The sequence below is a fragment of the Nonomuraea sp. NPDC048916 genome, assembly GCF_040649575.1.
Lineage (GTDB): Bacteria > Actinomycetota > Actinomycetes > Streptosporangiales > Streptosporangiaceae > Nonomuraea.
Genome location: NZ_JBEZFS010000038.1, coordinates 1 through 56,325, shown reverse-complemented (window position 1 = coordinate 56,325; position 56,325 = coordinate 1). Strand labels below are relative to the sequence as shown.

Sequence of the window (56,325 nt, the reverse complement as noted above, 5' to 3'; positions counted from 1 at the left end):
CCAGGGCCCTGCGCAACGGCCTCTACTGGCTGCTGGAGAGCAGGGCGCTGGGCTTCACCGTGGACCCCCGGCTGATGAAGGTGCACGAGAAGCTCGCCCGCGGGCACCTGGAGAGCCAGGTGCCCGACCCCGAGCTGCGCCGCAGGCTGACCCCCGGCTACACGATCGGCTGCAAGCGGATCCTGATCTCCAGCGACTACTACCCGGCGCTGACCCGCGACAACGTCGAGCTGGTCACCGACGGCGTCTCCGAGATCAGGAGGCACTCGATCGTCGACGTGTCCGGCGCCGAGCACGAGACCGACGTGATCGTCTACGGCACCGGCTTCAAGGTCACCGAGTCGCTCCAGGACCAGCGGATCGTCGGCCGGAACGGCGTGAAGATCCAGGAGGCCTGGCAGGACGGCATCGAGACCTACTACGGCATCGGCACGGCCGGCTTCCCCAACCTGTTCTTCCTGCTCGGCCCCAACACCGGACTCGGGCACAACTCGGTCGTCTTCATGATCGAGTCGCAGATCCGCTACGTCATCGACTGCCTGCGCCTGCTCTCCAGGACCCGGGCCAGGGCGCTCGACGTCAGGCCGGAGGCGCAGCGCGCGTTCGGCAGGCGGCTGCTCGAACGGCTCGACCCGCTGGTGTGGAACTCGGGCGGCTGCGACTCCTGGTATCTCGACGAGCAGGGGGTCAACCGGACGATCTGGCCGGGCTTCACCTTCGAGTACTGGGCACGCACCCGCAAGGTGAAGCCCGGCGCCTACGAGCTCATCTACTAGCTCATCTGCCAGGTCTGACCACCATCGCGCTGCCGCCGCCGCGCCTGGTCGGCTCGGCCACGGCCTGGACCCTGTCCCGGCCGACGAACTCCAGCGCGGTGGCCGCGCCGATCTCGGCCGTCAGCGCGAAGCTGTGACCGCGGGTCTCCAGCGCGGCCCGGTGGGCGTCGAGGAACGCCTGCTCGGCCTGCGTCTGCGCGCTGTTGCGCTGGGAGGCCCGCGGCGCGGCGAGCGCCTCGGGCAGGCTCATGCCCCATTCGAAGCGGTTGACCAGGATCTGCAGCACGGTGGTGATGATCGTCGCGCCGCCGGGCGACCCGGCCGCCAGCACCGGTTCGCCGTGCTGGAACACGATCGTGGGCGCCATCGACGAGCGCGGCCGCTTGCCGGGGCCGGGCAGGTTCGGGTCACCGGGAGCGGGACCGAAGGTGAAGTCGGTCAGCTCGTTGTTGAGCAGGAACCCGCGCCCGGGCACCACGATGCCGTTGCCTCCGGTCGACTCGATGGTCAGGTTGTAGGCCACCACGTTGCCCCAGCGGTCGGCGACCACCAGGTGGGTGGTCTCCGGCCCCTCACCGGCCGTCGGCGTCGAGCTGCCCTTCGGGGCCTCGCAGGACCGGTAGCTGCCGTCGGGGTCGCCCGGCGCGGCGGGGTGGGCCATCGCGTAGTCGCCGATCAGGCAGGCGCGTTCCTTGGCGAAGCCGTCGGACAGCAGCTCCTTCAGCGGCACTCCGGGCACGTCTCCGACGTACTTGTTGCGGTCGGCGAAGGCCAGCCGGGACGCCTCCAGATACTCGTGCAGCCCGACCTGGGGCAGCGAGTCCAGGATGTTGAGCGCCTCGCCCACGGTCGAGCCGCCGGAGGACGGGGGCGCCATGCCGTACACCTGCAGGTCCTTGAAGTCGACGTGCGTCGGCTCGCGTAGCAGGGCGCGGTAGGACCGCAGGTCGGACTGCTCCATGAGGCCGGGCCGGACGTTGCGGGTGGCGCCCGGCGCGACCGGCGGCCGCTTGACCGTGGCGACGATCTCCCTGCCGAGCTCCCCGCCGTACAGCCAGTCGGGACCGCGCCTGCCCAGCTCGCGGTAGGTGGCGGCGAGATCGGGATTCCTGAAGACGGACCCGACGGGCGGCGGCGCGCCGCCGGGCAGGTAGAGGCCGGCGGTGGCGGGGAAGTCCGCGAACCTGGCCCGGTTCTGCTCGGTCTGGGCGACGAACGTCTGGTCGACGACGAACCCCTTGGACGCCACCTCGATGGCCGGCTGGAGCGCCTGTCTGAGCGAGATCGTGCCGAATTCGCGCAGTGCCAGGTCCCACTGCGCGACCGCGCCCGGCACTCCCGCCGACAGGCCGCTGGTCACGGCCTCCTCGAACGGGATGCCCTCGAAGGCGGCCGCGTGCATGGCCCTCGGGGCCGCCTCACGGCCGTCGATCGTGTGGACCTTACGCTGCTTGGCGTCGTAGTAGACGATGAAGCCGCCACCCGCCAGGCCGGCGGAGTAGGGCTCGGTGACCCCGAGCACCGCGCCGGCGGCGACCGCGGCGTCGATGGCGTTGCCACCCTTCTTCAGTACGGCGATGGCCGCCTTGCTCGCGTCGAGGTCGACGGTGGCGACCGCGCCGCCCGTCCCCTCGGCGACGGGGACCTTGCGGGCGGGGTCGGCCAGCGCGGGAGGGGCGCCGGCCACCAGGAGGAGGAGTGCTGCTGTGGAAACGATCACACTGCGCATGGTGTCCACGATGAACCAGGTACGCCCGTCGTGGTAGGGCCCCCTGCGACATGCGGGTGATGCGTTGGTCAGATGGCTGACTTAGCGTGGGCATGTGCGCACGAAGTCCGGATATGCCCCTTACCTGGCGTTGATCGTCGCGATCGTTCAGGTGGTTATGTCGCAGGGAGCGGCATATGGGCAGCAATCATTCAGGGAGCCGCTCGACCCCCTGGCGTTCGGACTGCTACTGGTCGGTCCGGCGATGCTCGCTATCTATCGGAAGTTTCCCCTTATCTCGTCATTCATCACTTTCGCGGCGACCTATGGGTATGTGTGGGGCGGCTACCCGTACGGGCCCATCTTCTTCGCCCCGATCATCGTGCTGTTCCTGCTGATCATGAACGGCCGGCGGCTGGCCGCCTGGGTCCTGGCCGGCGTCTCGCTCGCCGTCTTCCTCGTCTACGCCGGGCTCGGCACCTACCAGGGAGGGCTCTGGCTCTATCACGCGCTGGCGATCAGCGCGTTCATCCTGGTGTTCATGGTGGCGGCCGAGCTGCTCAGGATCCTGCGCGAGCGCCGCGCCCAGCAGTCGCGGGCGGCCGAGGAGGAGACCAGGCGGCAGGCCAGCGAGGAGCGGCTGACCATGGCCCAGGAGCTGCACGACGTGCTGGCGCACAACATCTCGCTCATCCACGTCCAGGCCTCGACCGCGCTGCACCTCATCGACGACCACCCCGAGCAGGCCCGCACCGCGCTCGCCACGATCAAGACCGCCTCCAAGGAGGTGCTCGGCGAGATGCGCTCCGTGCTGAACGTGCTGCGCGACGGCGCCCCCCGCTCCCCCACCGCCGGGCTCGACCGCCTCGACGAGCTGGCCGAACGCTCCGGCCTGAACGTGACGATCAAGCACGCCGGCTCCCGGCCGGTGCCCCGGCCGGTCGAACGCGCCGCCTACCGCATCGTGCAGGAGTCGCTCACCAACGCCGCCCGCCACGCCCCCGGCTCCAAGGTCTCGGTACGTCTCGAGTACGGCGCGGACGAGCTGTGCCTCCGGATCATCGACACCGGCGCCACGACGGCCGCCGTTCACGCGGAGGTGGGCAGCGGCAACGGCATCCCCGGCATGCGCGAACGCGCCTCCGCCCTGGGCGGCTCGCTGGTCGCGGGCCCCTCGGGCACCGGTTTCCAGGTCTCGGCCCGGCTCCCCCTCCCCGAGGAGAACTCATGATCAACGTACTGCTGGCCGACGACCAGGCCCTGGTGCGGGCGGGTTTCAAGGCGCTGCTCAACGCCCAGCCCGACATGGCCGTGGTCGCCGAGGCCGCCGACGGCGCCGAGGCCGTGCGCCTGTCGCGCGAGCACCGGCCGGACGTGGTCCTGATGGACATCCGCATGCCCGGCACCGACGGCCTCACCGCCACCCGCCAGATGCCACCGGGCCCGCGCATCATCATCCTGACCACCTTCGAGCTGGACGAGTACGTCTTCGAGGCCCTCCGCGGCGGCGCCAGCGGCTTCCTGGTGAAGGACACCGAGCCCGCCGAGCTCATCCAGGCGGTGCGCGTGGTGGCCGCCGGCGAGGCCCTCCTCTCCCCGAGCGTGACCCGCCGCCTGATCTCCGAGTACGCCTCCCGCGCCAAGGAGCCGCTGGCCGCCGACGGCCTCGACCAGCTGACGGAGCGCGAGCGCGAGGTCCTCACCCTGGTCGGCGCCGGCATGACCAACGACGAGATCGCCGCCAAGCTGTTCATGTCCCCGGCGACGGCCAAGACCCACGTGAGCCGGACCATGATGAAACTCCACGCCCGCGACCGCGCCCAACTGGTCGTCATCGCCTACGAGTCCGGCCTGGTCAGACCCGGCTGGCTCTGACACGAGGCCGTCGCCGCTCACGGGACGAACCAGGCCGCGACCGCCTCGGCCAGGCCAGCCATCCCCGCCCAGGCCACGTACCCGTCGGGGCGGATCGGCGACACGTCGGCCGGCGGATCGTCACAGCCCGCGCACGCCGAGCACGCGCACGCCCGGCACGCAGCGGCCCCGCCGAACGGGAACCCCGGCGGGGCCCGCTCCTACGATCACCACATCACCCATGCCTGTCAGGCTAGGTTGACAGGCCACCTCTGTCAATCTAGCCTGACAACGTGGACATGGGAGAACTGGCGGAACGCATCAAGTCGAACGAACCCGCCGTCGGGTTGCGCGCGGTGGGCGCCCTGCACCGGCTGGCCGAGCAGGTCGAGGCGATCTCGGTCTCACTCGCCCGGGAACAGGGCTGGACATGGGAGCAGATAGGCGACGCGCTCGGCATGTCACGGCAGTCGGTACACGCCAAATACGGAAAGTGAGGCTCGTCATGTTCGGAGAGGGAAAGAGCCCGTTCGCACTGGTCGTCAAGGGAGCGTTCGAGGAGGCCAGGCAACGCGGCGACCGCCGCCTGGGCACCGTGCACCTCCTGCTCGGCTGCCTGCGCGCCCCGGAGCCGGCGCAGGCGCTCGGCGTCGACGCGCACACCGCCCGTGCCGCCCTCGACGCGCTCGACCGGGCGGCGCTGCGCGCCATCGGGATCGACGTCGGTGAAACGCCGCCGGCCCGGCCGCGCAAGCACCCACCGGTGCCGGGCACCGCCCTGACGTCCAGCGCGCGGGCGGTCATCAACCAGGCCATCAAGGCCACCCCACGCAAGACCAGAAGCATCGCGGCCCCCGCCCAGTTGCTCCTCGCTCTCCTCGCTCAAGCCCGCCCCGACCCCGTGGCCGAACTCCTCGACCGCCTCGGCATCGACCGCGCCGCCGTCCGCGCCCGCCTGGAAGCTTCCTAGAGGGTCTTGTACGGGGTTCGGCGACAGAGCCCTTGCTTTCTGTGGTGGCCGCGGAGGCGGGTGGGCGTTCCGGCCGACCGCGTCCGCGGCCACCACAGAAACCAGTGCAACGGAAGGGCATGCCCCAGCGAGGGCAAGCCGACCGCAGTCCGATTCGGTCAACGCCGGTAAACATACTGTTACTGGCCGCGTCCGGTAAGACACGTTACGTTGCCTCTAGGACCTTCATCGAGAGTGGGGACGAGTATGCGGTCGATCGCCCGATTCTGTGGTCAGTGCAGCTGCGGCTGCCCCGAACTGTTCGTCGACCACGCGGCGCCCGAAGACCGTCAGGTGATCATCACTGACGACTTCGGGCAGCGCGTCGAGATGAGCCGCGACCAGTTCAGCTCGATAGTGGAGGCGGCCAAGAGCGGAGCACTGGACAACCTGGCTCTCGTCCACTGAGCGCGCAGTCCGCCGCCCTGCTCGCCAGCGGCCTCGCCGCCGGCCTCCTGGCGGGCACCGCGTCGTGTACGGCGGTCCAGGGCGGCCTCCTCGTCGGCCTGATGGAGCGCCGGCGCCAAGAGACCGGAGCCCGGCCGGCCGCACCAGAACCGGCCGGAGCCGGGAACGACGAGGCGTGTTGCCCGCGTCGTTCCGCCGGCGATCCGTCGCTGATCGGATGGTTCCTGGCGGGCAGGCTGGTCGCCTACTCGGTGGTGGGGGCGCTGCTCGGGTTACTCGGCGCGGCCGTCAGCCTGCCTCCCGCGGCCAGGGCGCTGCTGCTCGTGGCGGCGGGTGTCACAGTGATCGTGTTCGCCGTTCGGCTGCTGCGCCGCACCCGGCCCGGCTGCGCCCCGCCCGCGCGTGAGACGGGGCGACGGCTGGGCGCGCCCCTGCTGGGCGCGGCGACCATCCTGGTCCCGTGCGGCGTGACGATCGGCATGGAGATGGTCGCCGTCTCCAGCGGCTCCCCGTTGGGCGGGGCGGCGGTGATGGCCGGGTTCGTGATCGGCACCGCGCCCGCGTTCGCGCTGCTCGGGTATGTGCTGCGGCGCGTCTCACGGACCCGGGTCGCCCGGCTGGCCGGGGTGGTGGCGCTGGCGGCCGGGCTGTGGACGATCGGGACCGGGCTCAGCCTGGGCGGCTGGCTGCCACAGCCCACGCCTCCCGCCGCGGCGACGACCGAGCAGGGCGGAGCCGGCACGCAGACGGTCACCGTGTGGGCCATGCGCGACGGCTACCGGCCGGGCATCGTGGCGGCCAGGGCGGGCCTGCCGGTGGAGGTCGTGTTCAAGCAGGTGGACCAGGGGTGCACGGGCACGGTCGTGATCGACGGCCGCGACGTCACTCTGCCGGCGACCGTGCACCTGCCCCCGCAGCGGCCCGGAACCCTGCGCTACACCTGCGGGATGGGGATGTACACAGGGTTCATCAAGTTCTCCTAGACCTGTCGGCGTTTACCCTCCGCGCCCGTCCGGTTACGTGTAACCCTGTGGCCCATGTCGTGGTGGCAAGGTGAGGCGGCGCCGGCCGTTCCGGCGCCACGCGTGGGCGACGAGACCGAGCTGCTGCTGGCCGCGCAGGCGGGTGACGCGCAGGCGGCGCACCGGTTGGGCAGGCTGCACGCCCAGCGGGGCGACCGCTCCGCGGCCCGCCACTGGTGGGAGCTGGCCGCCTCGGGGGGCAACGTCGACAGCGCCTACAACCTGGGCCTCTGGCACGAGAAGCACGGCAGCCTGGAGGAGGCCGTCTCCTGGTACGAGCGGGCGGCCGGCACCGGTGACGCGGAGGCCGCCGTCAACCTGGCCACCCTCCTCCTGGAGCAGCGCGGCGACCTGGAGACCGCGAGGGGCTGGTTCGAGTGCGCGGCCCGCGCCGGGTCCCGGCAAGCGGCCCGCCGGCTGGCGCTGATCTGCGAGGACGCGGGCGAGCTGCACGCGGCACGGGAGTGGCATCGCCGGGCGGCCGCCGACGGCGACACCGCCTGCGCCCACGATCTGGGCTTCCTGGCCTACTCGGCCGGAGACGACGAGGAGACCGTGTGGTGGTGGGAGTTCGCGACACGCGGAGGGCATGCCGACTCGGCGTACCATCTGGGCCTGTTCCTGCAGGCCGGCCGCGATCCAGAGGGCGCCGAGACCTATTTTCGGCTGGCCGCCGCGAGCGAGCATCCCGGCGCCGCCTCGCAGCTGGGCGGCATCGCGCTCTCCCGCGGCGACCTGCGCACGGCCCGCGGCTGGTACGAACGGGCGGCGGGCGCGGGCCGGATCGACGACCAGCGGATGGCCGGGTTCGTCTGCGTGGAGCTGGGTGACCCGCCGGGGGCCGGCCACTGGTTCGGCCGGGCGGCGGCCGGGGGCGACCCCGAGGCGGCGTTCAACTTCGGGCTGTTGCTCATCGCGGAGTTCGGCGACCTCGACGGGGGGCGGCACTGGTTCCGCGAGGCGGCGCTGGCCGGGCACCACCAGGCGGCCGTGGAGCTGGGCGGCCTGCTGACGGCGGCCGGGGAGACCGGCGAGGCCCGGCGGTGGCTGGCCGACCCGCCACCGCCGTCGTGGGACCGGATGCCCGAGCCCGAGCTGGCGGCCCGGGCGGAGCTCGCCGCGGCCGCGACCGGCCGCAGGGGCGGCGTCTCGCTGGCCGTGCCGGCGCTGACGGAGGTGCTCGGCACCTGGGATCTGGTGACCAGGCCGCTGCACGACCACGCCGACGTGATCGGCTGGCTGGTGGAGCGGAGCGGCCTGCACGCCAGCGCGATCGAGCATCTCGCCTCGGTGCGGGTCACGCTGCTGCGGCCGGGCGGCGCCCCCTGGCCCAGCCCGGCCGAGATCGACCACGTTCTCGCCACGGCCCGCGACCTGCGAAGGCGCTTCGGCCTCTCTTAATCGGCCACTACTACCGAGCCCGACCACAGCCAGGTTCGACACTGCCAGGCCCGACCACAGCCGGTCGGCGACCGGCCGGCGGAGGTCAGGCGACGGCGGTCAGGCGGCGAGTGCCTGGGACACGGGCGTGTGGGGCAGGTCGAGCGCCTGCGCCACCGGCGCGTTGGTGAGCCGCCCGCCGTGCGTGTTGAGGCCACGCGCGAGCCCGGCGTCGCCCTTGAGCGCCTCGCGCCAGCCCAGGTTGGCCAGTTTGACCGCGTACGGCAGGGTGGCGTTGGTCAGCGCGTAGGTGGAGGTGTTGGCCACCGAGCCCGGCATGTTGGCCACGCAGTAGAAGACCGAGTCGTGCACCCGGTAGGTCGGCTCGGCGTGGGTGGTCGGGCGCGAGTCGGCGAAGCAGCCGCCCTGGTCGATGGCGATGTCGACGAGCACCGAGCCCGGTTTCATGCGTGAGACCAGGTCGTTCGAGACGAGGGTCGGGGCTTTGGCGCCGGGGATGAGGACCGCGCCGATGACCAGGTCGGCCTCCAGCACTTCCCGCTCGATGGCGTACGAGGTGGACACGAGGGTTTTGAGGCGGCCCTGGTAGACGGCGTCGATGAAGCGGAGCCGGTCGACGTTGGTGTCGAGGACGGTGACGTCGGCGCCCATGCCGACGGCGATCTGCGCGGCGTTCATGCCGGAGACGCCGCCGCCGATGACGACCACCTTGGCCGGGGCCACGCCGGGCACGCCGCCGGGCAGGACACCCCGGCCGCCGTTGAACCGCATCAGGTTGTAGGCGCCGACCTGCGGGGCCAGCCGCCCCGCGACCTCGGACATCGGGGCCAGCAGCGGCAGCGAGTCACCGACCTGGACGGTCTCGTAGGCGATGCCGGTGGTGCCGGTCGAGAGCAGGGCGTCGGTGCACCGGCGGGAGGCGGCCAGGTGCAGGTAGGTGAAGAGCACCAGGCCCTCGCGCAGGCGGTGGTGTTCGGCGGGCACCGGCTCCTTCACCTTGAGCACCAGCTCCGCCTCGGCCCACACGGCGTCGGCGCTGTCGAGGATCTTCGCACCGGCGGCGAGATACTCCTCGTCGGTGATGTGCGATCCGAGGCCGGCGTCGCGCTGGACGGTGACGTCATGGCCGTTGCGGACGAGTTCGTGCACGCCCGCCGGGGTGACGGCCACGCGGTATTCATGGTTCTTGACCTCGGCAGGCACGCCGATCTTCATCGCGCCGATCCTTTCGGGAAAAAAATATCCGGTACGGCGATGCCGTACCGGATATGGGTTTCTACAATCGCGCCCACGCTTCGGTGAGCACGGTGCGGAGTATCGAGCCGATCTCGTCGAACTCCTTCGGCCCGGCGACCAGCGGGGGCGCCAACTGGATGACGGGGTCTCCCCGGTCGTCGGCCCGGCAGTAGAGCCCGGCGTCGAACAGCGCCTTGGACAGGAAGCCGCGCAGCAGCCGCTCCGACTCCTCGCCGGTGAACGTCTCCTTGGTGGTCTTGTCCTTGACCAGCTCGATGCCCCAGAAGTAGCCGGAGCCGCGCACGTCGCCGACGATCGGCAGGTCCTTCAGGCTCTCGAGGGTGGCCTGGAAGACGGGCTCGTTCTTGGTGACGTGACCGAGCAGGTCCTCGCGCTCGAAGATGTCGAGGTTGGCCAGCGCCACGGCGGCGGAGACGGGGTGTCCGCCGAAGGTGTAGCCGTGGGCGAAGGTGTTGTCGCCATGCTTGAACGGCTCGAACAGCCGCTCGTGCGCGATCATCGCCCCCATGGGGGAGTAGCCGCTGGTCAGGCCCTTGGCGCAGGTGATGATGTCGGGCACGTAGTCGAACTTCTGCCCGCCGAACATGGTGCCGAGGCGGCCGAAGGCGCAGATGACCTCGTCGGAGACGAGCAGCACGTCGTACTCGTCGCAGATCTCGCGCAGGCGCTGCCAGTAGCCGGGGGGCGGCGGGAAGCAGCCGCCGGCGTTCTGCACCGGCTCGGCGAAGACGGCGGCGACCGTGTCGGGGCCTTCCATCTCGATGGCCCGGGCGACCCGGTCGGCGGCCCAGACGCCGTACTCCTCGGGTGTCATGCCCATGACGCCGGTGATCTCGTCGGCCCGGTAGTGGTTGGTGTTGGGGACCCGGATCGAGCCCGGCACGAGCGGCTCGAACATCTCCTTGAAGGCCGGGATGCCGGTGAGCGACAGGGCGCCCTGCGTGGTGCCGTGGTAGGCGATCTGGCGGCTGATCACCTTGTGCTTGAGGGGCTTGCCGATGAGCTTGTAGTACTGCTTGGCGAGCTTCCAGGCGGTCTCGACCGCCTCGCCGCCGCCGGTCGTGAAGAAGACCCGGTTGAGCTCGCCGGGGGTCAGCGCGGCCAGCCTCTCGGCCAGCTCGGCCGCCTTGGGGTGGGCGTAGGACCACAGCGGGAAGAAGGCCAGCTCCTGCGCCTGTTTGGCGGCGGCTTCGGCCAGCTCGCTGCGCCCGTGACCGGCCTGGACCACGAAGAGCCCGGCCAGGCCGTCGAGGTAGCGCTTGCCGTGGATGTCGTAGACGTAGGACCCTTCACCGCGCACGATGGTCGGGATCTCGGCCTGCTGGTAAGCGCTGTGCCTGGTGAAGTGGAGCCACAAGTGATCTTGCGCGGCCTTGAGGATGTCGTTGTCCGGCTGCGTCATGTTTATCTTCCCTTGCCTCTGATCTCACCACAGTCTGCATGTTCTAACCGGCTTTGCCAAGCGAATGCGTCGTGGCATTCTGCAAGGAAGCCGGGATCCGCAGCACCAGTATGTAACAGCTACGAAATCCGAAGGTAGATTAATCGTGGGTCATGCCGGTTCCCACGCCGTGGGGCTGTGTGTGATGCAATGAGACGTTGACCATCGAACGACCCCGGGGGACCGTCCGTGACTCCTGACCAGATCGAGAGCGCCGTCGCCGCCTCGATGCCACAGGCCATCGAGGAGCTGAAGCGGCTCGCCGCCATCCCCTCCGTCGCGTTCCCCGGCCATCCCGAGGAGCCCGTGTTCGCCGCCGCCGCCGCCACCGAGGAGCTGCTGCGCTCCACCGGGCTGCAGCGGGTCCAGCGGGTCCCGGTCGAGGGCAGCTTCCCCGCCGTCTACGGCGAGTCGCCCGCCCCTCCCGGCGCGCCGACGGTCCTGCTCTACGCGCACTACGACGTGCAGCCCGCCGGTGACCCCGCCGCCTGGCGCACCCCGCCGTTCGAGCCCACGCAGATCGACGGGGCGCTCTACGGCCGGGGCGTCGCGGACGACAAGTCGGGCATCATCTCCCACGTCACCGCACTGCGCGCGTTCCAGGGCCGGCTGCCCGTGGGCGTCAAGGTCATCATCGAGGGCCAGGAGGAATACGCCGGCGAGCGTCTGGAGTCGTTCGTCGAGCGCAACCCCGACCTGCTGCGGGCCGACGCCATCGTGGTGGCCGACACCGGCAACCCGCGCGTCGGCGACCCCGCGGTGACCACGTCGCTGCGCGGCATGGCGGCGTTCACCCTCGAGGTCCGCACCCTGCGCGGGCCGGTGCACAGCGGTTCGTTCGGCGGCGCCGCCCCCGACGCGCTCGCCGCCCTGATGCGCATGCTGACCGCGCTGCACGACGACAACGGCGACATCCGCGTCCCCGGGCTGCCGAGGGGCACGTTCCTCGGCCAGGGCACCTCGGAGGAGGAGTTCAGGAAGACCGCGGGCACGCTCGACGGGGTGTCACTGGTCGGCTCCGGCTCGCTGGCCGACCGGCTCTGGTCGTCCTACGCGATCACGGTGACGGGCCTCGACGTGCCGACCGTCTCCGGAGCGATCAACGCGGTGCAGCCGATGGCGCGGGCCCGGGTCACGATCCGGGTGCCTCCGGCGGGCGACCCGAAGACGACCGTCAACGCGGTGGTGGAGTTCCTCCGGCAGGTGACGCCGTGGGGGGCGCAGGTCTCGTTCGGCGACTTCTCGGTGGGCTCGGGCTTCCAGGCCGACTCGGGCGGCAAGGCCCGCTCGGCCCTCAACCGGGCCATGGAGCGCGCGTTCGGCCGCCCGCCCCGCGACGTCGGCGCCGGCGGCTCCATCCCGCTCATCAACACGCTGCTCAAGCAGTTCCCGGCGGCCGAGATCCTGCTGTTCGGTGCGGAGGACGAGGACGCCGCCATCCACGCGCCCAACGAGCGGGTGGACCTCGAGGAGCTGCGCCGCGTCGCCACCGCCGAGGCCCTGTTCCTCCACGAGCTCAGCCTCCCGTCGGCCCTCGGCGTCTGACGAGGGCCTCACCACCGGGGACGGCGGTCAGAGGCGCCGCCCCGGACGTGGTCAGATTCGCCGCCCCGTGCGGCGGTCAGAGGCGCCATCGGGGGGCGGCCGGTCAGAAGCGCCAGCGCGTCTGGCTGTACGCCCCCTTGCGGAAGCCGTAGGCCCTGACCGGGGCGAGCTCGAAGACCAGGGCCCGGCCGCCCTCCTCGGTGTGGAAGGCGTCGTCGCGCACCTCGAAACGCCACTCGGGCCCGTACTTCATCTCGTAGGCGTCGGCCAGGACCTTGAGCCGGGCCGGGTCGGTGACCTGTCCGGCGACGCCCTCGACGATCAGGTCCAGGCCCTCGTGCCGGGAGTTGACTCCGGTCATGAGCGTGCAGCGGGGGTCCGACTCGAGATTGCGGGCCTTCCGCTCTTCGGATCCGGTGCAGAAGTAGAGTGCCTCCCCGTTCCAGACGGCCAGCAGCGGCGTGATGTGCGGGCTGCCGTCGGGACGGATCGTGCAGAGCCAGAACATCTCGGCTCGTTCCAGGCCCTCCCGGGCCTCGCTCCACGGTGTCGCGGTGGCACCGCTGGCGCTGTATCGGGCGTCCAGCTCGGTGATGGGATTCATGGGTCGCTCCTTCCGTGCGTGCGGAGCGAAGCTCCTTCGGTGCTTCCAGCTCCCTCGGTGCTTGCGCGGGAACAGACTCGACGGCGGCCGGAAAATCATCTCCAGCCGGGAAAGAGCCGCCTGTCCCTCCTTCATCCCGTACCCGTCCTGGTCGGCCTCTCGGCTCGCGGGTCCGGCCGATGCTTTTCCGGGTCCGAACCGGTCTATTCATCGAATCGGAACACCAGGAGGACACATGGCCACATTCGCACTGATCCACGGAGGCGGCGGGAGCGCCCGGGACTGGCAACTGGTAGGCGCCGAACTGCGCCAGAGGGGTCACGACACGGTGGCCGTCGACCTGCCGATCGAGGACGAGTCGGCCGGCCTCGGCGACTACGCCGACACCGTGGTCCGGGCCGTCGGCGACCGCGGCGACCTGGTCGTCGTGGCGCATTCGTGGGGCGGCTTCGTCGCGCCGCTGGTCTGCGATCGGCTCCCGGCCGACCTGCTGGTGCTGGTGACGGCCATGATCCCGGCGCCGGGCGAGCCACCCACCGACTGGTGGGAGAACACGGGCTTCCGCTCGGTCGAGATGGACGATCCGATCGCCGTGTTCCTGCACGACGTCCCGGCCGAGCTCGCCGCCGAGGCGCTGACCTGGGGGCGGGAGCACGCCGAGAAGGCGCTGCTGGAGCCGTGGCCGCTGGAGAGGTGGCCGGACGTGCCGACGAGGTTCCTGCTCTGCCGTGACGACCGCTGGTTCCCGCCCGCGTTCATGCGCGGGGTCGTCCGCGACCGCCTGGGCGTCACGCCCGACGAGATCGACGGCGGCCACTGCCCGATGCTGGCCCGCCCGGGCGCACTGGCCGACCGCCTGGAGAGCTACCTCTAACGGATCGGGAGGTCGTAGACGCGGCGCACGCTGCTGCCGAGCCGGCTCACGTCGGCGCCGTAGACGTGGACGGAGACGCCCACCTCGTCGCTGGTGTTGCGGACCGCGTGGATGTCGCCGGGCGGGGCGAAGCCGCTGACCTCGCCGGGGCGGTTGTCGGCGCGGCCGATCTCGGTCAGGTGGTCGCCGAGGTCGCGGTAGAGGGTCTCGTGCTCGATGCCGCTGAGGACGCCGAACGCGCACCACGACACGTGGTCGTGGATCACGGTGCCCTGACCGGGCCGCCACACCACCGCCACGATCGAGAAGTCGTCCTGGGCGTGCAGCACCTGCGAGACGTACCCGTCGGGAGAGCCCTCGCGTTCCCGCGGCGTGAGCAGGTCGAGTGACGGGAGGCGGGCGCGGAGCAGGTCGGCGACCGCGAACGCGGTGTCGCGCGGGCCGAGCCCGCGGACGGTCAGGGCGCCGACGCCCCGGACGAGTTCATCCAGTCCTGGTCTGACGATGGTCGGCATATTCATACTATCCCCCTAGGGAAAGACGATAATCAGCCTTCCCCCACCACCCTGCTACACCTCCCATCGATAGGTCCAACAGAAGTTCTGTTGCTGACCGATAGATATGCTTGATGAATGCTCGATGTCGTACGGCTACGTGTGCTCGTGGCGGTCGCCCGCAAGGGGTCGCTGACGGCGGCGGCCAAGGAACTGCACTACTCGCAACCGTCGGTCAGCCACCATCTCGCCCGGCTCGAGGCCGAGACCGGCGCCCGGCTCATCCAGCGCGCCGGGCGCGGCATCCGGCTGACCGAGGCGGGCCGGCTGCTCGCCGAGCGCGCGGCCGACATCATCGGACGGCTCGACGCCACCGCCGAGGAGCTGGCCGCGCACGTCGGGCTGCGCTCGGGCCGGGTACGGCTGGCCGCGTTCCCCTCGGCGCTGGGCACGTTCGTCCCCAAGGCGGCCATGCGGATCGCCCGCGACCATCCGGGGTTGCGGCTGGAGCTCACCGAGACCGAGCCGCCCGAGGCCCTCAGGCTGCTGCGGGCCGGGCGGGTCGACGTGGCGGTGATGTTCCGCTACGACGACACCGCGCCCGAGGAGAGCGGCCTGCGTCTGACCCACCTCCTCGACGACCCCAGCCACCTGGTCTCCCCCTCCCCGGCCGCCGGAGAGCCGGCGGCCGGGCCTCCGGCCGGATCAGCCGAGGGCGGCCAGCCCGCCAGGCTGACGGAGCATGCGGGGGCGGCGTGGATCGCCGGATGCGATCGATGCAGGAGCCACCTGCTCGACATCTGCGCCAAGGCCGGGTTCGAGCCGCGCATCTCGTTCACCAGTGACGACATCGTGGCCGTGCAGGCGCTGGTGGCGGCCGGCATGGGGCTGACCGTGCTGCCCGGGCTGGCGCTGACCGCGCACCGCCACCCCGGCGTGGCGGTCGCCGAGATCCCAGGCTCCGTCAGGCACGTCCACGCCGCCGTCTACGGCGGGCCGCCGCACCCTCCGGCCACCGAGGCGCTGCTGTCGGCGCTCCGAGAAAGCCTTTGACGGCGTCCTTAGGATGGCCGCATGCCTGATCTCGCGACCCTCGCGCTCTTCTGCGCGGCCACCCTCGCCCTGCTCGTGGTGCCCGGTCCCGCCGTGCTCTTCATCGTCACGCGCAGCGTCGCCCAAGGCAGGTCCGCGGGCCTGATCTCGGTGCTCGGCGTGCACGCGGGGTCTCTGGTCCACGTGGTCGCCGCGGCGCTGGGCATCAGCGCGCTGCTCGCGGCCTCGGCCACGGCGTTCACCGTGGTCAAGTACGCGGGCGTGGCCTACCTGGTCTGGCTGGGCGTGCGCAAGCTGACTCATCGGGGAGCGGCGGAGGACGAGACGGCCGCGCCCGAGACGCACTCCAGGCGGCGGATGTTCTGGGAGGGGTTCGTGGTCAACGTGCTCAACCCGAAGACCGCGATCTTCTTCCTGGCGTTCCTGCCGCAGTTCACCGACTCGGCGGCGGGTCCGGTCGGGCCGCAGATCGTGCTGCTCGGCCTGCTCTGGCTGGTGCTCGGCATGGCCAGCGACGGCACCTACGCCATGGCGTCCTCGGCCCTGGCCGGGCGGCTGCGCGCGTCGGCCAGAGCCCGCCGCCGCCTCGACATCGGCAGCGGCGTCGTCTACCTCGGGCTGGCCGCCCTGCTGACGGGCGAGAAGGCCTGACCCGGCGGGTGGGCCACGTCTAGACGGCTACGAGCCGCACTCGATCGCCACAGAGTTTGATCATGTCGTCGAGGTCGGAGGTGAGCATGACCACTGGCCTCTTTTGCCGTACCGCCATCTCCGCCACGACCGCGTCGATCGCGTATTCATGACCATGCAGCCCGGCCCCGATCAGCATCGCCGAGGCAGCTCTCGCCTCCTCTTCGAGGAGAACTCCCGCTTGCCCACGCGACGCCGATCGCCTCCGCCGTGCCCTCCGGCAAGGAGAGGCTCAGCCGAGTCGAGGGTCCCTCGCCGATGCCGTAGGAAGTCTCAACCATGACCCGGGATTATCAAAGAAGTAGGAATCCGGGCCGGCCGCCGGGTGGTGACAGGGTCAGCCGGCGGATTCGGCCACCTCTCTGGCCCACCGGTAGTCGGCCTTGCCGGCCGGGGAGCGCACCATCTCGGTCACGAACGCGTACGTGCGGGGCACCTTGTAGCCCGACAGCAGCCGCCTGCAGTGGGCGTCGAGCTCCTCCGGGGTGACCTCGACGCCGGGACGCCGTTCGACGACCGCCGCCACCCTGCTCCCCCAGCGCTCGTCGGGGACGCCGGTCACCACCGCGTCGAACACGGCGGCGTGGCCCTTGAGCACGGCCTCGACCTCCTCGGGGAAGACCTTCTCGCCCCCGGTGTTGATGCACTGCGAGCCCCTGCCGAACATGGTCACGGTGCCGTCGGCCTCGACGGTCGCCAGGTCGCCGGTCAGCAGCCAGCGGGTGCCGTCGGCGTCGGAGACGAACGTCCGCGCCGTCTTCTCCGGGTCGTTGTGGTAGCCGAACGCGATCCGCCCGGCCTTGGCCACGGTGCCCAGCAGGCCGGAGCCCGGCTCGACGGGACGCAGCTTCTCGTCGAGCACGGCCAGCCCGGCCGTCGCGTTGGGCTGGTAGCGCAGCCCCTTCTCCGGCGAGGAGCCCGCGACGCCCGAGGCGGTGTAGCCGGACTCGGTGGAGCCGAAGTTGTCGAGGATCATCACGTTGGGCAGCAGCTCCTGGAGCCGGTCGCGGACGGCGCCGGTCAGGATGGCACCGGTGGAGCTGATCACGACCAGCGAGGAGACGTCGTAGTCGCCCCGTTCGAGCTCCTCGCTGAGTGGCCTGGCCATCGCGTCGCCGGTGATGTTGACGGTGAACACCTTTTCCCGCTCGACCGTCCGCCACACGTCGGCGGCGTCGAACTTGCGCACGTACACCATGCTGGAGCCCATCCACCAGGCGATGAACGTGGCCATCTGCGCGGCCCCGTGCATCAGCGGCGGCGCCGCCATCATCACGATCGGGCTCGCCTTGACCGCCTCGTCGATCACCTCCTGCGGGGTGGCGCGCGGCTCGCCGTACGGGTTGCCGCCGCCGAAGGCCATGAACAGGTCCTCGGCGCGCCACATCGCGCCCTTGGGCATGCCGGTCGTGCCGCCGGTGTAGATGATGTAGACGTCCTGGCCGGAGCGCGGCCCGAAGCCGCGCTCGTCCTTGCCGCTCTCCAGCGCCATCCAGTACGGCACCGCGTCCCGGATCGCCGAGTCGCCGCCCACCGCGACCAGGTGCCGCAGCTCCGGAGCCTCGGGGGCGACGGCGGCCACCCGAGCGTCGAACTCGACGTCGTAGAACAGCGCCCGGATGCCGGAGTCGCGGTAGAGGTAGAGCAGCTCGGCCTCGACGTAGCGGTAGTTGACGTTGATCGGCACGGCCCGGATCTTCAGCGCGGCGAGCAGCGCGGCGATGTACTCGATGCCGTTGTAGAGGTGGATCCCGACGTGCTGGCCCGGCCGGATGCCGCGGTCGAGCAGGTAGTGGGCGAGCCGGTTGGCCTCGGCGTCCAGCTCGGCGTAGGTGCGCCGCTCGTCGCCGCAGACCACGGCCACGCGGTCCCCGATCGCGTCCGCGAGCCCTTCGAACAGGTCAGCGTGGTTGAACTCCATCAGGTCTCTCCCGTCCGACGATCCACATCGCGAAGAACTGGGCTCCCCCGCCGTACGCGTGGCCGAGCGCGAGCCGGGCGCCGTCCACCTGGTGCTCTCCCGCCATCCCGCGCACCTGCTGCGCGGCCTCGGCGAATCTGATCAGTCCCGACGCGCCGATCGGGTTGCTGGACAGCACCCCGCCGGAGGCGTTCCACGGGATGTCGCCGTCGAGCGCCGTGGCTCCCGACTCGGTCAGCTTCCAGCCCTCTCCTTCCGCGGCGAATCCCAGGTTCTCCAGCCACATCGGCTCGTACCAGGAGAACGGGACGTACACCTCGGCCACGTCGATCTGCCGCCGCGGGTCGGTGATGCCGGCCTGCCGGTAGACGTCGGCGGCGCAGTCCTTGCCGCCCTGCGGGCTGACCGTGTCGCGCCCGGCCCGGAAGATCGGCTCGGACCGCATGGCCGTGCCGTGCACCCACGCGGGCGTGCCGGTGACCTTGTCCTCCGACGACAGGACCATCGCGCAGGCGCCGTCGCTGGACGGGCAGGTCTCCAGGTAGCGGATCGGCTCCCACAGCATCGGCGTCGACTCGACCATCGCGCGGTCGATGCCGGGGATCTTCAGGTGCGCGTACGGGTTCTTCAGCGCGTTCAGCCGGTCCTTGACCGCCACCAGGGTGCCGATGTGGTCGGGGGCGCCGGTCCTGCGCATGTACTCCCGGATGTGCGGCGCGAAGTAGCCGCCCGCGCCCACCACCAGCGACGCGCTGAACGGCAGGTGGGTCGAGAGCGCCCAGGTGGCGTTGGACTCCGACTGCTTCTCGAACGCCACGACCAGCACCCGGTCGTGCACGCCGCCCTGGATGAGGCCGGCGCCGACCAGGGCGGTCGAGCCGCCCACGCTGCCCGCGGTGTGCACGCGCATCATCGGCTTGCCCGTCGCGCCCAGCGCGTCGGCGAGGTAGGACTCGGGCATCATGACGCCCTCGAACAGGTCGGGCGCCTTGCCGATGACGACCGCGTCGATGTCCTTGAAGGTGAGCCCGGCGTCCTCGAGCGCCCTGAGAGCGGCCTCGCGGACCAGCCCGGCGATCGACACGTCCCTGCGTTTGGTCGTGTAGTGCGTCTGGCCGACACCGATGACGGCGCACCTGTTCATCTCATGCCTCCAGGACCGTGACGAGGTTGTGCTGCAGGCAGGGGCCGCCCGCGGCGTGGCCAACGGTTCGGGCGGCGGTGCCGTCGTGGATGCGGCCGGCCGCCTCGCCGATGCGGATCAGCCCGGTGGCCATGACGGGGTTGGCGGCGAGCGGGCCGCCGGAGGGGTTGATCACGGTGTCGGGGGGGAGTTCGAGCGCCCGGCGCAGGATCAGCTCCTCGTGGGCGAACTGGGCGTGCAACTCGGCGACCTCGACGGGACCCTTGCCGACCCCCGCGGCGCGTGCGGCTTCGGCCGCGGAGGTCGACCGGGCGAGATCTCGCATACCCAGGTAATGGGGTTCGATGCGATGCGCGATGCCTCTGATGTACGCGGGGTTCTCGCACAGCCGGGTGACCAGGTCGCCCGCGGCGAGCACCACGGCCGCGGCGCCGTCGGTGATGGGGGCGATGTCGGCGTTCTTCAGCGGTTCGACCGCGAACCCGTCCGGCGGCTCTTCGGGCAGGTCGAGCGCGTACGGGTTGTCCCGGCCGTCGGCACGGCTGCGCCGTACGATCTCGTCGAGCTCCGCGCGGTCGGCGCCGAGGGCGGCGGCCTGCAGGGCGGCGACGGAGAGCTGGTCGAGGCCGAGCGGCGCCAGGTAGTAGGGGTCGAGCTGGAGCGTCATGATCGTGCGAAGGTCGCCGAGCGACGACTTGCCGAAGCCGTACACCAGGGCGCTGTCGACGTCGCCGTGCTGGAGCCGCACCCACGCCTCGTAGAGCGCCCAGGCGCCGTCCATCTCCACGTGGCTCTCGGAGATCGGCGGCCAGGCGCCGAGCGCGTCGAGCGCGGAGACGAACGAGAACGGCGCGCCGGCCAGGTAGTCGCAGCTGCCGGAGCAGGTGAAACCGAACCGCCGGAGCCCGGTGCGCTCCTTGACCTCGTTGATCACGGGCAGGATCAGCTCGGGCTCGGAGACGCCCGTGTCGTGGGCGGTGTGCTTCGTCTGGGCGAAGGCGACGATGGCGACGTCTCTCATCACAGCTCCACGTCTCTCATCACAGCTCCACGTCCGGTTCGCCGGTGGGGGCGAACCACCGGATGTTCGCCATGGACGCCGTCCACTGCTCGCGCGGGACCCATTCGGCGCGAACCCGCATGCCCTGCCGCACCTCGTGCGCGGGGATGCCGCCGACCAGGGCGATCATCGGGATGTCCGCGCCGTCGAGCAGGATGTACGCCGAGACGAAGGGCACCTCGGGGGCCCGGGGGTCGGGCAGGTTGTTGATGGCGAACGTGGTGATCGTCCCGGTGTCGGGCAGTTCGACCTGCTGGGTGATCGCGCTGCCGCACTGCGGGCAGGAGATGCGGTAGGGCACGTAGACCTGGTCGCAGGTGGTGCAGGTGCCGCCGACGAAGACGCCCCGGCCGACGCCTTCGAGGAAGGTGCGCAGCGCCCCGCTGGCCTGGAGCCGGTATTCGGTGCGCACGCGGGACACGATCTTCGTCACCTCGGGCGCGAAGTGTGAAATATCGGTTATCTGGCCTTCGCGGTCCTGGCGCCAGACCGGCCACACCCGGGCCCCGGGCCGTAACGCCTTCGGGTTGCCCGAGTCCACGGCGTGCACCAGCGACGTGTCGGCCCCGTCGAGCTTGATCGTCGCCCAGGCGAACGGCCGGTCGAGCGGGTGGTCGCCGCGTGGTTCGTGCACCCAGGCGCACGCCGTGACGGTGCCCGCCGGGCCCACCTCGACGTACTCCCGTGTGACGGCGTCGCCGGTGGCCGGGTCGTACTCCAGGGGCGGCACCAGCACCTTGCCCTCGGCGGTCCGCACGCCGACGATCCGGCCGCCGCGCAGCTCGGTCAGGAACCGCCCGATCACCGGCCCGGTCGTCCGCGTGTAGCCGCCGGGGAACTCCAGCACGTGCCGGGCGACCAGGCCCTCGCTCTCAGATGGCATGTTCGCGCCCCTCCCAGTAGGGGGCGCGGAGCTTGCGCTTGAGCAGCTTGCCGTTGGGCTCGCGGGGCATCTCCTCGATGAAGTCGATGGACTTCGGCCACTTCATCCGGGCCAGCCGCCCCTCCAGGGAGCCCAGGAGCTCGGCCACCAGCTCGGGCCCCGGCGTGATCCCGGCGGCGGGCTCCACCACGGCCTTGATCTGCTCGCCCCACTCCTCGTCCGGGATGCCGAAGACGGCCACGTCCGCCACCTTGGGGTGGACCATGAGCTCGTTCTCGATCTCGGCCGGGTAGATGTTCGTCCCACCGGAGATGATCATGTCGGCCTTGCGGTCGCAGAGGAAGAGGAAGCCGTCCTCGTCCAGGTAGCCGATGTCGCCGACCGTGAAGTAGTCCTTGAGCCGGTTCGCCTGCGTCTTGGCTGGGTCGCCCTTGTACTCGAAGGTCATGCCGAGCACCTTCATGTAGATCGTCCCCGGGGTTCCGGTCGGCACCGGCTCGCCCGCGTCGTCCACGATGAGCAGCTCGCTGATCGGCCAGGCCGAGCCGACCGTGCCCGGGTGGGACTTCCAGCCCTCGGGCGTGGCCAGGGTGCCGCCGCCCTCGGTGGCCGCGTAGTACTCGTAGACGCAGTCGCCCCACCACTCGAACATCGCCCACTTCACCGGCACCGGGCAGGGCGCGGCGGCGTGGATCATCCACCTGAGCGAGGACAGGTCGTACGCGTTCCGGGTCTCCTCGGGCAGCGCGAGCAGGCGCTTGAAGTGGGTGGGGACCATGTGCGAGTTCGTGATCCGGTGGCGCTCGCAGAGCCGGAGCATGTCCTCCGCGTCCCACTTGTCCATGAACACGAGGGTGTGCCCCATGTGCAGGGCCGTGCCACCGAACTGGGTGACGGCGGTGTGGTAGTTGGGTGACGTGACCAGGTGCGCGTTGGGCTGCCCAGACGTGATGCCGAACAGGCCCGGCAGGAACGTCAGCAGCTCGGCGGCGTCGTCCGGGTCGAGCCCGGAGAGCTGCCGCTTGACGCCCTTGGGCTTGCCGGTCGTGCCCGACGTGTAGTGCATGGTGGCGCCGGCCGTACGGTCTGGGGGCGGGTCAGTGGGCCGGCCGTCGACCAGGTCGCCGATCGGGCGGAACCCCGGGATGTCACCGCCCGGCAGCGCGAAGCGGCGATCGGGCGCGAGCGCCTCGGCTCCCCGCGCGCCCTCCACGGCGTACCGGGGGTGCACGAAGAAGGCCTTGGCCTCGGAGTCGGCCACGATGTAGGCGATCTCCGGTCCGGTCAGGTGCCAGTTGATCGGCGTGTAGTACCAGCCGGCCTGCAAAGCGGCCAGGTAGAAGACGAGGCCGTCCGCCCCGTTGGGCACCAGGCCGCAGAAGCCGTCACCGGGCCGCAGGCCGAGCTCCCGCAGGCCGTGCACGAGCTGGTTGGACCGGGCGAGGAGATCGCCCGCACGATGCTCCGTGCCATCGGGATCGACGGCGGCGGTCCAGTCGGGATCCGCCTGCGCCAGCCTCCAGAAACCGAGCGTGCCCATGGATCTCCTCGTCAGTGTTCGATGTCGGGGATGGCCGAAACCGCAAGCCCCTACCAGATTCCGACCGGCCCAGGCGGGGCAAACAAGAACCTGTTCTCGTTTGCTTGGGCAGCGTAACCCGCCGGTGAAGAGCGGAGCAAGCGCTTGATATGAGCAGTTCCGGCGCCCGGCGCGCTACCATCGGCGGCATTGAACAAGCGTTTGATTCAATCATCTCGGAGGCTGTTGTGGAACTCCTGCCGATCAGCACCCCCCACTGCCGTGTCGAGCGCGACGGCCATCTCGTGATCGTCACCATGGACCGGCCGGAGGCCCGCAACGCCCTGTCCTCCGACATGCTGATCGGCCTGGCCTCGGCCTGGGCGTACGTGTCGGCGGAGCCGGAGGTGCGGGTGGCCATCCTGACCGGCGCCGAGGGCACCTTCTGCGCCGGCGCCGACCTGAAGGCCATGGGCCGGCCGTCCACCGACCCCGAGGTGCAGGCGCGCGCCGCCGAGATCGCCAACTACCACTGGAAGGGCCTGCTCCGCGAGGACCCGCCCACCAAGCCGATCGTCTGCGCCGTGGAGGGCCACGCGGTCGCGGGCGGCACGGAGCTGCTGGTCGGCACCGATCTGCGGGTGGTCGCCGAGTCGGCCACCCTGGGCCTCTTCGAGGCCAAGCGCGGCCTGTTCCCGATGGGCGGCAGCGCGGTGCGGCTGGCCCGTCAGATCCCCTACTGCCACGCCATGGACCTGCTGCTCACCGGCCGCCCCGTCACCGCGGCCGAGGCGCTGTCGATGGGCCTGGTCAACCGCGTGGTGCCGGACGGCCAGGCGCTGACGGTGGCCCGGGAGATCGCGGCCGACATCGCCGCCTCAGGCCCGCTCGCCGTCCAGGCCATCCTGCGCGCCTACCGCGACACGCTCGGCCTGTCCGAGCCCGAGGCGCTGAAGGTGTCGGACGAGCTCGGCTGGCCGGTGATCGGCTCCGAGGACGCCCGCGAGGGCGCCCTCGCCTTCAAGGAGAAGCGCCCCGCCACCTACCGGGGCCACTAGAGGGTTGATCGGGTTGTCTGCTCTGGCCGGGGCGGTCAGTGGTCGTATGCGATCAACGATCGTTTACGGATGATCTCGAACTTTCCGGCAGGGTGCGTTCGAAGTCGTGACCGGCGAAGCCCTTGCCGCGGACGTTGATGGTGCCCGGCCCGAACTACGCAGCAGCACTTGCGCCACGGCCAGGCACACCGGCGGGGCCATGCGTGGCTGATGAGGCCACGCACGGCGGTGATCATGCCGACGAGTTCACCGGGTTCAGGCGGATTCGATGGGCAGGCCGGACTCCACCCAGTCCTGGATGCCCTCGCGGTACTTGCGGACGTTGGTGTAGCCGAGAGTGGTGAGCCGGTCGGCGACCTGTCCGCTGTTGGCGCACGCCGGGTTGGAGCAGTAGGTGACGATCGCGGCGTCGAGGTCGGGGAGCAGGGTGGACGCCTGGGTGTTGACGTCGGCCGGGGCCAGTGCGAGGGCACCGGGCAAGTGCTGCGCAGCGTAGTACTCGCCGCCCAGCGCGTCGACGACGGTCACGGCGCCCTCGTCTATCGCCGCCTTCAGCTGGTCACGGGTGATGAGTACGGTCATGCCACTACCTCCTAGAGAATCGGACTATAGTCCGGTTGTGACTCGAGACGATACCGGACCGCAGTCCGCTTCTGCAATTCCCCTGGAACTGCTACACACGCCGCCTCCCAAGGAGCGCGCCGACGCGGCACGCAACCGGGCCGCGATGCTGGAAGCCGCCGCCCGGCTGTTCGCCGAACAGGGCGTCGAGGCGGTGTCCATGGACCAGGTGGCCGCAGCCGCCGGGGTCGGCAAGGGCACCCTGTTCCGCCGCTTCGGCGACAAGTCCGGGCTGGCCGCCGCGCTGCTGGACGCCCGGGAGCGGGTGTTGCAGAAGGCGATCCTGCACGGACCGCCGCCACTCGGCCCCGGGGCGCCGGCTGACGAGCGCCTCACCGCGTTCATCGACGCCTACTTCGACTATCTGCTGGAACATCTGGCTCTGATCCGGATGTCGGAGACCGCGGCGCCTGGTGCTCGATACCGGATCGGGGCCTACCGGTTCTGGCACAGACACGTGGCGATCCTGCTTGGCGCCACACCCGATCCCGAGCAGACCGCCCATGCTCTGCTCGCCTCTCTGGCGGCCGAACACGTGGCCGCGCTCCTGCCGGAGCTGGGCGAACAGCGGATACGAGCCGGGCTTCTCCGCCTTGCCCACGCGGCGATGCCATGCCCCAGCCCATGATTCGGCGTCGGCCGATCCCCGAAGCGGTGGCCCGACCGAGTGCCACCGCAACGGAAGCGCTCGGCACGGTCGCGGCGCTCGGCCACGGGGACTACCGTTCTTCGGACTCGACGATCTCGTGACCGTCGTTCAGCTTGGCCAGGCCGACGGCGTGAGTCAGTCGTCGGTGATGTGGCCGAGGCGTTCCAGGGCCTCGGCGTACTCCTCCACGAGGGAGTACATGACGTCGCGGGTGGAGCGGACCTGGTTGGTGATGCCGATGATCTGGCCCGCCGGGAAGGTGGCCAGCTCGGCGGCGTCGGAGCGGCCGATGCGCCGCAGGGCGTCGGAGACCAGCATGAACTGCAGCGGCATCGGCAACGTCCCGGGCGAGTCCTGAGACTCCCACGCGTCGGTCCACTCGTTCTTGAGCAGCCGGGCCGGCTTGCCGGTCCAGCTGCGGGAGCGGACCGTGTCGCGCGAGGTGGCCTCCAGGATGCGCTCCTTGGCCATCTGGGGCGTGTCGGCCTCCTCGACCGTGAGCCAGAGCGAGCCCGTCCAGACGCCCTCGGCGCCGAGGGCCATGCCGGCCGCCATCTGCCGCCCGTTGCCGATCCCGCCGGCCGCCAGCACCGGCACGTCGACCGCGTCCACGACCTGCGGGATGAGCACCATGGTGGAGATCTCGCCGGTGTGGCCGCCGGCCTCGGTGCCCTGCGCGACCACCACGTCCACCCCGACCTCCACCTGCTTCAGCGCGTGGCGCGGGGTGGAGGCGAGGGCGGCGACCTTGACGCCGCGGGAGTGGGCGAGGTCGACCACGTCGGCAGGGGGCGGGCCGAGGGCGTTGGCCAGGAGGGCGATCGGGTGCCTGAGCGCCACCTCCACCTGCGGGCGGGCGGTGGCGTCGGTCCAGCCCAGCAGCACCTTGCCCGCCTCGGCGTCGGCCGACAGGGCCGGCACGCCGTGGGCGGCCAGCAGGTCGTCGACGAACTTCCGGTGGCCCGGCGGGATCATCGTCTGGAGGCGGCCGACCAGCTCGTCGGCGGCGAAGTCGGCCCCCTCGTAGGAGGCCGGCATGACGACGTCGACGCCGTACGGCTTGCCGTCGACGTGGTCGTCGATCCACTTGAGCTCCATCTCGAGCTCTTCGGGGGTGAAGTAGAGGGCGCCGAGGACGCCCATTCCGCCGGCGCGACTGACCTCGGCGACGACGTCCCGGCAGTGGCTGAAGGCGAAGATCGGCAGTTCGATCCCGAACATCTCCGTGACACGTGTCCGCATACACCGACAATACGACCGGCGAATAACGAACTGCAACGCGTTCTACTCTGGAACCTTTTGCGTGTACTGGCCAGTAACCTTGATCGAGAACCGGTTCTAACTACGTACCGTGACAAGCCGGCGCGCGAAAGCGGAAAGGGGCCCGCGCGCGGGCGGTCCCGGGCAGAACAAAGGGGGCCCCGCGCGAAGCGAGGCCCCCCGGAGAACGGGTCAGGACGAGCGGGAGCGGCGGCCGAGCACCACGCCGGCCAGGACCAGGGCGGCACCGACGATCAGCAGGACGAGCGGGATGACGTTGCGCAGCAGGTTGATCTGGCTCTTGCCCTCCTGCGCGCTCTTCACCAGGCCGTCGACCGTCTCCTTCGTCATCTGGGCGGTGGCGACGAAGGCCGCGGAGCGCTCGATCCCGTCCTGGGTCTTGAGCACCTCGTGCCGCTGCTGCTCCTGCTTGACCGGGGCGCCGGTGGTGGGCTCGATCCAGAACGTGACCTTGCCGTCGTACCAGCGGTCCACCTGCACGTCGCCGGCGTCGGGCATGCCGAGCACCGAGGCGGGAGCGGTGAGGGTCGAGGTCTTGGTGGGCGGCACGTCCTGCTCGAAGACGTAGACGGGCAGGCCGTTGACGCTCTCCTCACGGACGAAACGCGCGTCGAACGCCTTCATGGCGCTGGAGTTGAAGACCTTGTAGGTCTTCTTCTCGGCGTCGAACGGGAACTTGTAGATCTGGCCCTCCAGCGTCACCGGGGCCTTGCCGATGTTGACGCCGCAGCAGTTCACGCCCACGCCCGTGTACTTGTCGAAGGCGCTGCGGCGGTCGCTCAGGTCGATCTGCGGGCGGCCGTTGGTGACGTCGTTGACCACGGTGGCCTCGTCCCAGACGACCCGGTCGGAATTGGCCTCCTTCACGTCACCACGGGTGGTGACGATGATGTCAAGATCGGCCGTCAGCACCTTGAGGTCCTGCTTGGAGAAGTACTGGGCGCCCTTGGCCTCCAGGTAGGAGATGCCGAACTGGTTCGCCGGGGCGGAAATGATCTTCCCAGCCGCCCAGAATTTCAATAGCGGGGCAAGTGCGATGAAGAACGCACCGACCCCGATGAGGACAAGCGTGGAGATGCGACCCATCAACGGCCTCCGCGATCCTAGAACCTGTTGTCATCTTGCTCGAACATCCGGCAACAAAGTATGACAGTGAGTGACATGCGTCACGGGCCGGTACGGAGCCGCAATCAAATCGATAGAAACAAGTTCTAGAGTGACTCCGCATATGAAAGCGGGAGATATGCCCATGCGCGCTGACTTGGCGCGGTCCATCCGGTTATTCCGGGCGTTCCGCTCCGAGCAGAACGACCAGCAGGGCTACTACACGACCCTGGCCGCGGACACCGCCGCCCAGCTCCGCCGGTACGTGGACCTCCGCGACCGGCTCGTCCTCGACGTGGGCGGCGGTCCCGGCTTCTTCGCCTCGGAGTTCCGCCGCCACGGCGCCCGCTGCGTGTGCGTGGACGTGGACGCCGGAGAGCTGACCGGCCAGGGCACGCCCGGCGGCGGCCTGCTCGGCAGCGCCCTCGACCTGCCGCTGCGCACCTCCACGGTCGACGTCTGCTTCTCCTCCAACGTGCTGGAGCACGTCCCGGAGCCGTGGCGGATGGCCGCCGAGATGGTCAGGGTGACCAGACCCGGCGGCCTGGTCTTCCTGGCGTACACCAACTGGCTCTCGCCCTGGGGCGGCCACGAGACCTCGCCCTGGCACTACCTGGGCGGCCACCGGGCCGCCCGGAGATATGAGGACAGGCACGGCAAGGCGCCCAAGAACCGCTACGGCCAGGGCCTCTACCCGGTCTCCGTCGCCCAGGGCCTGCGCTGGGCCAGGGGCGACCGGCAGGTCGAGCTGGTCGACGCCTTCCCCCGCTACCTGCCCTGGTGGTACCGCCCGATGCTGCACGTCCCGATCGTCAGGGAGTTCGCAACGTGGAACCTGGTCCTGGTACTGAGAAAGCGCCCATGAAGAGGGACGCCGCGCTCGACGGCATCCGCGCCCTGGCCGCGCTCGGCGTCTGGGTGCTGCACGTGGCGGGCAACACCGGCGTCATGTACCGCGAGGGCATGCTCGCCTGGATGACGACCCGGCTGGGCGTCGCGGTGCCGATCTTCTTCCTGCTCTCCGGCCTGCTGCTCTACCGTCCGTGGGTCCGGGCCCTGCTGGAGGACACGCCGGCGCCGCGGCCCGGTCTCTACCTGTGGCGCCGGGTGCTTCGCGTGATGCCCGCCTACTGGCTGGTCACGGCTCTGGCGCTGCTGGCGTGGAGCTCGATGGACTGGACCGGCTGGACCAAGTGGCTGCTCCTGCTGCAGAACTACACCGAGCAGGAACGCGGCCCCGACGGGCTCTACCAGATGTGGACGATGCCCATCGAGATGGCGTTCTACCTGGTGCTGCCCGTGCTCGCCTGGGTGCTGCACCGGTGGGCGCGGCACGGCAACCGGCCCGTCCGGCTGCTCGCGGGCATCGCCGTGCTACCGGTGATCTCGGTGACGAGCGTGATCGTCTCCCACGCGTTCGAGGAGCCGGAGATGGCGCTCTGGCTGCCGCATCACCTGATCTACTTCGCCGCGGGCATGGCCATGGCCGTGCTGTCGGTGTGGCGCAAGGAGATCAAGGTCGTCGACGCGCTCGCCCCGCAGCTGCTCGTGCTGGCGCTGCTGCTCTACGCGGTGCTGAGCACGGAACTGGCCGGCCCGCGCACGCTCACGCTGCCGGACCTGGCGCAGTCGCTCTGGCGGATGGGCCTGGAGGCGGCGGTGGCGATCCTGGTGGTCGCGCCGTTCGCGCTGGCCTCCCGGCACGACTCGCTGCGCCACCGCGTGCTGGGCAACCCGGTCACCGCCTACCTGGGCCGGATCTCCTACAGCTTCTTCCTCTGGCACGCGCCGGTGATCACCCTCTATTACAAGGTGACCGACAGCCGACCGTTCACCGGCGACTTCGTGAAGGTGGCGATCCTGACGTTCGTCGGCACGATGCTGGTGAGCGTCGCGAGCTACCACCTCGTCGAGGAGAACGCGCTCAGGCTGAGCCGGCGCGGGTCAGCACCTGCTCGGCCGCCGGACGCTCCGGCCGCGAAGGAGGCGGCTCCGGCGCGGTGACGAGCTGCCCGAAGAGCACGCCCATGGCCGCGCAGGCGACGAGCTGCGGCACGTGGTCGGTCAGCAGCTCCACGTCCACGCCGTAGTCACGCAGCGCCATGGCCACGGCCAGCGACACCGTCGCCCCGCCGAACAACCAGGCGGCCAGCCAGGGCACGGCCGCCCTCGGCAGCCGCGGCCACAGGACGACCACCACGCCGGCGAGCACCACGAGCATCCCCTGCCAGCCCGCCACCCAGGCGCCGAACCCCAGCCCCAGCACGATCGCGTACGGCACCCGCCACCGCGACAGGCGTGAGGCGGAGGCGGGGGCGGTCTCCAGCACGTGCTCGGGCCGCGGGCCGCGCATCACCAGGGCGACCAGCGCGAGCAGCGCGATCCCGGCCAGCCCGAGCCCCAGGGCCAGCCGGTAGGCCCGGTCCGGCCCGTACTCCATCCGCACGGTCCCCGAGGTGCCCGCGGGCAGCTCCCACGCCTGCTTCCAGCCGTCGATCCGCGCGGGCCGCAGGATCTGCCCCTCCAGGGTGGCCTGCCAGCCGGCGTTGTAGTTCTCGTTGACGACGAGGAAGGAGTCCTGGGGGGCGGCCACCCGCACCTCGCGCAGCGCCGCGGTCCAGGTGCCGGGCACCGCGGCGCCCTCCACCGGCGCGGGCTGCTCGGGGAGCGAGCCGACGACCAGGTTCGTGATCGCGAACGGGTCCCAGCCGGCCACCCGCACCCGGTTGTCGCCGGCTCCGAGCTCCGCCCGCGAACAGCCGGCGAACCGCATGGGCCGCTGCTCCAGCAGGTCGGAGTAGGCGCCGCTGACCTTGGTGTGGATGGTCTGGCCGTTCACCTGGAGCTGCGGGCCCTGACCGCAGGCCAGCCGGAACGGGATGCCCTCCGGCCTGCTCGCCGGGCTGACACCCGGCACGATCAGCTCGGTGACCTGCAGCTTCCTGGACACGGGGTAGAAGCGCAGTTTGAGCGAGGTCGTGGACATCGGCTGGAAGACCAGGTTGCCGCCGGCGTCCGCCCGGCCGCTGCGGACGGCGCCCTTGTCGCCCGTCACCACGAGGTCGAGGGGCTGCTTGTCGCCCCCGGGCCGGGCCACCTGGATCCGCGAGACGGTCCGCCTGTCCTTCCAGCGGATCGTGAGCGTGGGCTCGGCGTCGGTGGGCGAGGGGACCCAGGTGGTGGAGGCGTCGGCGTCGAACGCCGACCTGGGCGCCACCACGGGCTCCTTGTTCACCTGGGACGAGCCCTCGACCCTCGTCAGGTCCGCGCTGAGGCGGCTGTAGCGGTCGACGAGCTCGGCGTCGCGCAGCACCGCGGTGCCCTGGACGGCGGCCGTGCGCTCCTCCTCCGCGGTGAAGGTCCGGTCGAAACCGGCGCCCTCCTCGCCCGGCCTGGCCAGCAGCGGGTTGCAGATCCAGCGGGCCGGGTCGCGCATGCACTCGGGGCGGGCGTCCAGCCCGCTGTCCATCACGTAGACGTCGCCGCCCTGGCCGGGCAGCCTGATGGTGCGGCTCGGGATGATCCCGGGGATCGCGAGCTCGGTGATGCCGACCCGCTGCACGAAGCTCCAGCGTTCGTCGTACGTCTCCACGACCTCGATCTTCAGCCAGCTCGTCGGGCCGGGCGGCGTGCGGAGCGACTGGGGGCTGTTGGTCTGCTGGACCTGCTGGACCAGGCGGCCGCCCTCGGTGACCACGGCCACGCGCTTGATCGACTGGCCGAGCAGCACGTTGTTGGTGAACGTCGCCTGGAAGGCCGGGATGGTCCGCTCCTGGGGCAGGTCGACGCGGAGCCACTCGCCCACGGGCCGCTTCCAGCCGCCGCTCTCCCAGGTGGTCTCGAAGTCGCCGTCCATGGCCGCCCACGGGCCGCGGCCGGTGGTGCTGAGGCCGGGCACCGCGCCGGCGTCGGCGACCGAGGAGGAGGCGGTGATGGCCGAGATGCCGCCGTACTCGGCGGTGGCGGTCTGCTCCAGCCAGCCGTTCTCCAGCAGGTCGAGCGCCCTGACCCCGGTGAAGTCGTCGCGCCGGTCGGCGGTCAGGGTGGGGGTCCAGTTGGACCTGATCTCGCCGAACTGCCGCTCGCGCAGGCGCAGCGCGTCGCTCGTCACGACCGGCGCCTCCTGCTTGCCGACGTCGTCGTTGACCAGCACCGGGCCCTCGCCCAGCAGCCCGGCGTCGCCCATCGTGAGGAGTGAGTCGGGTCCGCCGCGCACCCGCAGCGCCTCGCCTCCGGGTCGCACGCCGACCAGCTCCGAGCTGCCCGACACCTCGTACAGCTCCAGCGCGGGGAACGGCCAGTCGACCGACTCGACCACGTCGTCGGTGACGCTGTCGCCCACCTCGCCGCCGAACGAGCGGATCTTGGTGATGCCGGGCGACTCGCGCAGCGCCTCGTAGATCCTGGCCGGCCAGGCGCCCTGGAGGTTGGCCCTGACCAGGTCGTTCCTGACGACCAGGTAACGCACGCCCATCCTGCGCAGCACCTCGGTCAGCCCGGGCGAGCCGTGGCCGGCGGTGAGGCGCTGGTCGATGGCGTCGAGCAGCCTGGTCAGGCCCACGGATCCGGCGGCCGTGACCTGCCTGGCCGTCCAGCGGGCGTGGAGCAGCGGCTGCGTGGGGTCGTCGAGCGGCCTGCCCCACAGGTATTCGCCGAACTTGGCGCCGGGCACGACGAGCACGCCGTCGTCGCCGGCGTTCTCGTTGATCCAGGCGGCGGCCTCCTTCCAGTAGAGGGGGACCTCCTTGAAGGAGCCGGGGGCCGCCAGGCCCTGGTTGAAGACGGGCAGCACCAGCCCGGCGAAGGCCACCAGGGCCACCGCCCGCACCCGCAGCCGGACCCCGGCCAGCAGGTGCGCCAGGCCGAAGGCGAGCGGCAGCCGCACCAGCGGGTCGAACTTGCGCAGGTTGCGCAGCGGCGCGAGCGGCCCGTCGAGCAGCCAGCGCACCGGCTCGGCGACGACCGGCTCCAGCGCGCTCATGTGCCCGGCGACCAGCGCGGCCACGCCCACGACGAACACCGTGATCAGGAAGCCCTTGGCGGGCAGGTCGCGCCGCGCCAGACCGGCCAGGCCGAGCGCGGCGATCAGGCCGGTGATCACGACCATCGCCGCCGAGGTGGCGATCGCGTAGCCGGGCGGCTGGTCGTTCACGCCGCCGACGGTCAGGAAGCGCACCCAGTCGGACGCGCCGCGCAGCACGTTCGTCAGCGAGGTGACCTGCGTGGTGGTCGAGGCCGTCTCGGTGTAGGGCAGGAACGAGAACGCGTAGCGGCCGACGAGCAGCAGCGGCAGCCACCAGAACAACGTGGCCACCGAGACGGCGCCGGTCCACCAGCCGAGCATCCGCCAGCGCGGCACCGGCTGGGGCCGGGTGAGGATGTAGATCACCGGGGCGACCAGCACGGCCAGCACGGCGACCGCGTTCACGCCGCCGCAGAGCGCCACGGCCAGGCCCGACCTGATCGCGCCCCTGGCCCGCTGCCCGGTCTCCGACGCGGTGAGCAGCGGGATCAGGATCCACGGCAGCATGGCGGCGGGCAGCCACTCGATCGAGATCTCGCCGAGGATGGACAGCGCGCGCGGGGCCAGCGCGTACGCCAGCGCGCCGACGACGCGGGTGCCGGGGGTGCCGATGCCGAGCTGCCTGCCCAGCCGCTCCACCCCGAGGAACGCCACGCACAGCAGCAGCGTCAGCCAGAGCCGCTGGGTCACCCAGGGCGCGACGCCGACCAGGTCGCCGAGAGCGAAGAACGGGCCCATCGGGAACAGGTAGCCGGCGGCCTGGTTCTGCAACTGGCCGAAGTGCTGCAGGTCCCACAGGTGGGCGGCGCGCTCCAGCCAGCCGATCGGGTTGAGCGCCAGGTCGATCTTGGTGTCGGAGATGATCTGGCCCGGCACCGTGGTGAACGACAGCACCGCGAATCCCAGGCAGCAGATCACCAGCCAGAGCCGGTGCCGCGCCTTCTCACTCACGGCTCTCCCACCCACCGCTCGCTCGCTCATGGCTGCTCCCAGACGGGCCCCACGTCACGGCCGAGCATCAGCAGGGCCAGGCGTTCGGCGCTGCGGTCCCAGCAGAACCTCGCCGCCCACTCCCGGCATCTCGCGCTGTACAGGTCGGCGGGCTCGGCGTCTTCCAGCTCCTCCAGGGCCGCCGCTATGCCCTTGGCCAGATCCGTGCCCTCGGGCAGCAGCCAGCCCGTCTCGCCGTGCCGTACCGCGTCCCTGAGTCCGTCGACGTCGAAGGCGACCGTCGGGACGCCCAGGGCGGCGGCCTCCAGCACGCACAGCCCCCAGCCCTCGCCCTGCGAGGCGCTCACCTGCAGCCAGGCCGAGGCGATGAGACGCTCCTTGTCGTCCTCGGACAGGTAGCCGTGCATGGTGACGCCCTCGGGCAGCCGGGCGCGCAGGCGCTCCTCCTCGGGTCCCCGGCCGATGACGTCCACGGTCAGGCCCGGCCAGCGCTTCCTCAGCTCGCCGACGGCGTCGAACAGGAGGTCGACGCGCTTGTGCGCGACGAGCCTGCCGACGCACACGAGACGAGGCACGCTACTTCTCGGCATATTTCGTGATCCGTTGATGCTCACGCCGTTGGGGACGATATGGATCGGGCCGATCCACCCGAGCCGTTCTCGCATGGCGTTGACCGTCGACGGCGACACCGCCACACTGACCTGCTCGCGGTAGGTCCACCGCGAGACCGGCCCCTCCAGGAACCGCCCGACCGCCGCCAGCCAGCGCGGCAGGTGCACCTCGAACTGCCGGTCGTGCACGTGGTGCACGACGCAGAAGATCCGCACCCTGCGGGGCAGCACCCAGGGGGTGAAGAACGGGATGCCGTTCTGGCAGTCGAGCACCACGTCGAAGAGCGAACGGCGCAGCAGCAGCCAGGCGAGCACCCGGGGATAGACGGTGAACAGGCCGCCCATCCGGGCGATCCGCACCCCGTCGAGCTTGTCCTTGACGGGCTGGCCGGGACCCCGGGCGGTGACGAAGCAGACCCGGTGGCCCGAGGCGGCGAAGCGCCGGGCCATCTCCCAGGCGTAGGTTTCGGCGCCTCCTGCGGCCGGATGCCACGGATCACGCCAGTTGACGACGGCGATGTTCACGGATATCCGACGGAGTCCAGCGGCTGGTCCCAGGCGGGCCGGGGGGCGGCGCGTGGTTCGGTGCGCAGGGTCAGCCAGATTCTGCCGAGTTCGAGCAGGATGCCGGCGCTGTGCCGGCTCGGCGAGAAACGCGAGCCCGGCATGTCACGCCATTGCACCGGGATCTCCAGCGCCTTCGCGCCGAGTTCGGCGCACCGGGCGAGCAGCTCGACGTCGAAGGCGAACCCGGGAGTGCGCAGCCGGGCCGCCACCTCGCGGGCGAGGGCTCCGTCGAAGAACTTGAAGCCGCACTGGGTGTCGCTCACGCCGCGCACGAGCACCCTGGCCAGCGAGCGGAAGCCGACGGCGCCCAGCTCGCGCACCCGGCTGTGCCGGTTCTCCACGTCGGAGCAGGTGTGCGCGCGCGAGCCCACGACCACACGCTCCCCGGAGAGGAGCAGGCCGAAGGCGACGTCGATGGCGTCGAGGTCGGTGGCCATGTCGGCGTCACAGAACCCGACGAAGGGCGCGCGCGTCTGGAGCAGCCCGGCGCGCACGGCGGCCCCCTTGCCGGGGATCGCGCACTGGATCAACCGGACCGGGACCTCCCCCTTCGGCCAGGCCCTGACGATCTCGGCGGTGGCGTCCGTGCTGTTGTTGTCGACGACGATGACGGCGGTCGGGAACGGCATGCGGGCAAGCTTCGCGCACAGCTGCAAGAGCCCCCCGGGGAGTCGTCCTTCCTCGTTGTACGCCGGAACGACGATCTCGAGCAGTGGTGGTCGGCTCGTCCTCTCGTCCCCTCGGAGGGAGGGCGGCATGTCGACTCGGGTTACCGGTCGCCGTAGTTGTAGAGCGGCTGGTTGACCGGCGTGGCCGTGGCACCGGTGAAGGAGACGGTGGTGACCGTCGCCACGAGCGCGGCCACGGCGACGCCAATGATCGCTGCTAAGAGGATCTTGATCACTGGGGGGTTCCTCCTCGGACACGGCAGTGGGGGCCGTCACAAACCTAGAACCTATTCTTGCTACTCGGAAGTAGCTAAACGAAATCTTAATAAACCCGCTGATCAATTGACCTATTCGGACGAACCCTGCCCAATCTTGCCGTCCAACCGGTACAGTCGCAGGTCAGCACCGCCTACCACCAGCCTCGCCTCACGGAGCCATCCCGCGAATACGCGGCGTTCCTCCGGGGTCCCCGCGTCGACGACCACGTACCGAAATCCGGCGCCGAGCAGGTCCGGTGAGGGCTCTACTAGTACGCGTTCTACTAGGCGTGCCCGTTCGTCCTCGCTTCCCACGACCATCGAGCCGACCCGTACGGTGTCGTTGGCGACGACGTCGCGCCCGGGCACGGCGAAGAACCGCTGGGCGGGGTCCAGCACCGCCCGGTGCCCGTTCCAGGGAAAACGCCGGTAGGACTCGAAGGGCAGGACCAGGATGTCGCCCGGCTCGCCGTCCCGCCGGATGACCTCGCGCGCGGCCGTCCAGTCGGCGGGGTAGCCCACGGCCCGCAACGCCCCGGCCGCGCCCCACGCCAGGGTGGGCAGCACGGCGAGGGGCACCAGCACCATGACGCCCGCCCAGGCCGGGGCGCGGCGGGCGGCCGAGGCGGTCAGCAGCCCGAGGCCGACGGCCACCAGCAGCGCCAGCGGGGCGACGAACTGCTGGGCGTCCCGGAACACCGCGAACCCGCCCCACACCCCGATCAGCCAGGTGAGCAGCGCCCGCCCCGGCTCGGTCACCCCCAGACAGGCGATCGCGAACCCTGACGCGGCCGCCACCGCGAGCCCGCCCCGGTAGGCCACGCGCCCGAGGACGGCGAACCCGGCGATCCCGGCCAGGGCCAGCGCCGGCCGCGCCACCGCCCCCGGCAGCGTGTCGTAGCCCGCGGGCAAGGCGTGGGAGTTCCAGATCCCGCCGAGCGAGAGCAGGCTCCCCACGGCCCCGAACGGCCCGTCGGCGCGGGCGGCGAACGCCTCCACGCCGACCCCGTCACCCGTCACCCCTTCGGGCCGGAGCATCGCGGGCACCAGCCACGGCAGGCTGAAGGCCACCACGATCGCCCCCACCCGGAGCGTCCCCGCCCACCCGCGCCCACCCGTGAGGGCGAGCGGGAGGGCCGTCAGCGCGGTGATCGTCATGGCGGCGAACCCGCCCACCGCGGCCGGCAGGATCGCCGCGGCCAACCGGCGGCCCGAGACCACCGCGCCCACCACCCACGGCAGGCCCGCGTACCCCAGCAGCAGCGCCCACTGCCCCATCAGCAGGCGTTCGGCCATGTACGGGTTCCACACGTAGAACGCCCCCGCCACCAGCCGGGGCGCGAGAGTCTCGGACGGCACCAGGAGCGCGGCCCCCGAGCATCCCAGCACGAAGACGCCGAGCAGGATCGCCTTCTGCACCAGCTCGGCGGGGAGCACCGTGGCGAGCGCGGTGACCACCGCGTCGCTGGGCACCACCCGCGGCGCGCCCCCGGCCAGGCCGAAGGTGAACCGCGAGAAGGCCGGGTCCGGGACGAAGACCATGTCCTGCGCCAGGACGAATCCCCAGCCCAGCGCCGGCCCGAGGGCGAGGCAGCCGAGGACGAGACCGAGCAGGGCGGCCATCGGCCCGGCTCGGGTCGTGTGCGGCATCTCGCTATGACATCACAACCACACAACGGGCATTCCGTATGAATCGCCCCGTGGCTACTCTTCCCGGTGGGAGGGCGGGGTGGCGACGAGCGAGGTGACGGCTGCGGCCCGGCCATGGGCGCGCGCCGACGCCGTGCTGGCCACGGCCATCACCATGGTCGCCGTCCAGCTGGTGTGGAAGTTCGGCCTGGTCCAGCGGACGTACTTCCGCCAGGACGACTTCACCTTCATCGCCCGCGGCCTGGAGAACCAGCTCACCTGGGACTACCTGATGCGGGTGGACTACGGCCACCTGGTGCCCGGGCCGTTCGCCATCCAGTGGGCGATGGGCCGGCTGGGCGTCTACAACGACATGCTCGCCCATGCCGTCACGATCAGCCTGCTGGGCGCGGCGGGGCTGGCACTGCTCCGGCTGCTCTGGGTGCTGTTCGGGGCCCGGCCGGCGATCCTCGTGCCGCTCGGGTTCTACCTGCTGACGCCGCTGACGATCTCGTCGCTGTCGTGGTGGGCGGTCGTGATCGAGACGTTGCCGTTCCAGGTCGCGCTGCCGATGGCGCTGAGCTCGCACGTCCTCTACAACCGGACCGGACGCTTCAGGCACGCGCTCGCCGCCGCGGCCTGGATCGTGCTCGCGATGGTGTTCTTCGTCAAGGCGCCGTTCATCCCGGTGCTGGCCTTCGTGCTGACCCTGGGCTGGTTTCCGAAAACCCGGCGCAAACCGGCCTGGCTGCTCTACCTCGCGGTGATCGCGGTCTACGCCGTGATCTTCTTCCGCCAGCTGTTCACGTCCGTGCAGCTCACCAACGACACCGTGCGGCCGGGGCTGCCCGACCCGGCGATCGCCGCCCGCTTCGCCTGGAACCTGCTGACCGACTCCCTGGTGCCCGCGGCGCTCGGCGGGCCGTGGCGGTGGCGGCCGATCGGCGACGACTACGCCATCGCCGCGACGCCGCCCGTGATGGTCTGGGTGAGCCTCGGCGTCGTGGCGGCCGTGGTGGCCGTCTCCGTGCTCTACCGGCGGCGGGCCTGGCTCGCCTGGCTGGCGCTGCTGGCCTACTTCGTGCTCGCCGACGTGGTGCCCGTCATGATCGGGCGCATCGAGGAGCTCGGCCCCGACCTGGGCGGCTCCGAGCTGCGCTACGTCTCCCCCACGGCCACCGTGCTGGCGATCGTCATCGGGCTGGCGTTCGTCCCGCTGCGGGACGAGGAACGGCCCTGGCGGCGGCCGAGGGCGCCCCGGCTGAGACACGCGTGGATCCCGCTGGGCGTCGCGTTCGCGCTGGGCTCGGTGTGGTCGGTCACCGCGTACGCCCGCCTGCCGCTCGGCGAGCACGTCAAGAGCTACGTCGAGACCGGCCGGCTGGCGCTCAAGCGGGCCGGGGCGAACCCCGTCATCCTCGACACGCACGTGCCCGCCAAGGTCGTCTACCCGATCTTCTTCTACGACTACGCGCGGGTCTCCAAGGTGCTCGGCCCGATCGCGCCGCACCCGGTGACCTGGACCCGGCAGCTGACCGGCCCCGTGCGCAACCCGCTCATCTTCGACCCGCAGGGCCGCCTGCGCCCGGTGGACATCGAGGGCGTCACGATCCCCCAGAACGCCGGCTGCGTGCCGGTCGCGGGGCGAGAGGTGCGCTTCCGCCTCCCGGCGCCGCTGCCCCAGGGCGACTGGACGGCACAGGTCGGCTACCTCAACCCGACGCCCACCACCCTCGCCGTACGGCTGGACGGCGAGCAGGCCGTGGTGGCGGCGGGCAAGGACTTCGGCTGGACGTTCGCCACGCTCAAGGGCGGCGGCGCCGAGCTGACGGTCCGCACGGTGGACGGCGGCCAGGCGTGCATCGGGCAGATCAAGGTGGGTGTCCCGCAGCCGGCCAAGGCGGGGACGCCCAGCCCGCTGCAGCCCGTCACCCCCTGACCACCGGGCCTCTCACACCCGCGGGCACCGACGTCAAGCTAGGTGACCCATCGGTGGGGTGCCTGCCAGACGGGCCTGCTCCCGACCGAGGAATAGCTCCACAGCACTCCGTCGTACGGCTCACGCTCGCTTTCTGGGCGTGAACCGTCAGTCTCGCTCGGCGCCTTCGGGCCAGATAACGCAGACCTTCAGCCCGCGTGCTCTGGCCTCGGCCACGACGTCCGCCGTTCCGCCGTACCCTCTGGCGGGCCTGCCGTCCCAGACGGCAAACAGCTCGTCGGCGTGGTCGAGCATGAGACGACTGGCGGTCATGTGCGACTCGGAGGTGGACTCGACGAAGTCCAGCTCGTGAACGCGCACGGCTTCGGCGAACAGCGCGTCGTAGTTCTGGTGCGCTTCGGCGGGCAGTCCTTCCCGGTATTGCTGTGCGGGAGCCACCACTTCCAGCGTTCCGCCCAGGTCGAGGACGGCTCGGGCGAAGAGCTGGTCGGCGCCGTCGGCGAGACAGGACAGTCCGATGATCGCGGGAGCGTGCTCGGCGAGTGCTTTCCGGATCGCGTGGTCGACCAAGATGACGGTTTCAGCGGGCAGGCCGCGGTGGCCGGAGACGGCGATACGGATCATGACCAGGGCTCGATAGCCCGCGAGCTTCGCATGGTCGAACGGGAAGACCCAGGGCCATGGCGGCGCCGTCGCTCTCCTGGCGGTCACCGCGGATTCGGCCTGCCGCAGGGCGGACAAGGCTGCGGAAGCGTCATGGGCGGTCGCGTGACCGAGAGCCTCGATGCTGGACAGCCACGCCCGTGCGGTCGCCGGCGACCGCTCTCCCCGTTCCCTTCGTGCCTGGGCGAGCAGGTCCAGCGTCGAGACGGGGTCGTCGGCGTCGATCTCGAAGGCTGCCAGGCTGCCGATCATGCAGGCCGCCAGCAGGGAGTGTTCGGCCTGGCGGGCGGCGTCGACCACCATGCGGTAGTAGGTGCGTGAGGTGCCGGTGTCATGCATGTCGGCGTGGACCCATGCGGCGAAACCGGCGGCCTCGCTCATCACGGCCCGGATATCGCCCGCGAAGACCGAGCGGGTGGCACGTCCGAGAATGCGATTGGTCAGGTTCACGTGGGCCACTGCTCCCCGGGCCAGTTCGCGGGCGGGTGCGGTGCCCTCCAGGCGCCGTTGGGCGCCAGTGATGCCGGTCAGTGTGGGCGCGATGGTCTCATCCACCTCCGCGCGTGGGGCAGCGGCAGGGCGGTGAGAGCCGTAAGAGCTACCGCCTTGCCGAAATCTCTGCGTTTCGTCGGATCGTCATCTCCTCGGGCACCGAATCGGAGCAAAGGAATCGGTATCCCGACTCGGATTGATATCTCCCGGACCTGCTCCACGATGAGCGGCTGACGATTCCGCAGCACCTTGGAAACCCGGCTCTGGGAATAGCCGACCGCCTCGGCCAACTGGCCCTGCGTCCAGCCGTTCGCCCGCTGCACCTCGGCAAGAACGGCGGGGATGTCGCACTCGGCAAGAGCAGCCGCCACGGCGGGCGCGGACCAGAACTGAGGCGGGAGGCGGCCTTGGCTCTGATTCATAGCGCTAGGTTAAGCGCCGGTCTCGACGCTAAAGCGGACATAGAGGGCTGCAGCGCCGATATTCGTAAGAGGAATATCCCCAGCGCCGTCGGTACTACGGCATTAACCAGGTCGGTTCGACGCCAAACGCTGGGACAACTCCGCCGGCGTCTACGACATGGGCTTCCGCGACTACAAGCCCGACCTCAACCGCTTCCTCGTCCTCGACACCTACAACGGCGCCCTCGCCGACTCCCTCAGCCTCGACCCCTGGACCAGCAATCGCTATGCCTTCACCGGTGGTAACCCCATCAACCTCATCGAAATCGATGGGCACGATTCCTGCGGGGCTATATGCAACCTCGTGAAAGAAGGCGTAGACCCAGCGATCTCAACAGCATTCGATGCATTGTGCACCTTGCTTGCTCACCCCCTCGCCTCGGCGGTTTGTGGTGGGCTCGGCGGAGTGCTACTTGCTGTAGCGGCCTACTTCACGGAGATCGCGTTCACCGGAGAAGCTTACGATTGGAGTAAGCTCTGGCCGCAGATGTTGGCCAAGGGGCTGCGCGGACTGCTATTCACCGGGACGATGAAAGTGTTCCGGGGAAGCGCCCCCGGGAAATGGCCACTCGGCAAGCTCAAGGATTTCGGCATGAAGATGGCCGAAATAATTGGCAATCGACGCGTCCGTGCGGTGATATTCTTCGTCGTATCGATGCTGGGGCCGGCGATCGCCCCCACGAGTCAACAATCTGATAAGCGCTAAGAGCTGGCCATGCGCCTGTGGTGGCGCACCACAATAGCGGCTAAAGATCAACCCCTAGCTTCGGGTGCTGATCTATTCGGATCCGCACCCGAAGCTACACGAGTGGGATCGGAACTCGAATACTATGGAAACACCAAAAAAGCTAAAACCTATTCTGAAGCTGGTCGCTTTCGGAGTGTTTGTGTTCCTGGTGGAATTCTCTATCGATATCCTCCTCCTTGAGTACTCGTGGAGTGGAGCCCTAGTTCGGGCACCGCTTGTAACACTCACGCTTTGCGGAGTCGCTGTCGCATCACGTCATTATCGCAGAAACTCGCGGAATGGGAGAGGGTGAGATATTTGAGAATCCGCTGAATGCTGCCACCCTCCTTACGCTTTCTAAATAGACCGTAACGAATACGAAGAGCTCGCTGCGCTCGTGGTTGCCCAGTACGGCAGCCACCATTTGTTAGCTGAGCTGGGTGTATGCGGTGGTCAGGCGGGCGCGGCGTGATGCTTGCTGGTCAGTCGGCCAGGGCGATCGGGGGCATCCAGAGGTGGCCGGTGAAGGCTCGGCGGGTCACATAGATACACGTTGGCACGTACCACCGTGCGGTAACCCCTGGGGGCCGGACGATGCCCGGACGATGCCCGTGGGGGGCCGGGCGGTGACCCGGCCCCCGCCGTTCACTTGCCGGGCTCGGGGTCCCGGGGCAGGCCGAGCATGCGCTCGCCGATGATGTTCAGCTGCACCTCGGTGGTGCCGCCGTAGATGGTCATCGCCCGGGTCGCCAGGACGGCCCGGTTCCAGTAGCCGGCATCGCCGAGCCTCATGTCCGCCGCCACCACGGCCGAGGCGCCGAGCAGGTCGACCGCGGTCTCGGAGACGTGCTGGGCGTGGGAGGTGGACAGCAGCTTGCGCACCGAGGCGTCCGCGCCCGGCTCGGCCCCGGCGAGCTGCTTGAGCGTCACCCGCAGCGACAGCGCGTTGATCGAGTGACCCTCGCAGACCACCTCGGCCACCTCCCGCGCCTCGACCTGGGTGAGCTCGCGGCCGAGCCGGCCGACCAGCCCCAGCAGGTCGGGCACCGAGGCCCCGGTGCCGCCGGCGCCGGACGAGAGCGAGACGCGCTCGTTGGACAGCGTGTTGCGGGCCACCTTCCAGCCGTCGCCCACCTGGCCCACGACCAGGTCGTCGGACACGAACACGTCGTCGAGGAAGACCTCGTTGAACAGGTTCTCGCCGGTCATCTCGGTCAACGGCCGGACCGTCACGCCGGGCGCCTTCATGTCGACGAGGAAGTAGGTGATGCCCTCGTGCTTGGAGCCCTCGGAGGAGTTGCGGGCGATGCAGATGCCCCACTCGGCGACGTGCGCCACGGAGGTCCAGATCTTCTGGCCGTTGAGCTTCCAGCCACCCTCGACCTTCTCCGCCTTCATCTGCAGCGAGGCCAGGTCGGATCCGGCGCCGGGCTCGGAGAACAGCTGGCACCACATCATCTCGCCGCTGAGCGTCTTGGGCAGGAAGCGCTCCTGCTGCTCCGGCGTGCCGTAGCTGACGAGCGACGGCACCACCCAGGCACCGATGATCATCGCCGGCAGCTTCACCCCGGCCGCCTTGAGCTCCTGCGCGATCAGCACCTGCTCCAGCGGCTTGGCGCCGCGGCCCCACGGCGCGGGCAGGTGGGGCATGACGAAGCCCTGCGCGGCCAGGGCGCGCTTCTGCTCCTTGCCCTCCAGGGCGGCGATCGCCGCGATCTCCGCGCGGATCGACTCGCGCCGCGCCTCGGCGTCCTCGGGCAGCTCGATCTCCATCTCGCGGGTGACGCCCTGCAGGGCGAGCCCGGCGACCGAGGCCGCCCACTCGGCCGAGGAGCCGAGCAGCGCGCGGATGGTGAGCGCCCGCCGGTAGTAGAGGTGCGCGTCGTGCTCGAAGGTGTAGCCGATGCCGCCGAACGTCTGGATCGCGTCCTTCGCGCACCGCACGGCCGCGTCGGGGGCCATCACGCCGGCGATCGCGGCGGCGTACTCCAGCTCCCGTCCCTCCGCCCGGGTGGCGTCCCACACCGTGGCGCGGGCCTGCTCCAGCGCGACGAGCATCCGCGACAGCTTGTGCTTGATGCCCTGGAACTGGCCGATCGGCCGGCCGAACTGGACGCGTACCTTGGCGTAGTCGGAGGCGGCGGTGACGCACCAGGAGGCGAGCCCCGCGGCCTCGGCCCCCAGCAGGATGGCGGCCAGGTTGAGCACGTCGGGGCCCTCGACCCCGTCGAGCACCCGGTCGGCCGGCACGGTCACGTCCGACAGCTCCACCTTGGCCACCGACCTGGTCAGGTCGAGCGACTTCACGGCGGTGACGGTCGCGGCGGAGGCGTCGAGCGCGATCCACTCCTCCCCGTCGGCCGTGGACACCGGCAGCACGAGCACGTCGGCCTGGGAGGCCCCCAGCACGGGCTCCGCTGTGCCGGAGACGACGAGGGAGCCGTCGGCGGCACGGGCGCCGCTCAGCGCGCCCGTCAGCGCGACCGCGCCGGTCACCGTGCCGTCGGCGAGGCCGGGCAGCAGGTCGTGCCGCTTGGAGGCGTGGATCACCGCGCTCGCGAGGACGGTCGGCACGTACGGGCCGGGCGCCATCCGCTCGGCCAGCGCCTCGATGGCGACCGCGGCCTCCAGCAGCCCGTAGCCGGAGCCGCCGGCCTCCTCGGGCAGGTGCAGGCCGAGCAGCCCCTGCTCGGCGAGCCCCGGCCAGAACGCCGGGCGCTCGTCCGTCGCCGCCCGCAGCAGCTCGGCGCGAATGTTCCGGTCGGCCCAGCCGCTCACCGATTCGCGGAGCGCCTCGTGCTCCTCGCTCAATCCGATCGCCATCGCACATCCTCCAAGCAGGTCCCGATCATGCCAGAACCATATTCTAGAGGATGCTTCTAGCCTAGAGCGGGCGAATTCGCGTCGCGAGGGTGTTCAGATCCCGCCAGTGGGACTTGCCGCTCTCCGGGATCGAGGCGAGCAGCATCGCGGGCTTCGTCTTGCCGACCTCGACCACCGACACCAGAGCCTGCGCCGTCTGCCGCTCGCCGGACAAGGTATAGGTGACCTTGTAGCCGAGCGTCCAGCCCTTACCCACGGGGAGCTTCTGCGAGGCCGTCCAGCTGAGCGTGGCGCCCGCCGGATACTGCGTGCGCAGCGTCCACCGGGCGGCGCGCACCGCGATCTCCCGGTAGTCGGCGTCGGCCGACGGCTTTGCCTCCGGGGCGTCGGCGGGGAACATGGCCGAGGCGATCACCGTGTGCGGCACCGCCACCTTGCCGACCCGCTGCGCGACGGTGAACGGCGGGAACGACTTGGCCGTCCACGGAGCGCCCAGCCGGGGATAGCTGATGCCGTTCTTGGTGTCGTTGATGATCCCGGTGACCACCGAGGCCGTGCCGGGCAGGTCGGCGAAGGTCTTCGCCCTCGGCACCGAGGGCAGCGCGAGCTCGCTGACCGTCGGAGTGGGTGAGGCCGAGGCCGTGGGCGTGGCGCTGCCGGGGACCGGCGCGACGGGAACGACCTGCCGGGCCTGCTCCTCCTTCTGCGGGACGTCGCCCGAGAACAGCATGAAGATCAGCAGCACCGCCGCCACCGTCGCGAGGATGGCGCCGACCAGATAGACGACCTTGATCGGGATGTCGCCGATGCGCCCCACCAGACCCCGCTTGGGCGGGGGCGGCGGCGGGAGGAACGATCCGGGAGCCGGCGGCCGGCGAATCTGGACCGTCTCGTCGGTGGGCAGAACGATCTTCCTGAACGGGGTGGTGGGAGAGTCATGCATGGGTCCCTGGTCTCCAACGTCCGCCATGGCCATGAGGCTACGTCACGACGGAGAAGGATTTTTCCGCTATTCCCCCGGCAGAAGGTAATTCTGCAGGGTCGCGATCATGCGCGGTTGTGCGCCGCCGACCGATCCGGCGAAGTAGGACACGCCCCGCCTGGCCAGGCTCAAGCACCCACGGGTGATCGAGTGTCGCGAGACGCTGCCCCGCACCCCCACGGGCAAGCCGAGCAGGAGAGACGTGCGGGAGGCGTATCTTTCACCGTGAGCTGGGCAAATACCCCCGCATGAGGAAGATGGTCGCGGGCATCGCCACCGCCGCGCTGCTCACCGGCTGCGCGGCCATCGGCCCTGCAGGCACCGCCTCCCCCACGTCCCCCGCCACCTCCGCGAGTGCCACCCCGAGCGCCGCCGCGTCGCAGCAGTCGCTGGAGGCCGCCTACGAGCAGGTCATCACCAAGGTCCTGCCGTCGATCGTGCAGATCAACACGGAGACAGGGCTCGGCTCCGGCATCGTGTACGACTCGGCGGGCCACATCATCACCAACGCGCACGTGGTCGGCGAGGCGACCCGGATGACGGTGACGCTGGCCACCGGCGGCGCCGCGCGCGACGCCAGGCTGGTCAAGAGCTTCACCGCCGGCGACCTGGCGATCATCAAGGTCAACGACACGAAGGGGCTGACCCCGGCCAAGTTCGGCGATTCGTCCAAGCTGCACGTCGGCCAGGTCGTCCTCGCCATGGGCAACCCGCTGGGCCTGTCGGGCAGCGTGACCAACGGCATCGTCTCGGCCCTCGGCCGCACGGTGAGCGAGCCCGAGGAGCCCGGCTCCCCCGGCGCGACGATCGCCAACGCGATCCAGACCTCGGCCGCGATCAACCCGGGCAACAGCGGCGGCGCCCTGGTCGACCTGGCCGGCCAGGTCATCGGCATCCCGACGCTCGCGGCCCTGGACCCCAACCTGAGCGGCGGCGCGGCCCCCGGCATCGGCTTCGCCATCCCGAGCAACACCGCCACGGACATCGCCGGCCAGATCGTCCGCTACGGCAAGGTCACCAACACACACCGGGCCGCCCTCGGCATCAGGGGCAGCACGATCATCGGCGGGAACGGCCGGCCGGATGGCGTCGGCGTGGTCGGGGTCGAGAAGGGCAGCGGCGCCCAGAAGGCCGGGATCAGGGCGGGAGACGTGATCGTCTCCATCGACGGCAAGGACACGAACACGATGGCCGAGCTGGCCGAATACCTGACCACACGCAAGCCCGGCGACCAGGTCAAGGTCGAGGTGCGGCACCCTGACGGCAACACCGAGACGATCGTCGCCACCCTGGGCCGCCTGCCCGGCGAGTAGCGGGCCGCAGGTGGCGCAGCAGGCAGGCGGTGGCGATCAGCGACGCCACCGCGGCCAGCGCCATGGTCAGGGTGACGGACACGACCTCGGCGACGCTCCCGGTCAGCGCGGCGGCCAGCGCCTGCCCCGTCTGCATGCCGCTGCCCGCCAGCCCGAGCGCCTGGCCGCGCATCGGCTCGGGCACCGCCGCGAGGTAGCGCTCCTGCGTGCCAAGGTGCCCGGCGAACCCGAACGACGCCACCACCACCAGCCCCGCCGCCGGCCACACTCCCGGGTCGAACGCGAACAGCAGGTACGGCACGGCCAGCAGCACGTAGAGCGGCACCGCCAGCCGCAGCCGCGACTCGGGCGTGGTCCACCGGCCGATGACCGCGTCACCGGCCAGCATCCCGGCGGCGGCGGCCACGAACAGCACGCCCGCCGAGTCGCCCGCGAACGGCACGTACATCGCCTCGGCCCCGACGATCAGCCCGTTCGGCACCCACTGCGCCAGCAGCAGGCCGCGCACGCCGGCATCGCGGAGCAGCTTCGCGGCCCCGGCGAACGAGGGCCGGCCGGTCGTCCTGGGCCCGCGGGCCCGCAGCCCGAGCCGGAAGACGAGCGCGACCAGCAGGGCCGTGCCGGCACCGGCCCACAGGGCGGCCCGCGGCCCGATCAGGGTCAGCAGCAGCCCCGCGCCGCCGAACCCGGCGATCTGCATGGCCCCCACCGCGATGTTGAGCAGCGACCTGCCGAGCACGTAGCCGTTGCCCGGCAGCAGGTCGGCCACCAGCGCCATGCGGGCGGCGCCGGCCACCGAGTCGAGCAGCCCGACGGCCATCACCAGGGCGAGCATCGCCGAGACCGGCAGCACCCCCAGGGCCAGGGTCGCGACCGCGCAGGCGCGCACCACCTCCCACCCGGCCAGCAGCGGCCGGGGCGGCAGCCGGTCGGCCAGGCCGCCCAGGACGAGCGCCCCGAGCGCCTGCGGCAGGAATCCGGCCAGGTAGGCCACGGCGGCCAGGAACGGTGAGCCCGTGTGCGCGTAGACGAGGCTCGACAGGGCCAGCATCGTCATCGTGGTCCCGGCGACGCCGGCCGTCGATCCGGCGAACAACGCCCTGAACTCACCGACCGCGAGCACTTCCCGATAGGTCCGCATGCGGGTGACCTTCGCGGTGACCGGGCGCGATGGCTAATCTTTCGCCAGGAGGCGAAACAATTGGCCTATCTGGAGTGCACCCCCGAGGATCTGGCCCGGGTCAGGTTCGGGCTGTCGCCGATGGTGCAGGTCGTCGGCGCGCTCGGCGTGCTGGGCGGCCGGCAGACGCCGCCCGGCCTGTCGATCTGGACGGCGCGGGTCCGCGACCGCTACACACGGCTGCTCGCGGGCAGCCCCGTGCTGCGTGCCCTGATCGAGCTGCACCGGGTGACCGACTACATCCCCGACTTCTACTGCGTGCCGCCCGACGGCCCGGCCACCTCCTTCGAGCGGGAGCTGGGTGACGTCCGCGGCACATCGGCCGCTCGCGCCGCGGACGACCTGCGGATCGCCTACCGGGGCAGGCCACTCGATCCGGTCCTCGACGTGCCCGACGTGTCCGGGCGGGTCGCCGACGCCCTGGAGTCGGTGTGGACCGAGCTGCTCGCGCCCGACTGGCCCCGGCTTCGCGCGCTGCTGGAGCGCGACATCGTGCAGCGGGCGGGCCGGCTCGCGGTGTACGGCTGGGCGGCGGTGTTCGAGGGGCTCGACATCGAGATGGTGCTGCGGGAGGAGCGGATCCTGCTCGGCAGGGTCGGCGGCTCGTCCCATCGGCTCGGCGGGGTGGGTGTGGTGCTCATGCCGAGCGCGTTCGGAGCCACGTTCGTCTACCTCGACCCGCCGCGGGCCTACGGGCTGACCTACCCGGCGCACGGGGTGGCCGCGCTCTGGGAGGGCGGCTCACCCGCGCCCGGTGACCTGGCCGAGCTGCTCGGCCGGGGCAGGGCGGCCGTGCTCGCCGCGCTCGACGGTCCCGCCAGCACCAGCCAGCTCGTCGCCCAGCTGTCGATGTCGCTCGGCGGGGTGGGTGACCACCTGGCCGTGCTGCGCAGGGCCGGCCTGGTCGCCCGCAGCCGCAGCGGCCGTTCGGTGCTCTACCACCGCACCCCGCTGGGTGACGCGCTCACTGCTTGACGTTGTAGACGATCTCCACCCGGCGGTTCCGCTCGCGGTTGGCCGGCACGGGCTTGCCTTCGACGACGTTCGGCAGTTTGGGGCGGCTCTCGCCCCACCCCTTGGCCTGGATGGTCACGTCCGCACCGGTCAGCAGGCCGCGCATGACCTGCTCCACCGCCCCCGCCCGGCGCTGCGAGAGCGTGACGTTGTACGCGTCGGCGCCCTGGTCGTCGGTGTGCCCCTCGATCTTGACGACGCCGCCCGCGCCCTCGGCGTTGACCTTGGCGGCCACCTCCTTGAGGCGCTGCCTGGCCTTGGCGGTCAGCACCCACTTGTCCACCGCGAACAGCACGTCGCTGGTGAGCGCGACCGTGACCTGGGTGCCCTGTTTGGTCTCGCTCTCGGAGCCGTCCAGCGACTCGACCGCGCCGATGACGTCCTCGACGGGGAAGACCAGGTCCTCGACGACGCCCGTCGCGTCGGACGGCGCTGTGGGCGGCGCGGTGGGCGGCGCTGTGGATGTCCCGCTCAGTGTCGTCGTCAGGGCGACGGCCGCGGCGACGCTAAGAGATCGGAACATCGGTCAGCACACCCAGCATGGGCATCTCGATGTTGATCTTCGTGATGTCGGCCGGTGGGGCCGCGAAGACCGCGTAGAGGGTGGACGCCTCGCCTTCCTTCAGGAACTGCCCCTGGGTGCCGGAGCAGACGCACGTGGCGTCGCTGCCGGTGCCGTTGCGGGCGACGCGATACCGCTTGGCGTTGACCGGGTCGATCAGGGAGACGGCCGCCACCGAGTAGTCGAAGACCCCGGTGCCCAAACCGTTGTGCACGTTGACCTGGCCGTCGACGGCGGTGATGGTCCAGTTGAGGCTGAGGGTCCTGCCCTGCCGCCTGAGCGCCGTGATGTCGACGCGCGCCGTGCCGGAGTTGCCGCCCGACGTCGCCTTGGCCTCCAGGGTCGCGATCACCTTGCCGCCCTGCGGCGGCGCGCTCCGCTGCTCGGCCGGGACGGACGCGCTCTCCGCGGGCTCGCCCTCCGCGGCCGCGGGCGGGGTCTCCTGCTTGGCCGCGGTCTGCTGGGCCTGCTTCTCCTCGCCGCCGCTGCCCTGCTGCCCCGGGAGCACCCCGCAGCCGGTCAACGCGATGGCCGCGACGGCCAGCGCGATCGTTTTCCGCATCTTCTGATCACCTTTGCCGCGTAGGGGTCTCACTCGTGACCGACGCTAGGCGGATGACCTTCAGGATCCGCATAGTCGCGTCATGGCCGGCCCCCCCGCCTGCGCGCCTCTCGCGCCAGACGCTCGGCCTCCGCACGGCCATGAATGTCACTAAGGACGTCAAACTCTCCCATAGCGCGTGTAATCACCTCAACTGCCCCATCAATCTCATCCAGATCGAGGCGCGCCTCGGCCAGCACGAGCAGGGCACGGCCGGTCCCGCGACGGTCACCGTGCCGCTCGAACGTCTCCACAGCCTCGCGTGCGAAGCCCTCCGCCGCGTCCGGGACGCCCTCCGACCTGGCGATCCTGGCCAGCAGCAGCAGCGACGCCGCCTCGGGCAGGCGGTCGCCCAGCCGCCGGTTGACGCGCAACCGCCGCTCGGCGCACTCACGCGCCTCGGCATGGCGGCGGGCGTCCAGGTGCAACCCGGCCAGGTCGAGCAGAGACTCGGCCTCACCGCGCGGGTCGCCCAACTCCCGGTACGCCGCCAGACTCGCCTCCAGCACCGCGAGATCGCGGCGGACGGCGCCCAGCGCCCGCAGCGCGTCGGCCCTGCCACGCTGGTCCCCCGCCTCCTCGAACACCCGCAGGCACCTGGCCAGCGCCCGCTCGGCCGCCTCCGGCCGCTGCTCGACCAGGCCCAGCCGGAGCGTGATCCTGGCCAGGTCCAGCCCCTCCACCAGCGGCTGGGCCGCCCTGAGCGCCGCCGCGGCCGCCTCCGGCCTGCCCTCGGCCCGATGCAGGTCGGCCAGTCCGCGCAGCAGCAGCGCCTCACCCTGCCGGTGACCCGCCGCACGGGCCGCGTCGAGCCCGGTCGCGGTGGTGGCGTGCCAGTCGTCGTGGTGCGCGCCCAGCTCGAACAGCGGCGTGAGGTAGAAGGCCAGCCGCCAGGCCGCCTCGTACAGGCCCACGTCGTGGAAGTCGCCGACGGTCGCCACCAGGAACCTCCGCTCCGCCCCCAGCCAGCGGGCCTCGGCACGGAGCCTGCCGGTCTCCATCATCCCCTCAGCCGTACGGGCCACCGTCTGGCCGGAGCCCGGCTCGGCCGGCACCAGAGCCGTCCTGGCCCGTCTCGTCCGGTCGAGCACCTCCCCGGCGATCTCCGCCAGCACTCGTCTCCGCGCTTCCCGCCAACCCACCGAACCGCCACCGAGTCCGGCCCGGCCTCCCTGCTCGGCCCCACGCCGACCGCGCGACTCCACACCGGCACGGCCTCCGGGCTCACCACCGGCACGACCATCCGACTCACCACCGGCACGACCTCCAAGCTGGGCACCGGCACGGCCTCCGGGCTCGGCACCGGCTGGGGCGGTCTGCTCCTCGGCCAGGCGTTCGGCGGCGTAGAGCCTGGTCAGGTCGTGCCAGCCGTACCTCTCCTGGCCGGCCTCGTCCAGGCCGCGCGACTGCAGCAGGCCGGCCTCGGCCAGGGGTTCGAGGTCGGCGCCCAGCACCCACGGCGCGAAGTCAGGCGCGGACAGGGCGCCCAGCCGGCGCAGCGACCGCCGTTCCGGATCGACCAGCCCGCGGTAGCCGAGCGCCAGGCTGCCGCGCACGGCCAGGTCTCCCGCGCTCAGCTCGTCCAGCCGGCGCCGCTCGTCACCCAGCCGCCCGGCCAGATGGTCGAGCGTCCAGCCCGGTTTCCTGGCCAGGCGGGAGCCCGCGATCCGCAGGGCCAGCGGCAGGCCGTCGCAGAGCCGTACGATGCGCCGCGCCGCCTCGGGCTCGGCCGCCACCCTGGCCCGGCCGGCCACCCCGGCGAGCATCGCCACGGCCTCGTCCGGATCGAGCACGCCCAGCTCGTACGCCCTGGCGGCCTCCAGCCCGGCGAGCGGTGAGCGGCTCGTCACCAGCGTCAGGCTGCCCGGCCCGGTGGGGAGCAGGGGCCGCACCTGCGCCTCGTCCGCGGCATCGTCCAGAACCAGGAGCAGGCTGCGACCGGCCGTCAGGCTGCGATACATCCTGACCCGCTCGTCCAGCGCCGCGGGAACCACCCCATCGGGACAGCCCAGTGACCGCAGCAGATCCTCCAGCACCGCCCCCGGCGGCCGGGCTCCCAGCGAGGCGTAGAGGCGGCCGTCGGGCAGGTCAAGCCCGGTGGCGGCATGCACCGCGACGGCCGACTTGCCACACCCGGGCGGCCCATGGATCACCAACGCCACCGGCGCCCGCCCCGCACCCGCCCCGGCCGCGCCCGGTGCGGCCGTCCCCGACCCGGCCGTCCCCGATCCGGCAGCGTCCGATCCCGCCGCCCTCTCCCCGGCAGCGTCCGACCCGGCAGCGCCCGGTGCGGGCGTTCGCGTCTGCGCGGCAGCGGCGGCGGTGATCCAGGAGAGGACGTGAGCGCGGCCCGTGAAGTCCGAAATATCAGGCGGCGTCTCGTTTATCGGCATCCGTCGCGAGGGAGCCGGGGCCGCCTCGCTCGACAGCACCCGCCGGTGCGCCTCCCGCAACTCGGCCCCGGGCTCCAGCCCCAGCTCCTCCACGAGCGTCCGTCGCGCCTCCTGGTACGCCTCCAGCGCCTCGGAGCGCCGCCCCACCTGGCACAGCGCGTCCAGGAGCCGTGCCCACGCCCGCTCCCGCAACGGATAGGCCGCCACCAGCCCGCGCAGCTCGCCGACCACCTCCGCGCCCCTGCCGAGCGACAGATCCAGCGCGACGCGCTCCTCCAGCGCGGTCAGCCGCAGCTCCTCCAGAGGCACGGCATGCAGCCGCCGCAGCACGGAGGACTCCACGTCGGCCAGCGCGGCTCCACGCCACAGGCCGAGCGCCGCCTTGAACACCGAGACGGCCTCCGCGGCCCGTCCCGCCTCACGGGCCGTCCTGGCCTGGCCGACGAGCCGTTCGAACCGGTGGCAGTCGACGTCATCGGGCGGCACGTCGATCAGGTAGCCGCCGGGCGCCGTCGTGATGCCGTCGACCAGCTTGCGCAACGCGCTGACGTACACCCTGAGCACCGGCTCCGCCGACGCCGGCGGCCTGTCGTCCCAGACCAGCGCCATCAGCCGCTCGATCGGCACCACCCTGCCGGCCGACACCAGCAGCGCGGCGAGCAGCGCCCGATGCTTGGCCGGCCCGGGCACCTGCCCGCCCTCGACCCGGAGCGGCCCCAGCACGCCGAACCGCGCCCGCTCCATGCCTAACTCTTGGCGGGTCGGAGGGCGAACGACTCGAACCGTACGCGCAGCCCGACCGTCCCGTCGGGTGCCGCGTGCACCCCGGACTCCCCCTGGCCGAGCGGGGCGCCGGCGTCCGTGGCCTCGGCGACGAGCCGCTCGTTCAGCCACATGCGCAGCGTCGCCTTGCCGCCGCTCTGGCCGCACTCGGCGACGACGCGGTTGGTGGCCGCCGCCTGCGCTTGCTTGGGGCCGTACAGGATCGTGGGCTCCCGCCCCACGAGGCGCTTGACGATCGTGACCTGCCCCGCGCCGCTCACCGCGAACTCGTACCTCCCGCCGGCGCCGCTTCCGTGGCACCACACTCCGTACGCCCCCGAGCCCTGTTCCAGCCGCGCCCTGGCACTGACCACCACGACTCCGCCGGGCTCGGGCCGCGGCGCCGTCTTCCACAGCCGCCACCCCGGCCTGACGGTCAGCACGTATTCGGATCCCACCGGTTGCGCGCTGCCCGCGTCCGACTCCCCCGCCGCCCACGCGTCACGGAAATCGGCCTCGTACGGCCAGCTCTCCGGCCGTACCAGCGACAACGCCACGGCACCCGCCACACCCAGCGCCACCACGACGCCGACCCCCCAGTGCCACCACCGCCTGCCGACCCGCCCCGTCCCGTTCTCATCATCCGGGACGACGGGGTCGCCCCCACCCGCCCCGGCACCGTCCGATGCCGGCACCCGCCCCTCGGCCCCAACGCCGAACACCGAACGCCCGCGCTCCGAGACGGAATCCGCCGCCCCCCGGCCACCCCCCGGCCCGCCCAACCGCACCGCACCCTCAGGCCGCACCGCACCCTCGGACCCGCCCGGCCCGTCGGCCCGAGTCACGCCGGGCCACACACGGCCGTCCGAACGGGGCGTGGGGGCGGGGTGGGTGACGGGGCCGGTCCAGGTGCGTTCGACCACCTGGGTGGCCGTGGCGGGGGTGAGCCGGCCGCCGCCGACCAGCGCCTCCAGCAGTTGCTGCGCGGTGGGCCGCAGGTGGGGCCGTTTGGCCATCGCGTGCTCGACCACCTCGCGAAGCCCGTGGTCGAGCCCGTCCAGGGCGGGCCCTTCGTTGACGATGCGATACAGCACCTCGGCCGGAGCGCCGCCGCCGAACGGCAGCCGTCCCGTACCGGCGAAGGCGATCACGCCGCCCCAGGAGTAGACGTCCGTGGCCGGGCTGAGCGGCTCGCCGCGCACCTGCTCGGGAGCCATGAACGCGGGAGTGCCCAGGATGGACTGGCTGATCTGGCTCTCGTCCACGAGCTGCGCGATGCCGAAGTCGATCACTCGCGGGCCGAGGGGCGAGAGGAGGACGTTCGACGGCTTGAGGTCCCGATGGATCACCCCGGCGCCGTGGATGGCGCTGAGGGCGGTCGCGATGCCCACCGCCAGGGCCTCCAGGTTGGACCCTGACAACGGCCCCTGATCCCGTACGGCCTGCGCCAGGTCGGGGCCCTTGACGTATTCGGTGACGAGATAGGCGGTGTCGCCGTCGAGCCCGGCGTCCAGGACGGGGGCGGTGCAGAACCTGGCGACGCGCCGGGCGGCGGCCACCTCGCGTTCGAAGCGGCGGCGGAAGGCGGGGTCGCGGGCCAGCTCGGGATGGATCAGCTTGACCGCGGCCAGGCCGCCGGTCGGGGTGGCGGCGAGGTGGACCTCGCCCATGCCGCCCCGGCCGAGGACGCGCCGCAGCACGTACCCGCCTATGACCCGGTCTCCGCTCATCGCAGACACATTAGCCAGGTCCGGCTATTTCCGGATGGGTGAGCGGCGCGTACCGGCCGGGCGTCACCATCGGTCGAGGTGGAGGACCTCGTCGAGCGGCGCGCGCGGAGCGGGGCGGAAGGTGTCGCCCGTGTAGTAGGCGGTGGGGACGAGCGCTCCCTGGCGGACGTCGTCGGGGATGCCGAGCAACTCGGCCACCTCGCCTTCGTAGGCCAGGTGCAGGGTGGTCCAGGCGGTGCCCAGCCCGCGCGCCCGGGCGGCGAGCATGTAACTCCACGCCGCCGGCAGCAAGGACCCCCAGAGCCCGGCCTGGTTGCCCTCGGGAAGCCCGCCGGCGCCCACCTGGATGCACGGGATCACCAGCACCGGCACCTCGCCCATGTGATCACCCAGGTAGGCGGCGCTCTCGGAGACGCGTCGCTGCACCTCGGCGCGGGCCGGGTCGTCCTGGAACAGGGAGCCGGCCGAGCCGCCGGAGCGGGAGTACGCCTGGAACGAACGGCGGTAGTAGTCGCCGATCCGCGCGCGGAGCCCGGGATCGGTCACCACGATCCAGTGCCAGCCCTGGCGGTTGCCGCCGCTCGGGGCCTGCAGGGCGATCTCCAGACACTCCCGTACCAGCTCCATCGGGACAGGACGGTCGAGATCCAGGCGTTTCCGCACGCTCCGGGTGGTGGTGAGCAGCTCATCCGGGCCGAGTGATGGGTCGGTCATGAGCCCATGATCCCATCGCGTGCCGCAAACCAGGGGCGGTGTCCTGCATGCGTCTCTCCAGCGGCTCTAAAGACCCTCGCAACCGGCCCGGCGAACCATCAGTACACCGAACCATCCCAAATCCACACCATCCCTAACCCATCCCTAATCCACTCGGCCGCCAGACGAGGACAGGATCATGCGACGCCTTCTGGGGCTCATCACGCCCCTGATCATCGGACTGCTCTCAGCGGGGTTCCTCGGCGCGGGGCCGGCCGCGGCCCAGCAGACCGCGGGCCCCTCCGGCCTGAACGCCTTCTACGGCCAGCGCCTCGCCTGGTCCGCCTGTGGTGGCGGCTTCCAGTGCGCGAAGCTCAAGGTGCCGCTCGACTACGCGAAGCCGGCCGGAACCAAGATCCAGATCGCGGTCATCAGGCTCCGGGCGCACGGTGGCGGCGAACGGCTCGGCTCCCTGGTGATCAACCCCGGCGGCCCGGGCAGCTCGGGTGTGCAGTTCGCCAGGACCAGCGCCAAGGCCGTCTTCCCCACCCGGATCCGCTCACGCTTCGACATCGTCGGCTTCGATCCCCGCGGCGTGGGCGCCTCCACGCCCGTGCGCTGCTTCACCAGCGCGCAGTTCGACGCCTACTTCGCGCTGGACGGCACCCCCGACACGCGCGCCGAGCGGAAGACCCTCGACCTGGCGCAGCGCGCGTTCGCGCGGAGCTGCCAAGCCAACTCGGGCAAACTGCTGCCCCACGTGCAATGCCGGTGAGTTAAGGCATTTGTGCTGGTGAGAGCGCTTTTCTTAAGATTGTGATCTTGTAGCTGGCCTTGGTGGCTGGTTGCGCAGTGTCACGCTTCTTGGTTGGAAAGGTGTTCTTGGCCGGCTTCTTGACACGCTCGCA

Annotated in this window: 49 protein-coding genes and 1 pseudogene (1 of these 50 only partly in view); 21 read left to right on the top strand and 29 right to left on the bottom strand. The window is 71.2% G+C overall.

What is annotated here, in order from left to right; all coding sequences use genetic code 11:
- Positions 1–776: the 3' portion of an NAD(P)/FAD-dependent oxidoreductase gene (locus tag AB0C16_RS31870; protein WP_357688336.1), read on the top strand. It extends 679 nt beyond the left edge of the window; 776 of the gene's 1,455 nt are visible here — the last part of the coding sequence; the start codon falls outside the window, past its left edge; its stop codon occupies positions 774–776.
- A 1-nt stretch (position 777) separates the two neighbouring features.
- Here AB0C16_RS31870 and AB0C16_RS31865 read toward each other — a convergent pair whose 3' ends face one another.
- Complete coding sequence (locus AB0C16_RS31865) at positions 778–2,505, bottom strand: gamma-glutamyltransferase family protein (protein WP_357688334.1); 1,728 nt, start codon at positions 2,503–2,505, stop codon at positions 778–780.
- A 313-nt stretch (positions 2,506–2,818) separates the two neighbouring features.
- Here AB0C16_RS31865 and AB0C16_RS31860 point away from each other — a divergent pair, with 313 nt between their 5' ends.
- From AB0C16_RS31860 to AB0C16_RS31830, 7 genes are all read left to right on the top strand, one after another.
- The gene (locus AB0C16_RS31860) at positions 2,819–3,715 is read left to right on the top strand and encodes a sensor histidine kinase (RefSeq protein WP_357688332.1); all 897 of its coding nucleotides are present in this window, start codon (positions 2,819–2,821) and stop codon (positions 3,713–3,715) included.
- Complete coding sequence (locus AB0C16_RS31855; protein WP_357688331.1) at positions 3,712–4,359, top strand: response regulator transcription factor; 648 nt, start codon at positions 3,712–3,714, stop codon at positions 4,357–4,359. The genes AB0C16_RS31860 and AB0C16_RS31855 overlap by 4 nt, the downstream gene beginning before the upstream one ends.
- Before the next feature lie 278 nt (positions 4,360–4,637).
- Complete coding sequence (locus AB0C16_RS31850) at positions 4,638–4,835, top strand: hypothetical protein (protein WP_357688370.1); 198 nt, start codon at positions 4,638–4,640, stop codon at positions 4,833–4,835.
- Positions 4,836–4,843: 8 nt separating this feature from the next.
- Positions 4,844–5,308, top strand: coding sequence for a Clp protease N-terminal domain-containing protein (locus AB0C16_RS31845; protein WP_357688329.1), 465 nt, complete (start codon positions 4,844–4,846; stop codon positions 5,306–5,308).
- Between the two features lie 246 nt (positions 5,309–5,554).
- Positions 5,555–5,755, top strand: coding sequence for a hypothetical protein (locus AB0C16_RS31840; protein ID WP_357688327.1), 201 nt, complete (start codon positions 5,555–5,557; stop codon positions 5,753–5,755).
- Positions 5,752–6,738 carry a sulfite exporter TauE/SafE family protein gene (locus AB0C16_RS31835; protein ID WP_357688368.1) on the top strand — a complete coding sequence of 329 codons (987 nt, stop codon included), beginning with the start codon at positions 5,752–5,754 and terminating at the stop codon, positions 6,736–6,738. Before AB0C16_RS31840 ends, AB0C16_RS31835 begins: the two co-directional genes overlap by 4 nt.
- A gap of 54 nt (positions 6,739–6,792) precedes the next feature.
- Positions 6,793–8,178, top strand: coding sequence for a tetratricopeptide repeat protein (locus AB0C16_RS31830; protein ID WP_357688326.1), 1,386 nt, complete (start codon positions 6,793–6,795; stop codon positions 8,176–8,178).
- A gap of 99 nt (positions 8,179–8,277) precedes the next feature.
- Here AB0C16_RS31830 and ald read toward each other — a convergent pair whose 3' ends face one another.
- Together ald and AB0C16_RS31820 are read right to left on the bottom strand one after the other, a co-directional pair.
- Complete coding sequence (gene ald / locus AB0C16_RS31825) at positions 8,278–9,393, bottom strand: alanine dehydrogenase (protein WP_357688324.1); 1,116 nt, start codon at positions 9,391–9,393, stop codon at positions 8,278–8,280.
- A gap of 61 nt (positions 9,394–9,454) precedes the next feature.
- Entirely contained in the window at positions 9,455–10,837 is a 1,383-nt protein-coding gene (locus AB0C16_RS31820; protein WP_357688322.1) for an aspartate aminotransferase family protein, read from the bottom strand.
- Positions 10,838–11,065: 228 nt separating this feature from the next.
- Between AB0C16_RS31820 and AB0C16_RS31815 the strand changes: the two genes are divergently transcribed.
- Entirely contained in the window at positions 11,066–12,421 is a 1,356-nt protein-coding gene (locus tag AB0C16_RS31815; RefSeq protein ID WP_357688320.1) for a dipeptidase, read from the top strand.
- A 103-nt stretch (positions 12,422–12,524) separates the two neighbouring features.
- On the opposite strand, the gene AB0C16_RS31810 is transcribed toward AB0C16_RS31815, so the two are convergent.
- On the bottom strand, positions 12,525–13,025 hold the full coding sequence (locus AB0C16_RS31810) for a pyridoxamine 5'-phosphate oxidase family protein (RefSeq protein ID WP_357688318.1): 501 nt from the start codon (positions 13,023–13,025) through the stop codon (positions 12,525–12,527).
- Between the two features lie 235 nt (positions 13,026–13,260).
- On the opposite strand from AB0C16_RS31810, the gene AB0C16_RS31805 reads away from it, so the two are divergent.
- Complete coding sequence (locus AB0C16_RS31805) at positions 13,261–13,899, top strand: alpha/beta hydrolase (protein WP_357688316.1); 639 nt, start codon at positions 13,261–13,263, stop codon at positions 13,897–13,899.
- On the opposite strand, the gene AB0C16_RS31800 is transcribed toward AB0C16_RS31805, so the two are convergent.
- Positions 13,896–14,414, bottom strand: a complete 519-nt coding sequence (locus AB0C16_RS31800) for a cysteine dioxygenase family protein (protein WP_357688314.1) — start codon at positions 14,412–14,414, stop codon at positions 13,896–13,898. The two genes, AB0C16_RS31805 and AB0C16_RS31800, sit on opposite strands and share 4 nt — an antisense overlap.
- Positions 14,415–14,531: 117 nt before the next feature.
- Between AB0C16_RS31800 and AB0C16_RS31795 the strand changes: the two genes are divergently transcribed.
- Entirely contained in the window at positions 14,532–15,446 is a 915-nt protein-coding gene (locus tag AB0C16_RS31795; RefSeq protein WP_357688312.1) for a LysR family transcriptional regulator, read from the top strand.
- A 21-nt stretch (positions 15,447–15,467) separates the two neighbouring features.
- Positions 15,468–16,097 carry a LysE family translocator gene (locus tag AB0C16_RS31790; RefSeq protein ID WP_357688310.1) on the top strand — a complete coding sequence of 210 codons (630 nt, stop codon included), beginning with the start codon at positions 15,468–15,470 and terminating at the stop codon, positions 16,095–16,097.
- Positions 16,098–16,116: 19 nt separating this feature from the next.
- Here AB0C16_RS31790 and AB0C16_RS31785 read toward each other — a convergent pair whose 3' ends face one another.
- From AB0C16_RS31785 to AB0C16_RS31760, 6 genes are all read right to left on the bottom strand, one after another.
- Positions 16,117–16,275: a hypothetical protein gene (locus tag AB0C16_RS31785; RefSeq protein WP_357688308.1), complete on the bottom strand. Its 159-nt coding sequence runs from the start codon at positions 16,273–16,275 to the stop codon at positions 16,117–16,119.
- A gap of 198 nt (positions 16,276–16,473) precedes the next feature.
- A complete protein-coding gene (locus AB0C16_RS31780; RefSeq protein ID WP_357688307.1) occupies positions 16,474–18,057 on the bottom strand; it encodes an acyl-CoA synthetase in 1,584 nt (527 codons plus the stop codon).
- Complete coding sequence (locus tag AB0C16_RS31775) at positions 18,038–19,201, bottom strand: thiolase domain-containing protein (protein WP_357688305.1); 1,164 nt, start codon at positions 19,199–19,201, stop codon at positions 18,038–18,040. Before AB0C16_RS31775 ends, AB0C16_RS31780 begins: the two co-directional genes overlap by 20 nt.
- A gap of 1 nt (position 19,202) precedes the next feature.
- Positions 19,203–20,222, bottom strand: a complete 1,020-nt coding sequence (locus tag AB0C16_RS31770; RefSeq protein WP_357688303.1) for a lipid-transfer protein — start codon at positions 20,220–20,222, stop codon at positions 19,203–19,205.
- A gap of 19 nt (positions 20,223–20,241) precedes the next feature.
- Complete coding sequence (locus tag AB0C16_RS31765; protein WP_357688302.1) at positions 20,242–21,144, bottom strand: OB-fold domain-containing protein; 903 nt, start codon at positions 21,142–21,144, stop codon at positions 20,242–20,244.
- A complete protein-coding gene (locus AB0C16_RS31760) occupies positions 21,134–22,684 on the bottom strand; it encodes an acyl-CoA synthetase (RefSeq protein WP_357688300.1) in 1,551 nt (516 codons plus the stop codon). Before AB0C16_RS31760 ends, AB0C16_RS31765 begins: the two co-directional genes overlap by 11 nt.
- A 227-nt stretch (positions 22,685–22,911) precedes the next feature.
- Here AB0C16_RS31760 and AB0C16_RS31755 point away from each other — a divergent pair, with 227 nt between their 5' ends.
- Positions 22,912–23,721, top strand: coding sequence for a crotonase/enoyl-CoA hydratase family protein (locus AB0C16_RS31755; RefSeq protein ID WP_357688298.1), 810 nt, complete (start codon positions 22,912–22,914; stop codon positions 23,719–23,721).
- 255 nt (positions 23,722–23,976) lie between these two features.
- Here AB0C16_RS31755 and AB0C16_RS31750 read toward each other — a convergent pair whose 3' ends face one another.
- Positions 23,977–24,303, bottom strand: coding sequence for a rhodanese-like domain-containing protein (locus tag AB0C16_RS31750; protein ID WP_357688296.1), 327 nt, complete (start codon positions 24,301–24,303; stop codon positions 23,977–23,979).
- A gap of 37 nt (positions 24,304–24,340) precedes the next feature.
- On the opposite strand from AB0C16_RS31750, the gene AB0C16_RS31745 reads away from it, so the two are divergent.
- Positions 24,341–24,970: a helix-turn-helix domain-containing protein gene (locus AB0C16_RS31745; protein WP_357688294.1), complete on the top strand. Its 630-nt coding sequence runs from the start codon at positions 24,341–24,343 to the stop codon at positions 24,968–24,970.
- A 156-nt stretch (positions 24,971–25,126) separates the two neighbouring features.
- Here AB0C16_RS31745 and AB0C16_RS31740 read toward each other — a convergent pair whose 3' ends face one another.
- The gene (locus AB0C16_RS31740; RefSeq protein ID WP_357688292.1) at positions 25,127–26,233 is read right to left on the bottom strand and encodes a nitronate monooxygenase family protein; all 1,107 of its coding nucleotides are present in this window, start codon (positions 26,231–26,233) and stop codon (positions 25,127–25,129) included.
- A 210-nt stretch (positions 26,234–26,443) separates the two neighbouring features.
- Positions 26,444–27,358 (bottom strand): DUF3068 domain-containing protein, encoded by a 915-nt coding sequence (locus AB0C16_RS31735; RefSeq protein WP_357688290.1) that lies wholly within the window; start codon positions 27,356–27,358, stop codon positions 26,444–26,446.
- Between the two features lie 157 nt (positions 27,359–27,515).
- On the opposite strand from AB0C16_RS31735, the gene AB0C16_RS31730 reads away from it, so the two are divergent.
- Both AB0C16_RS31730 and AB0C16_RS31725 read left to right on the top strand, forming a co-directional pair.
- Positions 27,516–28,241: a class I SAM-dependent methyltransferase gene (locus AB0C16_RS31730; protein ID WP_357688288.1), complete on the top strand. Its 726-nt coding sequence runs from the start codon at positions 27,516–27,518 to the stop codon at positions 28,239–28,241.
- The gene (locus AB0C16_RS31725) at positions 28,238–29,380 is read left to right on the top strand and encodes an acyltransferase (RefSeq protein WP_357688286.1); all 1,143 of its coding nucleotides are present in this window, start codon (positions 28,238–28,240) and stop codon (positions 29,378–29,380) included. Before AB0C16_RS31730 ends, AB0C16_RS31725 begins: the two co-directional genes overlap by 4 nt.
- On the opposite strand, the gene AB0C16_RS31720 is transcribed toward AB0C16_RS31725, so the two are convergent.
- The 5 genes from AB0C16_RS31720 to AB0C16_RS31700 form a co-directional block, all read right to left on the bottom strand.
- On the bottom strand, positions 29,301–33,350 hold the full coding sequence (locus AB0C16_RS31720) for an alpha-(1->3)-arabinofuranosyltransferase family protein (RefSeq protein ID WP_357688284.1): 4,050 nt from the start codon (positions 33,348–33,350) through the stop codon (positions 29,301–29,303). The two genes, AB0C16_RS31725 and AB0C16_RS31720, sit on opposite strands and share 80 nt — an antisense overlap.
- A 26-nt stretch (positions 33,351–33,376) precedes the next feature.
- Positions 33,377–34,486 carry a glycosyltransferase family 4 protein gene (locus tag AB0C16_RS31715; protein WP_357688282.1) on the bottom strand — a complete coding sequence of 370 codons (1,110 nt, stop codon included), beginning with the start codon at positions 34,484–34,486 and terminating at the stop codon, positions 33,377–33,379.
- The gene (locus tag AB0C16_RS31710) at positions 34,483–35,286 is read right to left on the bottom strand and encodes a glycosyltransferase (RefSeq protein WP_357688280.1); all 804 of its coding nucleotides are present in this window, start codon (positions 35,284–35,286) and stop codon (positions 34,483–34,485) included. The genes AB0C16_RS31715 and AB0C16_RS31710 overlap by 4 nt, the downstream gene beginning before the upstream one ends.
- Positions 35,287–35,297: 11 nt before the next feature.
- On the bottom strand, positions 35,298–35,432 hold the full coding sequence (locus tag AB0C16_RS31705; RefSeq protein WP_281394582.1) for a hypothetical protein: 135 nt from the start codon (positions 35,430–35,432) through the stop codon (positions 35,298–35,300).
- A 111-nt stretch (positions 35,433–35,543) separates the two neighbouring features.
- Positions 35,544–37,103 carry a hypothetical protein gene (locus tag AB0C16_RS31700; protein WP_357688278.1) on the bottom strand — a complete coding sequence of 520 codons (1,560 nt, stop codon included), beginning with the start codon at positions 37,101–37,103 and terminating at the stop codon, positions 35,544–35,546.
- 79 nt (positions 37,104–37,182) lie between these two features.
- Between AB0C16_RS31700 and AB0C16_RS31695 the strand changes: the two genes are divergently transcribed.
- A complete protein-coding gene (locus AB0C16_RS31695; RefSeq protein WP_357688276.1) occupies positions 37,183–39,021 on the top strand; it encodes a hypothetical protein in 1,839 nt (612 codons plus the stop codon).
- Between the two features lie 147 nt (positions 39,022–39,168).
- Here AB0C16_RS31695 and AB0C16_RS31690 read toward each other — a convergent pair whose 3' ends face one another.
- Both AB0C16_RS31690 and AB0C16_RS31685 read right to left on the bottom strand, forming a co-directional pair.
- Positions 39,169–40,239 (bottom strand): hypothetical protein, encoded by a 1,071-nt coding sequence (locus tag AB0C16_RS31690; protein ID WP_357688275.1) that lies wholly within the window; start codon positions 40,237–40,239, stop codon positions 39,169–39,171.
- Positions 40,212–40,598 (bottom strand): helix-turn-helix transcriptional regulator, encoded by a 387-nt coding sequence (locus AB0C16_RS31685; protein WP_357688273.1) that lies wholly within the window; start codon positions 40,596–40,598, stop codon positions 40,212–40,214. Before AB0C16_RS31685 ends, AB0C16_RS31690 begins: the two co-directional genes overlap by 28 nt.
- A gap of 124 nt (positions 40,599–40,722) precedes the next feature.
- On the opposite strand from AB0C16_RS31685, the pseudogene AB0C16_RS31680 reads away from it, so the two are divergent.
- Positions 40,723–41,343, top strand: a pseudogene (locus AB0C16_RS31680) (RHS repeat-associated core domain-containing protein); the annotation flags it as partial.
- Between the two features lie 666 nt (positions 41,344–42,009).
- Here the strand turns inward: AB0C16_RS31680 and AB0C16_RS31675 are convergent.
- Positions 42,010–44,187 carry an acyl-CoA dehydrogenase gene (locus AB0C16_RS31675; protein ID WP_357688271.1) on the bottom strand — a complete coding sequence of 726 codons (2,178 nt, stop codon included), beginning with the start codon at positions 44,185–44,187 and terminating at the stop codon, positions 42,010–42,012.
- Between the two features lie 61 nt (positions 44,188–44,248).
- Positions 44,249–45,130 carry a hypothetical protein gene (locus tag AB0C16_RS31670; RefSeq protein ID WP_357688270.1) on the bottom strand — a complete coding sequence of 294 codons (882 nt, stop codon included), beginning with the start codon at positions 45,128–45,130 and terminating at the stop codon, positions 44,249–44,251.
- A gap of 287 nt (positions 45,131–45,417) precedes the next feature.
- On the opposite strand from AB0C16_RS31670, the gene AB0C16_RS31665 reads away from it, so the two are divergent.
- Positions 45,418–46,482, top strand: coding sequence for a trypsin-like peptidase domain-containing protein (locus AB0C16_RS31665; protein WP_357688268.1), 1,065 nt, complete (start codon positions 45,418–45,420; stop codon positions 46,480–46,482).
- On the opposite strand, the gene AB0C16_RS31660 is transcribed toward AB0C16_RS31665, so the two are convergent.
- On the bottom strand, positions 46,406–47,623 hold the full coding sequence (locus AB0C16_RS31660) for an MFS transporter (protein WP_357688266.1): 1,218 nt from the start codon (positions 47,621–47,623) through the stop codon (positions 46,406–46,408). The genes AB0C16_RS31665 and AB0C16_RS31660 overlap by 77 nt on opposite strands.
- A 60-nt stretch (positions 47,624–47,683) precedes the next feature.
- Here AB0C16_RS31660 and AB0C16_RS31655 point away from each other — a divergent pair, with 60 nt between their 5' ends.
- Entirely contained in the window at positions 47,684–48,637 is a 954-nt protein-coding gene (locus tag AB0C16_RS31655; RefSeq protein ID WP_357688264.1) for a helix-turn-helix domain-containing protein, read from the top strand.
- On the opposite strand, the gene AB0C16_RS31650 is transcribed toward AB0C16_RS31655, so the two are convergent.
- The 5 genes from AB0C16_RS31650 to AB0C16_RS31630 form a co-directional block, all read right to left on the bottom strand.
- Positions 48,627–49,199, bottom strand: coding sequence for an OmpA family protein (locus AB0C16_RS31650; protein WP_357688262.1), 573 nt, complete (start codon positions 49,197–49,199; stop codon positions 48,627–48,629). The genes AB0C16_RS31655 and AB0C16_RS31650 overlap by 11 nt on opposite strands.
- Positions 49,183–49,800: a hypothetical protein gene (locus AB0C16_RS31645; RefSeq protein ID WP_357688260.1), complete on the bottom strand. Its 618-nt coding sequence runs from the start codon at positions 49,798–49,800 to the stop codon at positions 49,183–49,185. Before AB0C16_RS31645 ends, AB0C16_RS31650 begins: the two co-directional genes overlap by 17 nt.
- 80 nt (positions 49,801–49,880) lie before the next feature.
- Positions 49,881–52,976, bottom strand: coding sequence for a BTAD domain-containing putative transcriptional regulator (locus tag AB0C16_RS31640; protein ID WP_357688258.1), 3,096 nt, complete (start codon positions 52,974–52,976; stop codon positions 49,881–49,883).
- Positions 52,977–52,978: 2 nt separating this feature from the next.
- Entirely contained in the window at positions 52,979–54,724 is a 1,746-nt protein-coding gene (locus AB0C16_RS31635) for a serine/threonine-protein kinase (RefSeq protein WP_357688257.1), read from the bottom strand.
- Between the two features lie 63 nt (positions 54,725–54,787).
- Positions 54,788–55,438, bottom strand: coding sequence for a nitroreductase family protein (locus tag AB0C16_RS31630; protein ID WP_357688255.1), 651 nt, complete (start codon positions 55,436–55,438; stop codon positions 54,788–54,790).
- Between the two features lie 178 nt (positions 55,439–55,616).
- Between AB0C16_RS31630 and AB0C16_RS31625 the strand changes: the two genes are divergently transcribed.
- Entirely contained in the window at positions 55,617–56,192 is a 576-nt protein-coding gene (locus AB0C16_RS31625; RefSeq protein WP_357688253.1) for a hypothetical protein, read from the top strand.
- Positions 56,193–56,325 lie beyond the last annotated feature (133 nt).

Excerpts from the sequence above, each read along its gene's own strand:
- AB0C16_RS31865 (WP_357688334.1), bottom strand. The coding sequence starts at position 2,505 with ATGCGCAGTGTGATCGTTTCCACAGCAGCACTCCTCCTCCTGGTGGCC.
- AB0C16_RS31675 (WP_357688271.1), bottom strand. The coding sequence starts at position 44,187 with ATGGCGATCGGATTGAGCGAGGAGCACGAGGCGCTCCGCGAATCGGTG.
- AB0C16_RS31650 (WP_357688262.1), bottom strand. The coding sequence starts at position 49,199 with ATGTTCCGATCTCTTAGCGTCGCCGCGGCCGTCGCCCTGACGACGACA.
- AB0C16_RS31685 (WP_357688273.1), bottom strand. The coding sequence starts at position 40,598 with ATGAATCAGAGCCAAGGCCGCCTCCCGCCTCAGTTCTGGTCCGCGCCC.
- AB0C16_RS31735 (WP_357688290.1), bottom strand. The coding sequence starts at position 27,358 with ATGGGTCGCATCTCCACGCTTGTCCTCATCGGGGTCGGTGCGTTCTTC.
- AB0C16_RS31770 (WP_357688303.1), bottom strand. The coding sequence starts at position 20,222 with ATGAGAGACGTCGCCATCGTCGCCTTCGCCCAGACGAAGCACACCGCC.
- AB0C16_RS31730 (WP_357688288.1), top strand. The coding sequence starts at position 27,516 with ATGCCCATGCGCGCTGACTTGGCGCGGTCCATCCGGTTATTCCGGGCG.
- AB0C16_RS31805 (WP_357688316.1), top strand. The coding sequence starts at position 13,261 with ATGGCCACATTCGCACTGATCCACGGAGGCGGCGGGAGCGCCCGGGAC.
- AB0C16_RS31775 (WP_357688305.1), bottom strand. The coding sequence starts at position 19,201 with ATGAACAGGTGCGCCGTCATCGGTGTCGGCCAGACGCACTACACGACC.
- AB0C16_RS31845 (WP_357688329.1), top strand. The coding sequence starts at position 4,844 with ATGTTCGGAGAGGGAAAGAGCCCGTTCGCACTGGTCGTCAAGGGAGCG.
- AB0C16_RS31635 (WP_357688257.1), bottom strand. The coding sequence starts at position 54,724 with ATGAGCGGAGACCGGGTCATAGGCGGGTACGTGCTGCGGCGCGTCCTC.
- AB0C16_RS31725 (WP_357688286.1), top strand. The coding sequence starts at position 28,238 with ATGAAGAGGGACGCCGCGCTCGACGGCATCCGCGCCCTGGCCGCGCTC.
- AB0C16_RS31670 (WP_357688270.1), bottom strand. The coding sequence starts at position 45,130 with ATGCATGACTCTCCCACCACCCCGTTCAGGAAGATCGTTCTGCCCACC.
- AB0C16_RS31665 (WP_357688268.1), top strand. The coding sequence starts at position 45,418 with ATGAGGAAGATGGTCGCGGGCATCGCCACCGCCGCGCTGCTCACCGGC.
- AB0C16_RS31810 (WP_357688318.1), bottom strand. The coding sequence starts at position 13,025 with ATGAATCCCATCACCGAGCTGGACGCCCGATACAGCGCCAGCGGTGCC.
- AB0C16_RS31795 (WP_357688312.1), top strand. The coding sequence starts at position 14,532 with ATGCTCGATGTCGTACGGCTACGTGTGCTCGTGGCGGTCGCCCGCAAG.
- AB0C16_RS31640 (WP_357688258.1), bottom strand. The coding sequence starts at position 52,976 with ATGGAGCGGGCGCGGTTCGGCGTGCTGGGGCCGCTCCGGGTCGAGGGC.
- AB0C16_RS31855 (WP_357688331.1), top strand. The coding sequence starts at position 3,712 with ATGATCAACGTACTGCTGGCCGACGACCAGGCCCTGGTGCGGGCGGGT.
- AB0C16_RS31710 (WP_357688280.1), bottom strand. The coding sequence starts at position 35,286 with ATGCCGCCCTCCCTCCGAGGGGACGAGAGGACGAGCCGACCACCACTG.
- AB0C16_RS31820 (WP_357688322.1), bottom strand. The coding sequence starts at position 10,837 with ATGACGCAGCCGGACAACGACATCCTCAAGGCCGCGCAAGATCACTTG.
- AB0C16_RS31790 (WP_357688310.1), top strand. The coding sequence starts at position 15,468 with ATGCCTGATCTCGCGACCCTCGCGCTCTTCTGCGCGGCCACCCTCGCC.
- AB0C16_RS31760 (WP_357688300.1), bottom strand. The coding sequence starts at position 22,684 with ATGGGCACGCTCGGTTTCTGGAGGCTGGCGCAGGCGGATCCCGACTGG.
- AB0C16_RS31625 (WP_357688253.1), top strand. The coding sequence starts at position 55,617 with ATGCGACGCCTTCTGGGGCTCATCACGCCCCTGATCATCGGACTGCTC.
- AB0C16_RS31785 (WP_357688308.1), bottom strand. The coding sequence starts at position 16,275 with ATGCTGATCGGGGCCGGGCTGCATGGTCATGAATACGCGATCGACGCG.
- AB0C16_RS31800 (WP_357688314.1), bottom strand. The coding sequence starts at position 14,414 with ATGCCGACCATCGTCAGACCAGGACTGGATGAACTCGTCCGGGGCGTC.
- AB0C16_RS31830 (WP_357688326.1), top strand. The coding sequence starts at position 6,793 with ATGTCGTGGTGGCAAGGTGAGGCGGCGCCGGCCGTTCCGGCGCCACGC.
- AB0C16_RS31630 (WP_357688255.1), bottom strand. The coding sequence starts at position 55,438 with ATGACCGACCCATCACTCGGCCCGGATGAGCTGCTCACCACCACCCGG.
- AB0C16_RS31840 (WP_357688327.1), top strand. The coding sequence starts at position 5,555 with ATGCGGTCGATCGCCCGATTCTGTGGTCAGTGCAGCTGCGGCTGCCCC.
- AB0C16_RS31765 (WP_357688302.1), bottom strand. The coding sequence starts at position 21,144 with ATGCCATCTGAGAGCGAGGGCCTGGTCGCCCGGCACGTGCTGGAGTTC.
- AB0C16_RS31750 (WP_357688296.1), bottom strand. The coding sequence starts at position 24,303 with ATGACCGTACTCATCACCCGTGACCAGCTGAAGGCGGCGATAGACGAG.
- AB0C16_RS31780 (WP_357688307.1), bottom strand. The coding sequence starts at position 18,057 with ATGGAGTTCAACCACGCTGACCTGTTCGAAGGGCTCGCGGACGCGATC.
- AB0C16_RS31740 (WP_357688292.1), bottom strand. The coding sequence starts at position 26,233 with ATGCGGACACGTGTCACGGAGATGTTCGGGATCGAACTGCCGATCTTC.
- AB0C16_RS31645 (WP_357688260.1), bottom strand. The coding sequence starts at position 49,800 with ATGCGGAAAACGATCGCGCTGGCCGTCGCGGCCATCGCGTTGACCGGC.
- ald (WP_357688324.1), bottom strand. The coding sequence starts at position 9,393 with ATGAAGATCGGCGTGCCTGCCGAGGTCAAGAACCATGAATACCGCGTG.
- AB0C16_RS31700 (WP_357688278.1), bottom strand. The coding sequence starts at position 37,103 with ATGCCGCACACGACCCGAGCCGGGCCGATGGCCGCCCTGCTCGGTCTC.
- AB0C16_RS31660 (WP_357688266.1), bottom strand. The coding sequence starts at position 47,623 with ATGCGGACCTATCGGGAAGTGCTCGCGGTCGGTGAGTTCAGGGCGTTG.
- AB0C16_RS31850 (WP_357688370.1), top strand. The coding sequence starts at position 4,638 with ATGGGAGAACTGGCGGAACGCATCAAGTCGAACGAACCCGCCGTCGGG.